The 53,158-nt window shown below is 70.5% G+C and carries 51 protein-coding genes and 2 pseudogenes (1 of these 53 cut by a window edge); 30 read left to right on the forward strand and 23 right to left on the reverse strand.

Features of this window, described 5'->3' with window-relative positions; genetic code table 11:
* On the reverse strand, nucleotides 1-685 hold the 5' portion of the coding sequence (locus ACH4YL_RS09975) for an HpcH/HpaI aldolase/citrate lyase family protein (protein WP_398506517.1). 488 nt of this gene lie to the left of the window's left edge; the window shows 685 of its 1,173 coding nt (coding positions 1-685); it begins with the start codon at nucleotides 683-685; its stop codon lies off the left edge, out of view.
* Nucleotides 686-860: 175 nt separating this feature from the next.
* Between ACH4YL_RS09975 and ACH4YL_RS09980 the strand changes: the two genes are divergently transcribed.
* Nucleotides 861-1,637, forward strand: coding sequence for a TerD family protein (locus ACH4YL_RS09980; protein ID WP_398506519.1), 777 nt, complete (start codon nucleotides 861-863; stop codon nucleotides 1,635-1,637).
* 16 nt (nucleotides 1,638-1,653) lie between these two features.
* On the opposite strand, the gene ACH4YL_RS09985 is transcribed toward ACH4YL_RS09980, so the two are convergent.
* The 6 genes from ACH4YL_RS09985 to ACH4YL_RS10010 all read right to left on the reverse strand — a co-directional run bounded on the left by ACH4YL_RS09985 (nucleotide 1,654) and on the right by ACH4YL_RS10010 (nucleotide 6,068).
* Nucleotides 1,654-2,388, reverse strand: coding sequence for a Tellurium resistance (locus ACH4YL_RS09985; protein WP_398506521.1), 735 nt, complete (start codon nucleotides 2,386-2,388; stop codon nucleotides 1,654-1,656).
* Nucleotides 2,389-2,489: 101 nt separating this feature from the next.
* Entirely contained in the window at nucleotides 2,490-3,620 is a 1,131-nt protein-coding gene (locus ACH4YL_RS09990) for a DUF475 domain-containing protein (protein ID WP_398506523.1), read from the reverse strand.
* Between the two features lie 72 nt (nucleotides 3,621-3,692).
* Nucleotides 3,693-4,268: a TerD family protein gene (locus ACH4YL_RS09995; protein WP_398506525.1), complete on the reverse strand. Its 576-nt coding sequence runs from the start codon at nucleotides 4,266-4,268 to the stop codon at nucleotides 3,693-3,695.
* A 90-nt stretch (nucleotides 4,269-4,358) separates the two neighbouring features.
* Nucleotides 4,359-4,934: a TerD family protein gene (locus ACH4YL_RS10000; RefSeq protein ID WP_398506656.1), complete on the reverse strand. Its 576-nt coding sequence runs from the start codon at nucleotides 4,932-4,934 to the stop codon at nucleotides 4,359-4,361.
* Nucleotides 4,935-5,054: 120 nt separating this feature from the next.
* A complete protein-coding gene (locus tag ACH4YL_RS10005) occupies nucleotides 5,055-5,513 on the reverse strand; it encodes a peroxiredoxin (RefSeq protein WP_398506527.1) in 459 nt (152 codons plus the stop codon).
* A gap of 117 nt (nucleotides 5,514-5,630) precedes the next feature.
* Complete coding sequence (locus ACH4YL_RS10010; protein ID WP_398506529.1) at nucleotides 5,631-6,068, reverse strand: DUF3052 domain-containing protein; 438 nt, start codon at nucleotides 6,066-6,068, stop codon at nucleotides 5,631-5,633.
* A 438-nt stretch (nucleotides 6,069-6,506) separates the two neighbouring features.
* Here ACH4YL_RS10010 and aceE point away from each other — a divergent pair, with 438 nt between their 5' ends.
* Entirely contained in the window at nucleotides 6,507-9,254 is a 2,748-nt protein-coding gene (gene aceE, locus ACH4YL_RS10015) for a pyruvate dehydrogenase (acetyl-transferring), homodimeric type (protein WP_398506531.1), read from the forward strand.
* A 66-nt stretch (nucleotides 9,255-9,320) separates the two neighbouring features.
* Nucleotides 9,321-10,157, forward strand: a complete 837-nt coding sequence (locus tag ACH4YL_RS10020) for a potassium channel family protein (RefSeq protein ID WP_398506533.1) — start codon at nucleotides 9,321-9,323, stop codon at nucleotides 10,155-10,157.
* Nucleotides 10,158-10,160: 3 nt separating this feature from the next.
* Here the strand turns inward: ACH4YL_RS10020 and ACH4YL_RS10025 are convergent, their stop codons facing one another.
* The 3 genes from ACH4YL_RS10025 to ACH4YL_RS10035 all read right to left on the reverse strand — a co-directional run bounded on the left by ACH4YL_RS10025 (nucleotide 10,161) and on the right by ACH4YL_RS10035 (nucleotide 12,678).
* Nucleotides 10,161-10,469, reverse strand: a complete 309-nt coding sequence (locus ACH4YL_RS10025; protein ID WP_398506535.1) for a small hydrophobic protein — start codon at nucleotides 10,467-10,469, stop codon at nucleotides 10,161-10,163.
* Between the two features lie 83 nt (nucleotides 10,470-10,552).
* Nucleotides 10,553-10,909, reverse strand: coding sequence for a peptidase inhibitor family I36 protein (locus ACH4YL_RS10030; RefSeq protein WP_398506537.1), 357 nt, complete (start codon nucleotides 10,907-10,909; stop codon nucleotides 10,553-10,555).
* Between the two features lie 161 nt (nucleotides 10,910-11,070).
* Nucleotides 11,071-12,678 (reverse strand): MFS transporter, encoded by a 1,608-nt coding sequence (locus tag ACH4YL_RS10035; protein ID WP_398506539.1) that lies wholly within the window; start codon nucleotides 12,676-12,678, stop codon nucleotides 11,071-11,073.
* A gap of 115 nt (nucleotides 12,679-12,793) precedes the next feature.
* On the opposite strand from ACH4YL_RS10035, the gene ACH4YL_RS10040 reads away from it, so the two are divergent.
* The 7 genes from ACH4YL_RS10040 (at nucleotide 12,794) to ACH4YL_RS10070 (ending at nucleotide 20,451) form a co-directional block, all read left to right on the forward strand.
* A complete protein-coding gene (locus ACH4YL_RS10040; RefSeq protein ID WP_398506541.1) occupies nucleotides 12,794-13,477 on the forward strand; it encodes a TetR/AcrR family transcriptional regulator in 684 nt (227 codons plus the stop codon).
* Nucleotides 13,478-13,628: 151 nt separating this feature from the next.
* Nucleotides 13,629-14,840, forward strand: coding sequence for an alpha/beta hydrolase (locus tag ACH4YL_RS10045; protein WP_398506543.1), 1,212 nt, complete (start codon nucleotides 13,629-13,631; stop codon nucleotides 14,838-14,840).
* Nucleotides 14,841-14,915: 75 nt separating this feature from the next.
* The gene (locus ACH4YL_RS10050) at nucleotides 14,916-15,770 is read left to right on the forward strand and encodes a DUF4429 domain-containing protein (protein ID WP_398506545.1); all 855 of its coding nucleotides are present in this window, start codon (nucleotides 14,916-14,918) and stop codon (nucleotides 15,768-15,770) included.
* Between the two features lie 252 nt (nucleotides 15,771-16,022).
* Nucleotides 16,023-17,381 carry a sensor histidine kinase gene (locus tag ACH4YL_RS10055; RefSeq protein ID WP_398506546.1) on the forward strand — a complete coding sequence of 453 codons (1,359 nt, stop codon included), beginning with the start codon at nucleotides 16,023-16,025 and terminating at the stop codon, nucleotides 17,379-17,381.
* Nucleotides 17,378-18,055, forward strand: a complete 678-nt coding sequence (locus ACH4YL_RS10060; RefSeq protein ID WP_398506548.1) for a response regulator — start codon at nucleotides 17,378-17,380, stop codon at nucleotides 18,053-18,055. The genes ACH4YL_RS10055 and ACH4YL_RS10060 overlap by 4 nt, the downstream gene beginning before the upstream one ends.
* Before the next feature lie 174 nt (nucleotides 18,056-18,229).
* The gene (locus tag ACH4YL_RS10065) at nucleotides 18,230-19,264 is read left to right on the forward strand and encodes an alpha/beta hydrolase (RefSeq protein WP_398506550.1); all 1,035 of its coding nucleotides are present in this window, start codon (nucleotides 18,230-18,232) and stop codon (nucleotides 19,262-19,264) included.
* Nucleotides 19,261-20,451, forward strand: a complete 1,191-nt coding sequence (locus tag ACH4YL_RS10070) for an acyltransferase (protein ID WP_398506552.1) — start codon at nucleotides 19,261-19,263, stop codon at nucleotides 20,449-20,451. Before ACH4YL_RS10065 ends, ACH4YL_RS10070 begins: the two co-directional genes overlap by 4 nt.
* A gap of 6 nt (nucleotides 20,452-20,457) precedes the next feature.
* On the opposite strand, the gene ACH4YL_RS10075 is transcribed toward ACH4YL_RS10070, so the two are convergent.
* Both ACH4YL_RS10075 and ACH4YL_RS10080 read right to left on the reverse strand, forming a co-directional pair.
* Nucleotides 20,458-21,489 (reverse strand): aldo/keto reductase, encoded by a 1,032-nt coding sequence (locus ACH4YL_RS10075; protein WP_398506553.1) that lies wholly within the window; start codon nucleotides 21,487-21,489, stop codon nucleotides 20,458-20,460.
* 6 nt (nucleotides 21,490-21,495) lie between these two features.
* Nucleotides 21,496-21,951 (reverse strand): MerR family transcriptional regulator, encoded by a 456-nt coding sequence (locus tag ACH4YL_RS10080; protein ID WP_398506554.1) that lies wholly within the window; start codon nucleotides 21,949-21,951, stop codon nucleotides 21,496-21,498.
* A gap of 87 nt (nucleotides 21,952-22,038) precedes the next feature.
* On the opposite strand from ACH4YL_RS10080, the gene ACH4YL_RS10085 reads away from it, so the two are divergent.
* A complete protein-coding gene (locus tag ACH4YL_RS10085; protein ID WP_398506556.1) occupies nucleotides 22,039-22,500 on the forward strand; it encodes a GNAT family N-acetyltransferase in 462 nt (153 codons plus the stop codon).
* Nucleotides 22,501-22,510: 10 nt separating this feature from the next.
* Nucleotides 22,511-23,335 (forward strand): serine hydrolase domain-containing protein, encoded by an 825-nt coding sequence (locus tag ACH4YL_RS10090; RefSeq protein ID WP_398506558.1) that lies wholly within the window; start codon nucleotides 22,511-22,513, stop codon nucleotides 23,333-23,335.
* Here the strand turns inward: ACH4YL_RS10090 and ACH4YL_RS10095 are convergent.
* Entirely contained in the window at nucleotides 23,327-23,986 is a 660-nt protein-coding gene (locus tag ACH4YL_RS10095; RefSeq protein WP_398506560.1) for a pirin family protein, read from the reverse strand. The two genes, ACH4YL_RS10090 and ACH4YL_RS10095, sit on opposite strands and share 9 nt — an antisense overlap.
* Nucleotides 23,987-24,078: 92 nt before the next feature.
* Here ACH4YL_RS10095 and ACH4YL_RS10100 point away from each other — a divergent pair, with 92 nt between their 5' ends.
* The 5 genes from ACH4YL_RS10100 to fabF all read left to right on the forward strand — a co-directional run bounded on the left by ACH4YL_RS10100 (nucleotide 24,079) and on the right by fabF (nucleotide 28,931).
* The gene (locus tag ACH4YL_RS10100) at nucleotides 24,079-25,263 is read left to right on the forward strand and encodes a PucR family transcriptional regulator (protein WP_398506562.1); all 1,185 of its coding nucleotides are present in this window, start codon (nucleotides 24,079-24,081) and stop codon (nucleotides 25,261-25,263) included.
* A gap of 89 nt (nucleotides 25,264-25,352) precedes the next feature.
* Entirely contained in the window at nucleotides 25,353-26,267 is a 915-nt protein-coding gene (locus ACH4YL_RS10105) for an ACP S-malonyltransferase (protein ID WP_398506564.1), read from the forward strand.
* Between the two features lie 16 nt (nucleotides 26,268-26,283).
* On the forward strand, nucleotides 26,284-27,285 hold the full coding sequence (locus ACH4YL_RS10110) for a ketoacyl-ACP synthase III (RefSeq protein ID WP_398506566.1): 1,002 nt from the start codon (nucleotides 26,284-26,286) through the stop codon (nucleotides 27,283-27,285).
* Nucleotides 27,286-27,341: 56 nt separating this feature from the next.
* Nucleotides 27,342-27,590 carry an acyl carrier protein gene (locus tag ACH4YL_RS10115; RefSeq protein WP_266857402.1) on the forward strand — a complete coding sequence of 83 codons (249 nt, stop codon included), beginning with the start codon at nucleotides 27,342-27,344 and terminating at the stop codon, nucleotides 27,588-27,590.
* A 78-nt stretch (nucleotides 27,591-27,668) separates the two neighbouring features.
* Nucleotides 27,669-28,931, forward strand: coding sequence for a beta-ketoacyl-ACP synthase II (fabF, locus tag ACH4YL_RS10120; RefSeq protein ID WP_398506568.1), 1,263 nt, complete (start codon nucleotides 27,669-27,671; stop codon nucleotides 28,929-28,931).
* 66 nt (nucleotides 28,932-28,997) lie between these two features.
* On the opposite strand, the gene ACH4YL_RS10125 is transcribed toward fabF, so the two are convergent.
* Nucleotides 28,998-29,492: a DUF3145 domain-containing protein gene (locus tag ACH4YL_RS10125; protein WP_398506570.1), complete on the reverse strand. Its 495-nt coding sequence runs from the start codon at nucleotides 29,490-29,492 to the stop codon at nucleotides 28,998-29,000.
* Nucleotides 29,493-29,755: 263 nt separating this feature from the next.
* On the opposite strand from ACH4YL_RS10125, the gene ACH4YL_RS10130 reads away from it, so the two are divergent.
* Nucleotides 29,756-30,676, forward strand: a complete 921-nt coding sequence (locus ACH4YL_RS10130) for an SGNH/GDSL hydrolase family protein (protein WP_398506574.1) — start codon at nucleotides 29,756-29,758, stop codon at nucleotides 30,674-30,676.
* 10 nt (nucleotides 30,677-30,686) lie between these two features.
* Here the strand turns inward: ACH4YL_RS10130 and ACH4YL_RS10135 are convergent, their stop codons facing one another.
* A complete protein-coding gene (locus tag ACH4YL_RS10135; protein ID WP_398506576.1) occupies nucleotides 30,687-33,125 on the reverse strand; it encodes a beta-glucosidase in 2,439 nt (812 codons plus the stop codon).
* A gap of 143 nt (nucleotides 33,126-33,268) precedes the next feature.
* On the opposite strand from ACH4YL_RS10135, the gene ACH4YL_RS10140 reads away from it, so the two are divergent.
* Both ACH4YL_RS10140 and ACH4YL_RS10145 read left to right on the forward strand, forming a co-directional pair.
* Complete coding sequence (locus tag ACH4YL_RS10140; RefSeq protein WP_398506578.1) at nucleotides 33,269-33,838, forward strand: TetR/AcrR family transcriptional regulator; 570 nt, start codon at nucleotides 33,269-33,271, stop codon at nucleotides 33,836-33,838.
* A gap of 83 nt (nucleotides 33,839-33,921) precedes the next feature.
* Nucleotides 33,922-35,142, forward strand: a complete 1,221-nt coding sequence (locus ACH4YL_RS10145; RefSeq protein WP_398506580.1) for a pyroglutamyl peptidase — start codon at nucleotides 33,922-33,924, stop codon at nucleotides 35,140-35,142.
* A gap of 7 nt (nucleotides 35,143-35,149) precedes the next feature.
* Here the strand turns inward: ACH4YL_RS10145 and ACH4YL_RS10150 are convergent, their stop codons facing one another.
* Complete coding sequence (locus ACH4YL_RS10150) at nucleotides 35,150-35,944, reverse strand: NAD(P)-dependent oxidoreductase (protein ID WP_398506582.1); 795 nt, start codon at nucleotides 35,942-35,944, stop codon at nucleotides 35,150-35,152.
* 95 nt (nucleotides 35,945-36,039) lie between these two features.
* Between ACH4YL_RS10150 and ACH4YL_RS10155 the strand changes: the two genes are divergently transcribed.
* On the forward strand, nucleotides 36,040-36,756 hold the full coding sequence (locus ACH4YL_RS10155) for a carbon-nitrogen hydrolase family protein (RefSeq protein WP_398506584.1): 717 nt from the start codon (nucleotides 36,040-36,042) through the stop codon (nucleotides 36,754-36,756).
* A 3-nt stretch (nucleotides 36,757-36,759) separates the two neighbouring features.
* On the opposite strand, the gene ACH4YL_RS10160 is transcribed toward ACH4YL_RS10155, so the two are convergent.
* A complete protein-coding gene (locus ACH4YL_RS10160; protein WP_398506586.1) occupies nucleotides 36,760-37,554 on the reverse strand; it encodes an EI24 domain-containing protein in 795 nt (264 codons plus the stop codon).
* A 174-nt stretch (nucleotides 37,555-37,728) separates the two neighbouring features.
* On the opposite strand from ACH4YL_RS10160, the gene ACH4YL_RS10165 reads away from it, so the two are divergent.
* Nucleotides 37,729-40,269, forward strand: coding sequence for a M14 family zinc carboxypeptidase (locus tag ACH4YL_RS10165; RefSeq protein WP_398506588.1), 2,541 nt, complete (start codon nucleotides 37,729-37,731; stop codon nucleotides 40,267-40,269).
* 66 nt (nucleotides 40,270-40,335) lie between these two features.
* Here ACH4YL_RS10165 and ACH4YL_RS10170 read toward each other — a convergent pair whose 3' ends face one another.
* Together ACH4YL_RS10170 and ACH4YL_RS10175 are read right to left on the reverse strand one after the other, a co-directional pair.
* Nucleotides 40,336-40,758 carry an organic hydroperoxide resistance protein gene (locus ACH4YL_RS10170; protein ID WP_398506590.1) on the reverse strand — a complete coding sequence of 141 codons (423 nt, stop codon included), beginning with the start codon at nucleotides 40,756-40,758 and terminating at the stop codon, nucleotides 40,336-40,338.
* Nucleotides 40,759-40,823: 65 nt separating this feature from the next.
* Complete coding sequence (locus ACH4YL_RS10175; protein ID WP_398506592.1) at nucleotides 40,824-41,843, reverse strand: NADP-dependent oxidoreductase; 1,020 nt, start codon at nucleotides 41,841-41,843, stop codon at nucleotides 40,824-40,826.
* 90 nt (nucleotides 41,844-41,933) lie between these two features.
* Between ACH4YL_RS10175 and ACH4YL_RS10180 the strand changes: the two genes are divergently transcribed.
* Nucleotides 41,934-42,365 (forward strand): MarR family winged helix-turn-helix transcriptional regulator, encoded by a 432-nt coding sequence (locus tag ACH4YL_RS10180; protein ID WP_398506594.1) that lies wholly within the window; start codon nucleotides 41,934-41,936, stop codon nucleotides 42,363-42,365.
* Between the two features lie 54 nt (nucleotides 42,366-42,419).
* Here the strand turns inward: ACH4YL_RS10180 and ACH4YL_RS10185 are convergent, their stop codons facing one another.
* A complete protein-coding gene (locus ACH4YL_RS10185) occupies nucleotides 42,420-43,115 on the reverse strand; it encodes a hypothetical protein (protein WP_398506596.1) in 696 nt (231 codons plus the stop codon).
* Between the two features lie 121 nt (nucleotides 43,116-43,236).
* Between ACH4YL_RS10185 and ACH4YL_RS10190 the strand changes: the two genes are divergently transcribed.
* From ACH4YL_RS10190 to ACH4YL_RS10200, 3 genes and pseudogenes are all read left to right on the forward strand, one after another.
* A complete protein-coding gene (locus ACH4YL_RS10190) occupies nucleotides 43,237-43,794 on the forward strand; it encodes a hypothetical protein (RefSeq protein WP_398506598.1) in 558 nt (185 codons plus the stop codon).
* 150 nt (nucleotides 43,795-43,944) lie between these two features.
* Nucleotides 43,945-44,994 carry a rod shape-determining protein gene (locus ACH4YL_RS10195; protein WP_398506600.1) on the forward strand — a complete coding sequence of 350 codons (1,050 nt, stop codon included), beginning with the start codon at nucleotides 43,945-43,947 and terminating at the stop codon, nucleotides 44,992-44,994.
* A 64-nt stretch (nucleotides 44,995-45,058) separates the two neighbouring features.
* Nucleotides 45,059-46,579 (forward strand): annotated as a pseudogene (locus ACH4YL_RS10200) (GAF domain-containing protein).
* On the opposite strand, the gene ACH4YL_RS10205 reads toward ACH4YL_RS10200, so the two are convergent.
* Nucleotides 46,557-46,997 (reverse strand): Lrp/AsnC family transcriptional regulator, encoded by a 441-nt coding sequence (locus tag ACH4YL_RS10205; RefSeq protein WP_398506602.1) that lies wholly within the window; start codon nucleotides 46,995-46,997, stop codon nucleotides 46,557-46,559. The pseudogene ACH4YL_RS10200 and the gene ACH4YL_RS10205 overlap by 23 nt on opposite strands.
* 69 nt (nucleotides 46,998-47,066) lie before the next feature.
* Here ACH4YL_RS10205 and ACH4YL_RS10210 point away from each other — a divergent pair, with 69 nt between their 5' ends.
* Nucleotides 47,067-47,693 (forward strand): LysE family transporter, encoded by a 627-nt coding sequence (locus ACH4YL_RS10210; protein ID WP_398506604.1) that lies wholly within the window; start codon nucleotides 47,067-47,069, stop codon nucleotides 47,691-47,693.
* On the opposite strand, the gene ACH4YL_RS10215 is transcribed toward ACH4YL_RS10210, so the two are convergent.
* Nucleotides 47,660-47,887: a hypothetical protein gene (locus ACH4YL_RS10215; protein ID WP_398506606.1), complete on the reverse strand. Its 228-nt coding sequence runs from the start codon at nucleotides 47,885-47,887 to the stop codon at nucleotides 47,660-47,662. The two genes, ACH4YL_RS10210 and ACH4YL_RS10215, sit on opposite strands and share 34 nt — an antisense overlap.
* A gap of 119 nt (nucleotides 47,888-48,006) precedes the next feature.
* On the opposite strand from ACH4YL_RS10215, the gene ACH4YL_RS10220 reads away from it, so the two are divergent.
* Both ACH4YL_RS10220 and ACH4YL_RS10225 read left to right on the forward strand, forming a co-directional pair.
* Nucleotides 48,007-49,464 carry an acyl-CoA synthetase gene (locus ACH4YL_RS10220; RefSeq protein ID WP_398506607.1) on the forward strand — a complete coding sequence of 486 codons (1,458 nt, stop codon included), beginning with the start codon at nucleotides 48,007-48,009 and terminating at the stop codon, nucleotides 49,462-49,464.
* Nucleotides 49,457-50,787 (forward strand): annotated as a pseudogene (locus ACH4YL_RS10225) (carboxyl transferase domain-containing protein). The gene ACH4YL_RS10220 and the pseudogene ACH4YL_RS10225 overlap by 8 nt, the downstream one beginning before the upstream one ends.
* Before the next feature lie 24 nt (nucleotides 50,788-50,811).
* Here the strand turns inward: ACH4YL_RS10225 and ACH4YL_RS10230 are convergent.
* Nucleotides 50,812-52,080 carry an MFS transporter gene (locus ACH4YL_RS10230; protein WP_398506609.1) on the reverse strand — a complete coding sequence of 423 codons (1,269 nt, stop codon included), beginning with the start codon at nucleotides 52,078-52,080 and terminating at the stop codon, nucleotides 50,812-50,814.
* A gap of 145 nt (nucleotides 52,081-52,225) precedes the next feature.
* Between ACH4YL_RS10230 and ACH4YL_RS10235 the strand changes: the two genes are divergently transcribed.
* Nucleotides 52,226-53,014: a VOC family protein gene (locus ACH4YL_RS10235; protein ID WP_398506610.1), complete on the forward strand. Its 789-nt coding sequence runs from the start codon at nucleotides 52,226-52,228 to the stop codon at nucleotides 53,012-53,014.
* Nucleotides 53,015-53,158 lie beyond the last annotated feature (144 nt).

Here is a 53,158-nt window from a genome sequence, read left to right on the forward strand (position 1 = left end):
CCACGTCCGCGATGACCGCGGCGACGATCTGGACGTCGTACGCCGTCATGTCGGGCGCTCGGCGCAGCCCGTACGCCGAGCAGAAGTCGGTGACGCCGAGCCGGAGCGCCAGCACGCGATCGCGGTACTTGTCGACCGTGGAGGCGATGCCGGTGAGCGTCTCGGTGCGCGTCTCGAGGTGCAGCAGTTCCGGAGACTCGAGGACCGGCATCGCAAAAAGCCGGTGTCCGCTCGACCTCTCCGCGGCGAGGAGCGCCTCGAGGAACGGGACGCCACGCTCCTCCGTGAACTTCGGAAGTACGAAACCGGACAACCCGCGGACCGAGCTGCCCAGCCGCTCCACCAGGTCCGGAATCTGATCGGGTTCCCGGACCCGGATGAACAGCAGCGGCAGCTCCTCGCCCCGCGCGTCGAGGTCGGCGAACTGCCTGACCAGGTTCTCCTCGGCGGCCGCCACTTCGCCGTCGTCGATCGAATCCTCCAGGCAGAGGACCATCGAGACGACCCCGCGGGCCACCTGCTTGAGTACGTCGTCGGCGAGCTTGGGCCTGGTGGCCGGGCTGTAGAGGGTGGCGCCGAGCGCCGCCGCGAGCTTAGGGGCCGGGGAGGAGGCGTTGAATTCGCTCGGCTCCTGATGGAACAGGCTCCCGCGGACAGCGGGCGATAGATGCCCGAAGTGACGCATATGTTTCCCCCGTACTGCCTTGGCGGCCCGACTGGCATGGCCGGTAATAGTACGTACGAATGTGTGTCAAGAGTTCCCCAAGCCTATGAATTCCAGGTAACCCGCTTGCACCATGCCTATGTCCTGGCCATTGAACAAGGCCCCGCGTTGTCCGGGCGGCCACTGGGAAGGCAGGATGACTGGCATGACGCACGCGATGCTGAAGGGCTCGAACGTCCCTCTCGATGCCACGGCCGTACGGGCCGTGCTGCGCTGGACCCCGGGCGCCGGGGTGCCCGATGTGGACGCCTCGGCCCTGCTGCTCGGCCCCGACGCCCGTGTGCGCTCCGACGAGGACTTCGTCTTCTACAACCAGCCGCGCCATCCGTCAGGCCTGGTGCGGCGACTGCCCAAGAAGCGCGTCGCGGAGCATTTGACCGACACCGTCGAGGCGGACCTCTCCGCGCTCGACCCGTCGGTCGACCAGGTGGTGCTCGCCGCCTCCTCCGATGGCGACACCTTCCAGCATGTACGCGATCTGCGGATATCGCTCTACGACGCGACGCTGGCCGACAGCGAGCCGCTGGCCGTCTTCGACGTGAAGCCGGAGACGGGCGAGGAGACCGCGATCATCTGCGGTGAGCTGTACCGCCGCGGTGACGGCTGGAAGTTCCGTGCGGTCGCCCAGGGCTATCCGTCGGGTCTGGTCGGCCTTGCCACGGACTTCGGCATCTCGGTGGACGAGGCGGAGGCGGCCGCCGAGCCGTCCGCACAGCCGGAGCCGCCGGCCCAGCCCCTGGCGGAGCCTGCGTACGGCTATCCGCAGGCCGCGCAGCCCGCCTACGGCTACCCGCAGCCCGCGGCCGCCACTCAGCCCGCGTACGGCTATCCGCAGCCGGCCCCCGCGGCGGCCTTCGCGCCCGATCCGAATTTCCGGCTGCCGCCGATGGGCCCCCAGTTCGTACGCCCCTGACCCCGCCAAGTCCGCGCTACGTACGGGTCTTGTAGCCGCGCCCCCACTGCAGGCCCCAGCCGTAGAGCCGGTCGAGCTCGGCCTGGAAGCCGTAGACGAACTTGACCTCACGCCGCACGATCAGCTCGCCCTTCACGTTCTCCATGGAGAACACCGCGCAGGACCGGGCCTGTGGCGCCCGTTCGTCGAGCTCTATCTCGACCCGGGGGCCGTTGCTCGGGTAGAGCGTCACATGCGCGTGCGTACGGTCGAAGGCCGGCGTCTGGTCGTATATGTACGCGAAGAACAGCAGCCGCTTGATCGACTCGCGGTGGTCGAGATTGACGTAGATCGTCTCGCCCGAGGGGGAGCCGAACCGGTCGTCGCCGCTGAGCTTCACATACGGCGCCTCGTTGATGGCTCCGAAGAAGCTGCCGAGCGGCTGCACCACGCCCTTGCTGCCGTCCGTGAGCTCGTAGAGACAGCCGAGGTCGAGGTCCACGTTCACGACGCCCTGGGTGTGCGCCTGGACCACATCGGGCTGAAAGAGCTTGAACGGATGCCGCAGCAGCCGCCCGCTCTGCTTGGACCGGCCCTCGATGTCCGAAGTGCGCATCCGCCAGGAGAGATTGACGCGCAGATTGCCGGTGGCCGCGCCCTGTTTGGAGAGCGAGACCGCCGGATGCCGTTTGGTCAGCGATATGGAGTTCGTCGCCGCACTGCCCGAGTCGAACTGCGTCGACCTGCCCCGCCAGCCGTCCCAGAAAGCCATACGCGCCACCCCCACCAGTCGCATTGGTCAACACCGCGGGGCGGCTCCGAGGCCGTGCCTCGGACCCGCCCCGCTCAGAGCGTTCCTCATTCGACGACGGGTCACACCCCGGCGTCGACCTGTGGTTTGGCCTTTGCCTCCTCGGCCGCGATTCTGCGGTTGCGCTGCACCGAGGACCAGAAGGACCAGGCGATCAGCACCACGCCGATGAGGCCGGTGATGATCTCGCTGATCTGGTACTGGATGGTGATGAGCAGGATCACCGCGAGCGCGCCGATCGCGTAGTGCGCGCCGTGCTCCAGGTAGACGTAGTCGTCCAGCGTGCCCTGGCGGACCAGATAGACGGTGAGGGACCGCACGTACATGGCGCCGATGCCGAGGCCGAGCGCCATCAGCACGATGTCGTTGGTGATGGCGAAGGCGCCGATGACGCCGTCGAAGGAGAACGAGGCGTCCAGTACTTCGAGGTACAGGAACATGAAGAACGCGGCCTTGCCGACCAGTTGGACAGCGGAGACCTGCTTGCCGCTCTTCTTGGCCTCTTCCTCGGCCTCGTGCTCGCGTTCCTCCTCTTCCTCGAGCCTGTTCTCGAAGAAGCCGGAGAGACCGCCGACGACCAGATACGTGATCAGGCCCGCGACGCCGGACAGCAGTACCGTCGCCGTCTTGTCCGCGTGACCCGCGTGCTGGTGCGCCTGGGTCGCGAAGGTCATGGCGGTGATGAGCAGGACGATCAGGGCAATGCAGACCGACAGCATGTCGATCTTGCCGAGCTTGGCCAGCGGGCGCTCCAGCCAGCCGAGCCACTTGATGTCGCGGTCCTCGAAGATGAAGTCGAGGAAGATCATGAGCAGGAACATGCCACCGAACGAGGCGATCGACGGGTGAGCGTCGGTGACCAGCTGCTCGTAAAGCTCAGGGTCATTGAAGGCCAGGTCGACCGCCTCGATGGGGCCGATCTTGGCACTGATGGCGACGATGACGACGGGGAAGACCAGCCGCATGCCGAAGACGGCGATGAGGATGCCGATCGTGAGGAAGATCTTCTGCCAGAAGAGGCTCATCTTCTTCAGGATTCCGGCGTTGACCACCGCGTTGTCGAAGGACAGCGAGATTTCGAGGACGGACAGGATCGCGACGACACCGAGCGCGGTCCATCCGTCGTAGAAGACCGCTGCGACCAGACCGAGCGCGGTGACCGCGAACGACCAGCCGAAGGTTTTCAGAACCACTGGTACCCAATCGTGTTATGGGGATCCCCCGGACGGATCTGGGGGAGGGTCTCCCCCGCGCCGTGCGCGGCTTTACGAAACGTTGACCCCGAAGTCTAGAGCGATGCCTCTGAGTCCCGACGCGTACCCCTGCCCCACGGCCCGGAACTTCCATTCCCCGCCGTACCGGTACAGCTCGCCGAAGATCATCGCCGTCTCGGTGGAGGCGTCCTCGCTGAGGTCGTAGCGCGCGAGCTCCTGGCCGTCCGCCTGGTTGACCACACGGATGAAGGCGTTGCTGACCTGGCCGAACGTCTGGCCCCGGTTGTCCGCCTCATGAATGGAGACCGGGAAGATGATCTTGTCGACATCGGTCGGCACCTTGGAGAGGTCCACCAGCAGCGACTCGTCGTCCCCCTCGCCCTCGCCCGTCAGATTGTCACCGGTGTGCTCGACGGAGCCCTCGGGGCTCTTGAGGTTGTTGTAGAAGACGAAGTACTCGTCGCCCAGCACCCGGCCGCCGCCGCACAGCAGTGCGCTGGCGTCGAGGTCGAAGTCGGCTCCCGTGGTGGAGCGCGCGTCCCAGCCGAGCCCGATCAGTACCTGCGTGAGATTCGGTGCGGCCTTGGAGAGGGAGACATTGCCTCCCTTGGCGAGCGTGACGCCCATGATCCTGGTCCTCCCCAGCTGACGATGTGGTTGCACAGGCACGTCCGGCGCCGCACTCAGGAGTGCGGCGCCGGACGGAATGCGGCCTGCTCAGACGTTGACGCCGAAGTCCTGCGCGATACCGCGCAGGCCCGAGGCGTAACCCTGGCCGATGGCACGGAACTTCCACTCCGCGCCATTGCGGTAGAGCTCGCCGAAGACCATCGCGGTCTCGGTGGAGGCGTCCTCGCTCAGGTCGTAGCGCGCGAGCTCGGTGCCGCCGGCCTGGTTGACGACGCGGATGAACGCGTTGCGCACCTGGCCGAACGACTGCTGGCGGCTCTCCGCCTCGTAGATCGAGACCGGGAAGACGATCTTGTCGACGTCGGCCGGGACCGAGGCGAGGTTGACCTTGATCTGCTCGTCGTCGCCCTCGCCCTCGCCGGTGAGGTTGTCACCGGTGTGCTCCACGGAGCCGTCCGGGCTCTTGAGGTTGTTGAAGAAGACGAAGTTTCCGTCGTTGGTGACCTTGCCCTCGGTGTTGGTCAGCAGGGCGCTGGCGTCGAGGTCGAAGTCAGAGCCGGTGGTGGTACGGATGTCCCAGCCCAGGCCCACGATGACCGCGGTCAGGCCCGGCGCTTCCTTGGTCAGCGAGACGTTGCCGCCCTTGCTGAGGCTGACTCCCACGAGTCCTCCCTTGTTGTTGAGGGGCAGCGCCCCCGTCGTGCGATGGTGTCGGATCAACGAGTGGATCCTAGTGACCGGTTCCCGCGTAAAACAGGCTTTTGGGCGGGGGGCGCCCGAAGATTAGAGGCTGTCCAGCGCCTTGACGTAGTCCGTGAGGTCGCGGGCGTCGGGCAGGCCGTTGACGACGGTCCAGCGGACCACGCCCTCCTTGTCGATGACGAAGGTGCCGCGCACGGCGCAGCCCTTCTCCCCGTCGAAGACGCCGTACGCACGCGAGGTCTCGCCGTGCGGCCAGAAGTCCGACAGGAGCGGGTACTCCAGGTCCTCCTGCTCGCCGAAGACGCGCAGGGTGTGGATGGAGTCGGTGGAGACGGCGAGCAGCTGGGTCTCGTCGTTGACGAACCTCGGCTGCTCGTCGCGGAGCGCGGCGAGCTCACCGGTGCACACGCCGGTGAAGGCGAAGGGATAGAAGACAAGCACCACGTTCTTCTCGCCGCGGAATTCGGCGAGCGTCACGGTGCGGCCGTGGTTGTCCTTCAGCTCGAATTCCGGGGCCTTGGTGCCGACCTCGATCGCCATGACGCGTGGATCCCTCCGCTGAGCCCGTTCGGGTGACGAGTCCACCCTACGCAGACATACGCCGAAGGCCCCCTCCGGCGTCAGCCGGAAGGGGCCCGGGGAACTGTTGCCCGAGGCTCAGCGCTTGGACTTCGCCGTCTTCGGGGTCACCAGCCTGCTGCCGGTCCAGTCCTTGCCGGCGTTGATGCTCTTGGTCTGGGAGAGACCCGCGGTCTGTGCGGCCTCGTTGATGTCGCTCGGCTCGACGTAACCGTCCCGGCCGGTCTTGGGAGTCATCAGCCAGACGGCGCCACCCTCGTCAATGAGACCGATGGCGTCCACCAAAGCGTCCGTAAGGTCGCCGTCCTCGTCGCGGAACCAGAGAATGACGACGTCGGCGACATCGTCATAATCCTCGTCGACGAGCTCCTGGCCGATCACGGACTCAATGGCTTCACGGAGCTCCAGCTCGACATCGTCGTCGTAGCCGATCTCCTGGACCACCTGTCCGGGCTCGAACCCCAGCCTCGTGGCCGGGTTGGTCCGCTCCTCCGCGTGGTCCGCGGTCGCGCTCACGGCTTGCCTCCTGATCATGTTCGGAAAATGCTGCAGCCTCGCGCGTACGCGTGGCGTTGGCCGTAGTCCACACGGGCGGGGCGGATCGCGCAAGTACCCGGCCGTCCAGACCGCCGAAACGGTGACGTTTGCGCCCGTCTCGACGCAACTCCAGGCAGCCTCGACCCGTACTGGTGACGGCTCCCGCACCCTTCCGCCGAGTTTGCAATATTACGTCCACTCGGTACGCCAATCGGAACCGAACAGCGAAACGAAACGCTTTGCCGCCTTGGGCGTAAGGTTGCGATTTGACCGGTGCGGGAGAGGCTCCAGAGCCGGACTCCGGTCAGGATGTCAGTGAGATCACGGGTTACCAATCGGTAGAGATGACGTTTGACTCCGCGAGGTACACGATGGATGCGTCGTCAGGCAGGACCCACCGAACAGCGAAGGAATAGCGTGGCTTCCGGATCAGATCGCAACCCGATCATCATTGGCGGCCTTCCCAGCCAGGTCCCGGACTTCGATCCCGAAGAGACCCAGGAATGGCTGGACTCTCTCGACGCCGCCGTGGACGAGCGGGGCCGGGAGCGGGCCCGCTATCTGATGCTCCGGCTGATCGAGCGGGCGCGCGAGAAGCGCGTGGCCGTGCCCGAGATGCGCAGCACGGACTACGTCAACACCATCGCCACCAAGGACGAGCCGTTCTTCCCCGGCAACGAGGACATCGAGCGCAGGATCCTCAACGCCACCCGCTGGAACGCCGCGGTGATGGTCTCCCGCGCGCAGCGCCCGGGCATCGGCGTCGGCGGCCACATCGCCACCTTCGCGTCCTCGGCCTCTCTCTACGACGTGGGCTTCAACCACTTCTTCCGTGGCAAGGACCAGGGCGACGGCGGCGACCAGATCTTCTTCCAGGGCCATGCGTCGCCCGGTGTCTACGCGCGCGCGTTCCTGCTGGACCGGCTGAACGAGACGCAGCTCGACGCCTTCCGCCAGGAGAAGTCGAAGTACCCCAACGGTCTTTCGTCGTACCCGCACCCGCGGCTGATGCCGGACTTCTGGGAGTTCCCGACCGTCTCCATGGGTCTCGGCCCGATCGGCGCGATCTACCAGGCGCGGATGAACCGCTACATGGAGGCGCGCGGTATCGCCGACACCTCCCAGTCGCATGTGTGGGCGTTCCTCGGTGACGGCGAGATGGACGAGCCGGAGTCGCTCGGCCAGCTGTCCATCGCCGCCCGTGAGGGCCTGGACAACCTCACGTTCGTGGTCAACTGCAATCTGCAGCGCCTCGACGGCCCGGTGCGCGGCAACGGCAAGATCATCCAGGAGCTGGAGTCGCAGTTCCGCGGCGCCGGCTGGAATGTCATCAAGCTGGTCTGGGACCGCTCCTGGGACCCGCTGCTGGCACAGGACCGCGACGGCATCCTGGTCAACAAGCTGAACACCACGCCGGACGGCCAGTTCCAGACGTACGCCACGGAGACCGGTTCGTACATCCGCGAGCACTTCTTCGGCGACGACCACCGGCTGCGCACCATGGTCGAGAACATGACCGACGACCAGATCCTGCACCTGGGCCGTGGCGGTCACGACCACCGGAAGGTCTACGCGGCCTTCGCTGCGGCAAAGGCGCACAAGGGCCAGCCGACCGTGGTCCTGGCCCAGACGGTCAAGGGCTGGACGCTCGGCCCGAACTTCGAGGGCCGCAACGCCACGCACCAGATGAAGAAGCTGACGGTCGACGACCTCAAGGGCTTCCGCGACCGGCTGCACCTTCCGATCACCGACCAGCAGCTGGAGAACGGCGCGCCGCCGTACTTCCACCCCGGCCGCGACTCGGAAGAGATCCAGTACATGCACGACCGCCGCAACTCGCTGGGCGGCTATGTGCCGACCCGGGTCGTGCGGTCCAAGCCGCTGGTCCTGCCGGACGACAAGGCGTACGCGGCCGTGCGGAAGGGCTCCGGCCAGCAGTCGATCGCCACGACGATGGCGTTCGTCCGGCTCCTCAAGGACCTGATGCGGGACAAGGAGATCGGCAAGCGCTTCGTGCTGATCGCGCCGGACGAGTACCGCACCTTCGGAATGGACTCGTTCTTCCCGAGCGCGAAGATCTACAACCCGCTCGGCCAGCAGTACGAGGCCGTGGACCGCGACCTGCTGCTCGCGTACAAGGAGTCGCCGACCGGGCAGATGCTGCACGACGGCATCTCCGAGGCGGGCTGCACGGCCTCGCTGATCGCCGCCGGTTCCGCGTACGCCACGCACGGCGAGCCGCTGATCCCGGTGTACGTCTTCTACTCGATGTTCGGCTTCCAGCGCACCGGCGACCAGTTCTGGCAGATGGCCGACCAGCTGGCGCGCGGCTTCGTACTGGGCGCGACGGCGGGACGCACGACGCTGACCGGTGAGGGTCTGCAGCACGCGGACGGCCACTCGCAGCTGCTGGCATCGACGAACCCGGGCTGTGTCGCGTACGACCCGGCCTTCGGCTTCGAGATCGCGCACATCGTCAAGGACGGTCTGCGCCGGATGTACGGCTCCGACGCCGAACACCCGCACGGCGAGGACGTCTTCTACTACCTCACCGTCTACAACGAGCCGCTCCAGCACCCGGCGGAGCCGGCCGACGTCGACGTCGACGGCATCCTCAAGGGCATCCACCGCTTCAAGGCGGGCGAGGCCGGCGCGATCCCGGCGCAGATCATGGCGTCCGGCGTCGCCGTGCCGTGGGCGGTCGAGGCGCAGCGGCTGCTCGCCGAGGACTGGAACGTACGCGCCGACGTGTGGTCGGCGACGTCCTGGAACGAGCTGCGCCGCGAGGCCGTCGACGTGGACCGGCACAACCTCCTGCACCCGGAGGAGGAGCAGGGCGTGCCGTATGTGACGCGGAAACTCCAGGGTGCCGAGGGCCCGTTCGTGGCCGTGTCGGACTGGATGCGTTCGGTCCCGGACCAGATCGCGCGCTGGGTCCCCGGCACGTACACCTCGCTGGGCGCGGACGGCTTCGGCTTCGCGGACACGCGGGGCGCGGCACGGCGCTACTTCCACATCGACGCGCAGTCGATCGTGCTGGCGGTGCTCACCGAGCTGGCGCGCGACGGCAAGGTCGACCGCTCGGTGCTGAAGCAGGCCGTGGACCGCTACCAGCTGCTCGATGTGGCGGCGGCGGACCCGGGCGCGGCGGGCGGCGACGCGTAGGTCTCCAGGCAGTCAAGGGGGTACGGCGGGAGTTCGTCCCGACGTACCCCCTTTACGATGCGCGGCATGAAGGTAGCAACGGCGCAGATGCGCTGGGAAGCTCGCACCCAAGGTCCGCTGCTGTGGCTGGCCTGCGCCTTCGGGCTCGCCTACGCGGTCCCGATCGTGGTTCCGGACGCTGACGCCTGGGTGCACACGACCTGCACGGCCGTCGAGTGGAGCGTGTGGGCCGTGTTCGCCGCGGACTATGTCGTACGGCTGACGCTGGCGCCGGGCAAGCGGCTGTTCATCCGCAGCCATCCGCTGGATCTGCTCGCCGTGATCCTGCCGCTGATCCAGCCGCTGCGGCTGCTGCGGGTCGTCTCCACGCTGCTGCTGGTGGGCCGGCGGGCGGCGATGGCCTCGCAGATCACGCTGACGACCTATGTCGGCGGCGCGGTGGTGGGGCTGATGATGTTCGGCTCGCTGGCCGTGCTCCATGTCGAGCGGAACGCGCCGGACGGGAACATCAAGACGCTCGGTGACGCGGTGTGGTGGTCCTTCACGACGATGACGACGGTCGGGTACGGCGACCATGCGCCGACGACCGGCCTCGGCCGGGTGCTCGCGGTCGGGCTGATGCTCTCGGGCATCGCGCTGCTCGGTGTGGTGACCGCGAACATCGCGGCGTGGTTCATCTCGCGCTTCGAGCGCGACGAGGTGGAGGAGCGCCGGCAGACGGCGCTGCTGGAGGCGCTCACGGTCGAGGTGAAGGCGCTGCGCGAGCAGGTGGCCGCGCTGTCGGGAGCGGGCGCCGCCGAGGCCGCCGGTGCCGGGGCGGGCGGTGCCGGGGCGGGCGGTGCCGGGGCGGGCGTGGTGCCCGCCCCGGTCAGTCCGCCCGACGAGCCGGCTGTACGCGGCTGACGGTCACCACATCCCGCTCGCGGGAACCGTGGCTCCCGCCAGCCAGACGACGGCAAGGACCGTGTCGATAGCGCCGAGTACGAGGGCGACCAGCGCCGGAACCGGCTGTGCGCCGTTCCAGCGGCGGCCCATGCCGAGCCAGCCGCAGACGATCGCGAGCGGGCCGAGAACGATCCCCAGCACAAAGAATCCCGCGATCGCACAGATCAGCCCGATGATTCCGAGCGCCGCGCGATCCGGCCCGCTCCGGGACCAGTTGCGGCCTCGTGAGCGGGGGTGCCTGCGCGTGGTGTGTCCGAAGCCCGCCATCATCACTCCCTGAGGTCTCGTCGAATCAGGGGCTCGACACAGCGGGTACCCCCATTCGACTCCGCCAGACGTCGGCTCTCGCGGCCTCAGCTCTCCCAGATCTTGAACGCCCGCACCCGGTACGGCGACTGGGGCACCCAGGTGCCGCCGCCCGGGTAGGTCTCGAACTCGCCCGTCTCCGCGCACTCGGCCGACTGGTACGTGGTGACGGGCCGCCCCGTGCGGTTGGCGAGCGCCTGCGCCGACGTGCCGGCCGGCAGGGGCACGCAGCTGTCGATGTCCGTGCCGGACAGTTCATGGACCTGGCGGACGCCTTCGAAGTCCTCCTGCTCCCAGAGGCAGAGCTCGCCGCGCGCGCACTCGCCCAGGTGAGGCGTGGCGATGGCGGTCTGCGGCGTGAGTGCTGCGACGGCCAGGACTCCGGCCGTGACGATCTTGCGCATGTCGGTCAACCCCCGTGTCGTACTGATCACTTGACCGCACCCTGACCCGCGGCCGGCACGTGCGGGAAGGGGGTGAGGGGCTGATCACCCGGATAGGCGACAGCCCCGCCGGGCGGGCCCGGCGGGGCTGTCGTACGCACGAAGTTGACGCGTGAGGGACGTCAGATGTGGGCGGCGCCCGCACCCGCCTCGGCGTTCGAGCCGCCCTTCGCCAGCAGCGCGACAAAGACCGCGACAGCCGCGACACCCGCGGCGACCAGGCAGGCCAGGCCCATGCCGGAGATGAACGTGTCGTGCGCGACGGAGACGATCTTCCCGGCGATCTCGGGCGGCGTTCCCGGCGCGACCGGCGGCACACCCACCTGAACGGCTTCCGACGCCTGGTCCAGCTGGGCCGGCGTGAGCGGCGGGAGCTGTGCGTCGGCCCAGTTGCCCGGCAGGTCGCCGTCGACCTTGGAGGCCATGACCGCGCCGAGCACCGCCGTACCGAGGCTGCCGCCGATCTGCATGGCGGCCTGCTGCAGACCGCCGGCGACGCCGGACAGCTCCATCGGCGCGTTGCCCACGATGACTTCGGTCGCGCCGACCATGACCGGCGCGAGGCCGAGGCCGAGCATGGCGAACCAGACCGACATCGGCAGGCTGCCGGTGTCGGTGGACAGCGTCGACATGCCGAACATGGCGACCGCCGTGAGCACCATGCCGCCGGCCAGCGGGATCCGCGGCCCCGACTTGGTGATCAGCGCGCCGGCCAGCGGCGAGCCGACGATCATCATGCCGGTCAGCGGCAGCAGATGGAGTCCGCTGTCGACCGGGCTCATGCCGTGCACGTTCTGCAGATAGAAGGTGACGAAGAACAGACCGCCCATGAAGGCGATGGCCATCAGCACCATCAGGACCACACCGGCGGACAGCGGCACGGAGCGGAACAGCTTCAGCGGGATGAGCGGTTCCGCGACCCTGGTCTCCCAGAAGGCGAAGAGCGCGAAGCAGATCACGGACGCGGCGACGAAGCCCCATGTCTTTCCGTCGCCCCAGCCCCAGGCCGGGGCCTTGATGAGCGCCCAGACCAGGCAGAACATCGCCGTCGACAGCAGCAGGATGCCCAGGATGTCGAAGGACCTCGGCGCGTTCTTTGCGCGGTGGTCCTTGAGGATCACGATGCCGAGCGCGAGCGCGATCACGCCGACCGGGATGTTGATGAAGAAGACCGACTGCCAGCTGACGTGCTGGACCAGCAGACCGCCGAGGATCGGCCCGCCCGCGGTGGATGCGCCGATGACCATGCCCCAGATGCCGATCGCCATGTTCAGCTTCTCGGCCGGGAAGGTGGCGCGCAGCAGGCCGAGCGCGGCCGGCATCAGCAGGGCGCCGAACAGGCCCTGGAGCACCCGGAAGGTGACCACCAGCGCGATGCTGCCGGAGAGGCCGATGGCTCCGGAGGCCGCGGCGAATCCGACGACGCCTATGAGGAAGGTCTGCCGGTGGCCGAAGCGGTCGCCGAGCTTGCCCGCGGTGATCAGGGTGACGGCGAGGGCGAGGAAGTAGCCGTTGGTGATCCACTGGACGTCGGCGAAGGTGGCGCCGAGGTCCTTCTGGATGGCGGGGTTGGCGATCGCGACGATCGTGCCGTCCAGGGCGACCATCATCACGCCGATGGCCACGGCGAAGAGCGTCAGCCAAGGGTGGCCGCGCAGCCCCTTGGCCGGCGCCGGTATGGAGTCCTGCGGGTCCTTCGGCGCCTTTTCGACGGTGGTCTGACTAGTCATGGAAGGAGGCTAGTGTCAGTCGCTGACAGTTGACAAACCAGTTCACAAGTCGGTAACTGTCATGTAGCTCACAGGTAGGCTGAGCTGGTCAAAGTGCCGGAAAGAGGACCGTGAAGTGACCGCCGAGCCGACCACCGGACTGCACGAACCAGCCGCTGGACCGCACGAACCGGCGACTGGGCTGCGCGAACGGAAGAAGCAGCGCACCAGGGACGCGCTGCTGCGCGCCGCCCTGGAGCTCTTTACCACCAAGGGATACGAGCAGACGACGGTCGACGAGATCGCGGACGCGGTCGAGGTCTCGCAGCGCACTTTCTTCCGGTACTTCGCCAACAAGGAGGAGGCCGCCTTCGCCGTCCAGGAGCTCGCCGAGTCCCACTTCGTGGCGGCGCTGCGTGAACGGCCCGCGGAGGAAGGCCCGTTCGAGGCGCTGCGCAACGCGGTGCTGAGCGGCTGGGAGACGATCGGCGAGGCGATCGAGAAGATTGTGCCGCTCGATCTCCATATGCGCAGCTACCAGATGATCGAGTCCACGCCCGCCCTGCTGGCGATCCATCTGCGCCGCTCCACGGTGATGGAGGAGGAGATCGCGCGGCTGATCGCCGAGCGCGAGGGCCTGGACGTCGACGCCGACCCGCGGCCGCGGGTGGCGGTCGCGGCGTTCGGCGGCGTGATGCGGGCCGCGGGACGGCTGTGGGGCCAGGGCGAGGACTTCAGCAGGGAGTCGATCAAGACCCTGACCGCGACGTATCTGGACCACCTGGACGGGACGCTGGCGGGGAACTGGCGGAAGCCGTAACCAGGCGCGGGCGGCGTTCGTTCGTCAGCGCGCCGGAGCGTACGCGGCAGGCGCACGGAATGTAATGCATAACCCCCAAACGTCCCCGGAACACGTGATCTCGCTCACGGTCTTCGCGAGCCGCCTCACACGTCTCCTAGGGTGTCCCGCAGTGACTTCCTTCGACTCCTCCCCCACACTCAACGCTTGGCGCGCACTGCTGGCCCTCGCCGTGGTCTTCATCATGCTGGCGACCAGCGGCTGGACTGCCGTACGCCACCACGGCGGACCTCGCGACATCCTCGAAGCAGAGCTGGCCGGCTGGAAGAAGCACCGGATCGGGGCCCGCCTGCTGCCCGGACCGGACTCGGCGCCAGGGAAGCTCGCCGCCTTCTTCGCCTCGATCAGCAGCACCCAGCGCGCCCGGCTCGCCGACCACTACCCGCTCGTGGTCGGCAATCTCAACGGTGTTCCGGTCTCGCTGCGTTACCGCGCCAACCGCGCGGCCCTCGGGCACTCGCTCAATCTCGAGCGCAAACGCGTCGCCGACACCCGCCTCACCGCGGACGGCCACCGCGAGGCCGTCCGCAGGATGAACCGCTTCGAGGCGCTGATGAGCGCCGACCGGCAGATCCTCGCCTTCGACCCCTCGGGGCCCGGCAAGGTCGCCGAGGTATTCGGCGATCTCGACCGCGCCGAGCGCGTGTCGGTGATCGTCCCCGGTGTCGACACCAATCTGCTCACCTTCCAGCGGACCCAGCGCAAATACTCCGCACCCGTGGGCATGGCGCAGTCGCTGTTCGCCGCCGAGCGGGCCGCCTCTCCCCGTACGCGTACGGCAGTCATCGCCTGGGCCGACTACACCGCGCCGGTCGGCATCGGCATGGACTCGGCCATAGGACGACGGGCGGAGAGCGGCGCGGTGCGGCTCACCGCGCTCACCGGGGCGCTGCCCGGCCGGTCCAAGGTCGCGCTGTTCTGCCACAGTTACGGCTCCGTCGTGTGCGGTGTCGCCGCCCGCGGCCTGCCCGGCCGGGTGACCGACATCGCGGTGGCCGGCAGCCCCGGCATGCGGGCCGAGAACGTGGCCGGGCTGGGGACCGACGCCCGGGTGTGGGCGATGCGAGACAGCGACGACTGGATCCAGGACGTGCCGCATCTGGAGGTCGGCGGGCTCGGTCACGGCGAGGACCCGGTGGCACCGGAGTTCGGCGCGCGCGTGGCGTCGGCGGCGGGCGCCGTCGGCCACACCGGCTATTTCGAGCCGGGAACTGACAGCCTCAGCAACTTCGCGGAAATAGGGGTCGGTTCGTACGACGGCGTGAGCTGTGCGAGCGGCAATGACACATGCCGCAGTGATATTTACGGCGACGAGGCGCTCTGACGCGCGTAGAACATCGTGAGCCGGTCTGACCACCGAGGGGCGACGCGCGGGCGAACGGCACCTACGATGAGGCGTATGGGTGATGTGCTGGCGGGAATTCAAGCCACGTGGGAGTTCGAGACCGACTCCGTAGTCATCCGCTTCGACCGGGGGCACCGTACGCCGAAGCTGTTCCAGGCGCTCGGCGAACGCCGCATCCCCCACGAGGCGTTGGCGTCGGTGGCGCTCTCCGAGGGCAAGCGGGGAACGGTGGTGCTGCACGCCGCGCCGAGACCTGGCGCGGATCCGCTGATGGAGGCGGCGGCGGGGCAGCTGAAGGAAAGCTGCGATCCGTACCGGCTGGTGCTGCCCGCCGAGCGCGAGACGCTCGCGGAGTACTACGCCGACGAACTCCGGGCGCTGCTCCCGGCGGACGCGGACCTGGCGGCCGAACGGTACGCCGTGGCCGCGCCGAAGGCCCCGCTGAGCTTCAAGGCGTATGACGGAAAGGCCTCCTTCGACGGCTCGCACGTCGACTTCCGCTGGTCGTGGACGGGCGCTTCGTCGGCCAAGTGGAAGGCGGGCGACCAGAGTTACCCGGTGGCCGAGCTGAGCGGCGTCGAATGGCGTTCGCCGGAGGCCTTCGACGGCTATCTGCGGCTGCTGCGGCACGGCGACGTACCCGCTGCGGCACAAGCGGATCAGGATCCGGCCGCGGTGCTGTTCGGGCTGAGGTACGGGCCGGTGCACGAGTCGCTGCCGTTCGCGGCCGCGGTGCTCGAGTCCGTACGGAAGTCCGGCTCGACTCCGGTACCGGCGCTCCGTGCGGGGCGGCGCGACCCGGCGGACATCGCGGAGCGGATACGGCACCTCGGTGAGTTGCATCAGGCGGGTCTGGTGACGGACGAGGAGTTCAGCACGAAGAAGGCGGAGCTGCTCGCGGAGCTGTAGGGCCCGCGGGTAGTACCCGGGTATGACACCGCGCCCGGCTCCCGAGTATGACGCCGTCCGCACACCGCGCTGCCTTAGGGGGTGTCTCTCGGATCTTGCCGGGTTCGCGTGCCCTGGCACGCACATCTGCCGCGTTGTCGTCGGTCGCCATGGCTCCGCCATGTCTCCCTCCTCCGCCTTGCAGCTGCACGCACCAGACCCCGCTCACTGATCCGGCCTGATCCGAGGGACACCCCCTACGCTGATCACGTCATGACCGAACCCGTCAAACCCAGCAGGCCCAAGCCAAAGACCAGGGCCAGGCCCAGGTTCCGCGCCCCCTTGCGGGCCCTCGCGGCCGAGCTCCGCACGCCGTCCGAGTCCACCGCACCGCTCTTCGGCGACGCCAAGAAGCGGTGGGTGCGGCTGCTGCCGTACGCGGTGGTGTTCGCGTTCGTCGTCACGCTGCTGCCGGTCACGGCCTCGGTGCTGACCCAGGACTACGAGCTGGGCGGCGCGCTCGCGGGAGCCCTGGCCACCGCCCAGACCGTACCGCTGCTGCTCGCCGTCACCCGGCCGATGCACGCCTGGTGGATCGTCTTCGCCGCGGATGTCGGCGGGGCGTTCGCGCTGATGAGCGCGGACGGGACAGTGGGCCGGAGCTGGCCGTGGACCCCGATGGTGGTCGTCGGCTACGTGGTCCTGATGGCCTGCCTCGGCCTGCGCGAGCCGCGCCGCAGACTGCTCGCGGTCTGGCTGGCCACGGGCGCGGCGGGGCTGTTGTTCGAGCTGCTCTCGCAGGAGCGGAGCGACGGAATTCATCTGCTGCTGTTCGTACTGAGCGGTGTGACGCTGGTCGTCACGGGCGCGCTGCGGGAACGCGGCGACGCACAGCGGAGGCTGGTGGTGCAGGAGACCATCAGCGAGGCGGAACGCGCCCAGCGCACGCTGCTGGAGGAACGCGCCAGGATCGCCCGTGAGCTGCACGACGTGGTGGCGCACCACATGTCCGTGATCACGGTGCAGGCGGATTCGGCGCCGTACCGGATCGAGGGTCTGCCGGACGCGGCGCGCGAGGAGTTCGGCGCGATCGCGGCGGGCGCGCGCGAGTCGCTGACGGAGATGCGGCGGCTGCTCACGGTGCTGCGGAGCGAGGGCGCGGAGAGCGAACTGGCGCCGCAGCCCGGGCTCAGCCGGGTCCAGCAGCTGGTGGAGGCGACGGTACGGGCCGGTGTGCCGGCCGAGTTGTCGCTGCCGGCGAAGCTGGACGCGGTGCCGCAGACGGTGGATCTGTCGGCGTACCGGATCGTCCAGGAGGCGCTGGCGAATGTGGTGCGGCACGCGCCGGGAGCGGCGACGCGGGTCTCGGTGACGATGGACAAGGGCAAGGACAAGGACAAGGACGGGAGCGGCGGGGACGGCGAGGACGGGGACTGGCTGACGGTGCTGGTCGTCAACGGGCCCGCGGAACAGCCGGTTTCGCCGCTGGAGAGTACGGGGACCGGGCACGGACTTGTCGGCATGCGCGAACGCGTACGGTTGACCGGCGGAACGCTGGACACCGGACCGCTGCCGGACGGCGGCTTCCGCGTCGCGGCCCGTCTCCCCCTGAGCGTTGAGGACCCCTCGTGACCATCCGCGTGATCATCGTCGACGACCAGGCCATGGTGCGGGCGGGTTTTGCCGCGCTGCTGGCGGCGCAGTCGGACATCGACGTGGTGGGCGAGGCGCCGGACGGCCGTGCGGGCGTCGAGATCGCGCGCTCCACGCACCCGGACGTGGTCCTGATGGACGTCCGCATGCCAGAGATGGACGGCTTGGCTGCCGCCCGGGAGATCCTGAAGCCGCCGGCAGGGGTCGTGCACCGCCCCAAGGTGCTGATGCTGACCACCTTCGACGTGGACGACTACGTGTACGAGGCGCTGCGCGCGGGCGCGTCCGGCTTCCTGCTGAAGGACGCCCCGCCGGCGGACCTGATCGCGGCGGTCCGCGTGGTGGCCTCCGGCGAGGCGCTGCTCGCCCCGTCGGTGACCCGCCGGCTGATCGCCGACTTCGCGTCCCAGCGCCCGGCGCCCCGGGCGGACCGCACGTCGCTGCGCCTGAACGGCCTTACTCCGCGGGAGACGGAGGTCCTGGAACTGATCGCCAGGGGCCTGTCGAACCAGGAGATCGCGGAGCACTTGGTGGTGGCGGAACAGACGGTGAAGACACACATCGGCCGGGTGCTGTCGAAACTGGACCTGCGCGACCGGGCGCAGGCGGTGATCTTCGCGTACGAGTCGGGCCTGGTGAAGCCGGGGGGTTGATTCCTCGGGGCTCCGCCCCAAGTCACCGGAAGCCCGCTCGCGGTTCGGTGCGGCCGTGCGACCCCCCGTACCCCGGTATGACCCCCAACCTGGCTCCCCGGACCGACGACTCCGCACCCACCTCCTTCCTACCTTCCTCTGCGTCAGCCCGACGTACGACGAGAGGAAGGCCGCATGCGCCGGTACAAACGAACCCTGGTGGCCGTTGCCGTCACGACGACCGTGGTCGCCGGGACCGCCGGGTGGGCGTCCGGAAGTGCACAACAGGCCGTCACCGGGCCGCCGCCCGGGGCCGATGCCTGGGTGGCCGACCGGTCGACGGGTCGGACGCTGCCGGACCCCGCCACCGCCTCGCCCGCCCAAGTCGCTGAATTCTTCCGCGAGTTGGATCCCAAGGGCCGGGATGAGCTCGCCCGTCGCCACTCCCTCGTCGTGGGAAATCTCGACGGCGCACCCGTAGAACTGCGGTACCGGGCCAACGCGCTGGCGATCGAAGGCACCCGCTTCGCCCGGCTCGCCGAGTCCGGGCGGCAGATACTCGCCTTCGACCCGCGCGGCCGCGGGCAGGTCGCCGAGGTGTACGGCGACCTGGGCAAGGCCGACAGCGTCTCGGTGGTCGTGCCCGGCTCCGACATGGACGCGGGTACCTTCGACCGCGCGAAGGACCCGTACGGCACGCCCGCCGGCATGGCGAAGTCGCTCCGCGCCGCCACCCACAACCGGACCGCGGTCATCGCCTGGACCGGCTACACCACACCCGTCGGTGTCGGTCTGGACGCCGCGTCCGGCGATCTCGCGGAGGCCGGGGCCGGCCGTCTCGCCCGGTTCACGCAGGGGCTGAAGGCCGTCGGCGCCGCGAAGCCCAGCCTGTTCTGCCACAGCTACGGCTCCGTCGTCTGCGGACTGGCCGCCGAGGACGTCAACGCCCGCGACATCGTCGTCCTCGGCTCGCCCGGCATGCGCGCCGGCTCAGCCCGTGACCTGAAGACGGACGCACGTCTCTGGGCCGCCAAGGACCCCTCGGACTGGATTTCCAAGGTCCCGAACATCGAGTTCGCCGGACTCGGCCACGGCAACGACCCCACCGAACCCGGCTTCGGCGCCCGCCGCGTACCCGCCGAGCAGGCGGAAGGGCACACCGGCTACTTCGCCCCCGGCACCGACTCGCTGCGCGCATTCGCCTCCATCGCCGAAGGCAGGACTCCATGAAACTGGCCGAGAAGATCGAGGCGCAGACTCCGGCGCACCGCGACCGTGCCATCGACGGCCTGCGCGCTCTCGCGCTGCTCGCCGTGCCGACCGGGCACTGGCTGCTCGGCGGCTTCACGCGCGACTCCGACGGCGCGCTGCACAACGCCAGCCCGCTCGCCTCGTTCGGCTTCTTCGCACCGGCCAGCTGGGTGCTTCAGATGCTCGGCATCTTCTTCCTGGTCGGCGGCTTTGCGTCGGTACTCTCGTACAACCGCCGCACCGGCTCCACGGCCCAGTGGCTGCGGCAGCGCGCCGTCCGCCTCGGCCGTCCCGTCCTCGGTGTCACCGCCGTCTGGGCGGCGATGATCCCGGTGCTGTACGCGGCCGGTGTGCCCGGCACGACGCTGCACACGGGCTCGACGCTGGTGGTTCAGCCGCTGTGGTTCGTCGGCGTGTACACGGTGGTGACGGCCCTGACCCCGTACTGCGTACGCGCCGCCCGAAGACTCGGCCCCTGGGCCGCCGCGCCGCTGCTCGCGAGCGTCGCCGTCGTCGACTTCCTGCGCTACGGCCCGTACGCCGATGCCATGCCGTCCTGGATCAGCGTGCTGAACATCCTCCCGGGCTGGCTCTTCGCGTACCAGCTCGGCGTCAGCTGGGGCGAGGGCCGACTCACCAAGCGGCACGCCAAAGTGCTGCTCGCCGGCGGTGTGGCGCTGTTCGGCGCCTTGCTGATCGCGTTCCACTACCCGGCGTCGATGGTCGGCGTCCCGGGCGAGGCCCGCACCAACTCGCATCCGCCGTCGCTGCTCGTCCTCGCGCTCGCGGCGGCGCAGAGCGGTGCCGCGATCCTGCTGCGGGAACGGATCGCGAAGCTGCTGCGCAGGCCCGCGCTGTGGGCGCCGGTCGTCGTCATCAATCTGTCCGCCATGACGATCCTGTGCTGGCACCAGACGGCGATGCTCGCGGCGGTCGTCCCGGGTTCCTTCGCGGGTGCGGTGCCCGGACTGACGACCGCGCCGGACTCGGCGGGCTGGATCCTGGCGCGGCTGGCCTGGCTGCCGGTCTTCGCCGGGCTGCTGGTCCTGATCGGGCGGTACGCACGGGGCTTCGAGGCCCCGTGGACGAAGGCGTCGAAAGCCCGCCGCGCGGCAGCGGGGCTGCTGGCGGCGGGCTTCGCGGTGTTCGCGTTCGGGCTGGCGTAGCCCTGGCTACTGCTCCCGCGCCGTCGACGTGGCGGACATGTCCGGGTAGCGATCGCCCGACACCTCCGACGCGATCGGCTCCAGCAGCGCCAACTCGTCCGGGGTCAGCGTGAGCCCGGGCGCCGCGACGTTCTCCCGCAGGCGGCTGGTCCTGCGCGTGCCCGGGATGGGGATCACGGCGAGCGAGTGCACGGCGGCCTGCTGCTGGACCCACGCCAGCGCCACCTGGCCGAGCGTCGCTCCGTGCGCCTCCGCGATCTTGCGGACGGGCTCCAGGAGCGCCGCGTTCGACGTGGCGTTGTCGCCGGTGAAGCGCGGCATGCTCTGCCGGAAGTCGCCGGACGACAGCTCCTTGCCGGCGTCCGCGAACGCCCCGGTCAGGAAGCCGCGCCCGAGCGGCGAGTACGGCACCAGCGCGACACCGAGCTCCGCCGCCGCGCCGACCGCGCTGCGCTCCACGTCCCGGCTGAACAGCGACCACTCCGACTGAAGCGCCGCGATCGGGTGCACGGCATGCGCCTCGCGCAGTTCCGGGCCGGTGACCTCGCTCAGCCCGAGGTGCTTGACCTTGCCCTGCCGGACCAGTTCGGCCATCGCGCCGACGGACTCGGCGAGCGGCACGGCCGGGTCGCGGCGGTGCATGTAGTACAGGTCGATGACCTCGGTCTTCAGCCGCTTGAGACTGGCGTCGACGGCCTGACGGATGTACGCCGGGTCGTTGCGTACGCCCCGGTACTTCGGGTCGTCGGTCCGCTCGATGGCGAACTTCGTGGCCAGCGTGATCTCGTCGCGGTGCGCGCCGAAGAACGGCGCGAGGAACTCCTCGTTGGCCCCCCGCCCGTACACGTCCGCCGTGTCGAAGAGCGTGACACCCGCTTCCAGCGCCGCCTCCAGGGTGTCCCGGGCGGCGGCCTGGTCCGTGTCTCCGTAGAACTCGCTCATGCCCATGCAGCCCAGGCCCTGCACGCCGACCAGTGGTCCGTCGTTCCCGAGGGGCACCTGTGCGATCTTGCTGCCACTCGTCAAGGAATCAGCCATCAGGGTTCAGGCCCTTTCCGGCGCCCGGTGGGCGCCCGCGTAAAACTCGATCTTGTGGTCCAGCACGGCGAGCGTGTCCTGGAGCTCCGCGATCCGCGTGAGGACGTCACGCCGGGTCTGCTCCAGCAGCTCCTGCCGTCCTTCGAAGGTGTGCTCGCCCTCGCGCACCATCTCGGCGTAGCGCACCATGTCCGCGACGGGCATGCCGGTGAGCCGCAGTTTGCCGACGAAGGCGAGCCAGTCCAGGTCGCGGTTGGTGAACCGCCGCTGCCCGGTGTGCGACCGGTCGACGTGCGGCATCAGCCCGATCCGCTCGTACCAGCGCAGGGTGTGCGCGGTGAGCCCGGTGAAGGCGACGACCTCACTGATCGTGTAGCGGTCCTGCCCCTCGGGGCGCGGATGCACCCGGGGAGCGGCCTTGCAGAGATCCACTCGTACGGCACTGCTCTCGATCACCGTCATGCCGTCAACGCTAGAACCTTGGAGTGCACTCCAAGCAAGCAGAAACCTGTGGCAGTTTTCTCAACGCCAGGATTAGCCTCCGGTCGCATGAGTCTCGCCCGCCGCGCCACACCCGAGGACGCCGAAGAGCTGGTCCGCCTCCGCAAGGTCATGCACGACTCGTTCCTCGGGCCGAATCCCGACGTCAGCTGGCAGCCCACCGCCGTCGACACCCTGCGCAAGAAGCTCGCCGAACCGGCAGGCGACCTGACGGCGTTCGTCGTCGAGCGCCCCGGCGGCCTGGCGGCGTGCGCGGTCGGCACGATCGAATACCGGCTCGGCGGACCGGGCAATCCGCACGGCACCAGCGGATACGTCTTCAGCGTCGCGACCGATCCGGACATGCGCCGCCGCGGCCACTCCCGCGCCTGCGTGGAGTCACTGCTGGCGTGGTTCCAGGAGCGCGGCGTACGGAAAATCGACCTGCGGGCCTCACCGGACGGCGAGCCCCTGTACGCCTCCCTCGGCTTCGTCCGGACCCCCGATCCGGCGATGCGGCTCACCCTTTAGGCTCGTACGCATGCAGAGCCTGGCGATGATCGAGAACTGGCCCGTACCGACCGCGGCGGCCGCCGTCGTACGTGCGGACGGCTCGCTCGCCGGTTCGCGCGGGCCGACCTCGCAGCGTTTTCCGCTCGCCTCCGTGACCAAGCCGCTGGCCTCGTACGCCGTGCTCGTGGCGTACGAGGAAGGCGCGATCGAGCTCGACGAGCCGGCAGGTCCCGAGGGCTCGACGGTCCGTCATCTGCTGGCGCACACCTCCGGCCTCGCCTTCGACGAGCACCGCGCGACGGCCGAGCCCGGCACCCGGCGGCTGTACTCGAACGCGGGCTTCGAGGTGCTCGGCGACCACATCGCGAAGGCGACGGACATCTCGTTCGCCGAGTATCTGCGCCAGGCGGTACTCGAACCGCTCGGCATGACGGCGACGACCCTGGACGGCTCTCCGGCGAAGGACGGCGTCTCGACCGTCGACGACCTGGCCCGCTTCGCGGCCGAGGTCCAGGCGCCGCGGCTGCTCGACCCCCGCACGGTCCTGGAGGCGATGACGGTGGTCCACCCGGGCCTGTCCGGCATCCTGCCCGGCTACGGCAACCAGAAGCCGAACGACTGGGGCCTCGGCTTCGAGATCAGGGACCACAAGTCCCCGCACTGGACGGGCAGTTCGTCCTCGCCGCGCACCTTCGGGCACTTCGGCCAGTCGGGCACGTTCCTGTGGATCGACCCGGTCGCCGGCGCGGCCTGCGTGACGCTCACGGACCGCGCCTTCGGCCCCTGGGCGATCGCGGCCTGGCCCCCGTTCACGGACGCGGTGCTGGCCGAGCTGCGGGCCACGTCAGCCTGACATCTCCCAGATCAACGCCTCGGCCCGCGCCGCGCCCGCGGCCATTTCCAGCCCGTCCGCGTCCGTGATCCGCGCCGCGTCCCCAGGGCCCAACGTCTGGTCGCCGAGCCGGACTTCACCGCTCACCACATGGAGGTAGACCGCCCGCGCGTCCGGGACCGCGGTGCGTTCGCCCGGGGCGAGGCGGCGGACGTGGAGCATCGCGGCCGCCTCCGGGAGTGCGTACGGGGTCGAGTCGGCGATGCCGCGGACGATCTCGTACGACGGGTCGCCGCCCGGGGACAGCGGCGCGAGCCACGTCTGCACGAAGACCAGAGGCGTGTCGCCGTCGTTGCGCTCCACATGGCGCACCCCGCCCGCCGAGCTGAGGCACTGCACGTCGCCGGGGCGGACGAGCGTCGCGTGGCCCGTGGAGTCGCGGTGGGTCAGTTCGCCCTCGACGACCCAGGTGACGATCTCGGTGTGGCTGTGCGGGTGCTCGTCGAAGCCCGCGCCGGGTTCGAGGCGCTCCTCATTGCAGGCGAGGACCGCGCCGAAGCGAAGGTTGTCCGGGTCGTAGTGGCGCCCGAAGGAGAAGGCGTGCCAGGACTCGATGCCGGAGCCGGGGTCGCCGCCGCGGTAGCGGTCCGCGGAGCGCCGTACGTCAATCACGAGAACACGGTAGACCCGCGCGGGACGGCCGCAGCGCATGTGCACGAACCCCGCCACTTAGCTCTCTGGTCCTGATAAGGCAGTCTTGTCCCGTGCCCGAACCCGCAGCGAACGCCGCCCACCCGCATACCGCGACCCTGCGCCGGCTGGAGCAGTCCTCCGGCCGGCTGGCCGCGAACGCCATCGCCCGCATGGACGAGACGCTGCCCTGGTACCGGGCGATGCCCCCGGAGAACCGGTCGTGGATCGGCCTGGTCGCCCAGGCCGGCATCGCCGCGTTCACCGAGTGGTTCCGGCATCCGGAGACCCCGCAGGCGATCTCGACCGATGTCTTCGGCACCGCGCCGCGCGAGCTGACCCGCGCCATCACGCTCCGCCAGACCGTGGAGATGGTGCGCACCACCATCGAGGTCATGGAGGCGGCGATCGAGGAGGTCGCCGCTCCCGGCGACGAGTCGGTGCTGCGCGAGGCGCTGCTGGTGTACGCCAGGGAGATCGCCTTCGCGACCGCCCAGGTGTACGCGCAGGCCGCCGAGGCCCGTGGCGCCTGGGACGCCCGTCTTGAGTCCCTGGTCGTCAACGCCGTGCTGTCCGGCGAGGCCGACGAGGGCGCGGTCTCCCGCGCCGCCGCGCTCGGCTGGAACTCGCCCGAGCATGTCTGCGTCATCCTCGGCACCGCGCCGGACGGCGACAGCGAACTGACCGTCGAGGCGATCCGCCGGGCCGCCCGGCACGCCAAGCTCCAGGTCCTGACCGGAGTGCTCGGTGACCGGCTCGTCGTCATCGCGGGCGGCAGCGACAATCCGCTGCAGGTCGCCAAGGCTCTGATCGGGCCTTATGCGGCCGGTCCCGTGGTCGCCGGACCCGTCGTGCCGGATCTGCTCGCCGCCACCAGGTCCGCGCAGGCCGCTGCCGCCGGGCTCAAGGCGTGTTTGGCCTGGCAGGACGCGCCGAGGCCGGTCCTCGCGGACGATCTGCTGCCGGAGCGCGCGATCGCCGCCGACCCCGCCGCGCGCGACCAATTGGTGGAGGAGATCTACAGACCACTGGAAGAAGCCGGTTCGGCACTTCTGGAAACTCTGAGTGTCTATCTGGAACAGGCCAGTAGTCTCGAAGGCGCGGCGAGGATGTTGTTCGTGCACCCAAACACCGTGCGCTACCGGCTGCGACGTGTGACAGACGTCACCGGATGGTCACCCTCCGATGTACGCTCCGCCTTCACGCTGCGGATCGCGCTCATCCTCGGGCGTCTGGCCGACGGAGATACGCAGTCCTAGACTTTTGTCGGACACCAACAATTCCCCTGACGGTTCTTCGTCCCTGTCCTCACGGGCGTCCGAGACCGTCCACAAGAGAGAGTGTGAGGGTGCTCGTACTCGTCGCTCCCGGCCAAGGCGCTCAGACGCCCGGCTTCCTGACTCCCTGGCTCGAACTCCCCGGCGCAGCCGACCGCATCGCGGCCTGGTCCGACGCCATCGGGCTCGACCTTGCCCACTACGGCACGAAGGCCGACGCGGACGAGATCCGCGACACCGCCGTGGCGCAGCCGCTGCTGGTCGCGGCCGGACTGCTGTCCGCCTCGGCGCTGGGTGACATCACGCCCGGGGCCGTCGCCGGTCACAGCGTCGGCGAGATCACGGCCGCCGTGTTCGCGGGCGTCCTGGACGACACCGCCGCGCTCAACTTCGTACGCACGCGGGGACTTGCGATGGCCGAGGCCGCCGCGGTCACCGAGACGGGCATGTCGGCCGTCCTGGGCGGCGACCCCGAGCAGGTCGTGGCGCATCTCGAAAGCCTCGGTCTGACCCCGGCGAATGTGAACGGCGCCGGCCAGATCGTCGCGGCGGGCACCGCCGAGCAACTCGCCGCGCTGGCCGAGAACAAGCCGGAGAAGGCGCGAGTGATCGCGCTGAAGGTCGCGGGCGCGTTCCACACGCACCACATGGCGCCCGCGGTCGCCGCCCTCGACGACGCCGCCGCGAAGCTCGCGATCGCCGACCCCAAGGTCACGTACGTCTCCAACAAGGACGGCGCGGCCGTAGCCACCGGCGACGAGGTCATCGCCCGGCTGGTCGGCCAGGTCGCCAACCCGGTCCGCTGGGACCTGTGCATGGAGACCTTCAAGGAGCGGGGCGTCACGGCCCTGGTCGAGGTCTGCCCGGGCGGCACCCTCACCGGCCTCGCCAAGCGCGCTCTGCCGGGCGTGCAGACGCTCGCGCTCAAGACCCCCGACGACCTCGACGCGGCCCGCACGCTCGTCGCCGAGCATTCAGCAGCCTGACAAGGAGCCGTAGCGCATGTCGAAGATCAAGCCCAGCCAGGGCGCCCCGTACGCACGCATCATGGGTGTCGGCGGTTACCGCCCGACCCGGGTCGTGCCGAACGAGGTGATCCTCGAGACGATCGACTCCTCCGACGAGTGGATCCGCTCCCGCTCGGGCATCGCCACCCGCCACTGGGCCTCCCCGGAGGAGACCGTGAGCGCGATGTCGGTCGAGGCTGCCGGAAAGGCGATCGCCGACGCCGGGATCACGCCGCAGCAGATCGGTGGCGTCATCGTCTCCACGGTCTCCCACTTCAAGCAGACTCCGGCCATCGCCACGGAGATCGCGGACAAGATCGGCGCGATAAAGCCCGCGGCGTTCGACATCTCCGCGGGCTGCGCCGGCTTCGGCTACGGGCTCACGCTCGCCAAGGGCATGGTGGTGGAGGGTTCCGCCGAGTACGTGCTCGTCATCGGCGTCGAGCGGCTCAGCGACCTGACCGACCTGGAGGACCGCGCGACGGCCTTCCTGTTCGGCGACGGCGCGGGCGCGGTCGTCGTCGGCCCGTCCAACGAGCCGAAGATCGGCCCCACGGTGTGGGGTTCCGAGGGCGACAAGTCCGACACGATCAAGCAGACCGTGCCGTGGGACGACTACCGCAACGGCACCGTCGAGAAGTTCCCGGCCATTACGCAGGAGGGCCAGGCGGTCTTCCGGTGGGCCGTGTTCGAGATGGCGAAGGTCGCCCAGCAGGCGCTGGACGCGGCCGGAATCAGCGCGGACGACCTGGACGTCTTCATCCCGCACCAGGCCAATATGCGGATCATCGACTCGATGGTGAAGACTCTGAAACTGCCGGAGCACGTGACGGTCGCCCGTGACGTGGAGACCACCGGCAACACCTCGGCCGCCTCGATCCCGCTCGCCATGGAGCGGCTCCTGGCGACCGGGCAGGCCAAGAGCGGCGACACGGCGCTCGTCATCGGCTTCGGGGCGGGTCTCGTCTACGCAGCCTCGGTCGTTACCCTCCCCTAAGCAACCGGATCTTCCGGACGCACCACCCTCTGATACAACACCCGAAGGAGCGCCACATGGCCGCCACTCAGGAAGAGATCGTCACCGGTCTCGCCGAGATCGTCAACGAGATCGCCGGCATCCCGGTCGAGGACGTCCAGCTGGACAAGTCCTTCACCGACGACCTGGACGTCGACTCGCTGTCCATGGTCGAGGTCGTCGTCGCCGCCGAAGAGCGCTTCGACGTCAAGATCCCTGACGACGACGTCAAGAACCTGAAGACCGTCGGCGACGCCGCGGACTACATCTCCAAGCACCAGGCCTGAGCCTGATACGCGCTTGTCGCCACCCGGCGGTGGCGTCGTGACAATTCAGCACCCCCTACACGTGGAGAAAGAATTCCTGTGAGCTCGACCAATCGCACTGTGGTCGTCACCGGTATCGGCGCAACCACACCGTTGGGTGGCGACAGCGCATCGACCTGGGAGGGTCTGCTCGCCGGGCGCTCCGGAGTGAAGCCCCTCGAAGGCGAGCGGTTCGCCGACCTTCCGGTCCGGATCGCCGCGCCCGCGGCGGTCGACCCGGGTGAGGTCCTGCCGCGCCCGCTCGCCCGCAAGCTGGACCGCTCGGCGCAGTTCGCGCTGATCGCGGCCCGCGAGGCCTGGGCGGACGCGGGTTACACCGGTCCCGCGGGCGAGGACGAGAAGATCGACCCCGCGCGGCTCGGCGCCGTCATCGCCTCCGGCATCGGAGGAGTAACGACTCTGCTCGACCAGTACGACGTGCTCAAGGAGAAGGGCGCACGCCGCGTCTCCCCGCACACCGTGCCCATGCTCATGCCGAACGGCCCCTCCGCCAACGTCGGTCTGGAGGTGAACGCCCGGGCGGGCGTGCACACTCCGGTCTCCGCCTGTGCGTCGGGCGCCGAGGCGATCGGCTACGCCGTGGAGATGATCCGCACCGGCCGCGCCGAGGTGGTCGTCGCCGGCGGCACCGAGGCGGCCATCCACCCGCTGCCCGTCGCGGCGTTCGCCAACATGATGGCGATGTCCAAGAACAACGACGAGCCCGAGAAGGCCTCGCGTCCGTACGACACGGCCCGTGACGGCTTCGTCCTCGGCGAGGGCGCGGGCGTCGTCATCCTCGAGTCGGCCGAGCACGCCGCCGCACGCGGTGCGAAGGTGTACTGCGAGGTGCTGGGCCAGGGCCTGTCGGCCGACAGCCACCACATCGCGCAGCCCGAGCCGACGGGCCGCGGCATCGCCACCGCGATGCAGAACCTGCTGGACGCGACGGACCTCAAGCCGTCCGAGGTCGTGCACCTCAACGCGCACGCCACCTCGACGCCGCAGGGCGACATCGCCGAGATCAAGGCCCTGCGCAAGGTCCTGGGCGACGACCTCGACCACGTGGCGGTCTCCGCCACGAAGTCGATGACGGGTCATCTGCTGGGCGGCGCGGGCGGCATCGAGACCGTCGCGACGGTCCTCGCGCTGTACCACCGCACGGCCCCGCCGACGATCAACATCGACGAGCTCGACGAGGCGGTCGACGCCGACATCGTGCGCGGCGAGCCCCGCACGCTGCCGCAGGGCACCATCGCGGCGATCAACAACTCGTTCGGCTTCGGCGGCCACAACGTGGTGCTGGCGTTCCGGACGGTATGAGTCCGTAGTACGTAACGCGAAGGGCCCCCACCATCGACCGGTGGGGGCCCTTCGCGTTACGTACGGTCAGACCACCTGGTGGAGCCAGCGGACCGGCGCGCCCTCGCCCGCATAGCGGAACGGCTCCAACTCGTCGTCCCACGGCTTGCCGAGCAGCTTGGCGATCTCCGCCTCGAGCTCCGTCTCGCCCTGCGCCGACCGCGCCAGCGCCGCCCGCAGCCGGTCCTCGGGAATCAGGATGTCGCCGTGGATCCCCGTCACGGCGTGGAAGATCCCGAGGTCCGGCGTGGCGCTGTAGCGCTCGCCCTCGGCGGTGGGGCAGGGCTCGGCGGTGACTTCGAAGCGCAGCAGATGCCAGCCGCGCAGCGCGGAGGCCAGCTTGGAGGCCGTGCCCACCTGGCCGCGCCAGGAGAACTCGGCTCTCCAGGTGCCCGGCGATGCCGGCTGCCGGATCCAGTCGAGCTGGACGCGTACGCCAAGCACACCCGCGACCGCCCATTCGACGTGCGGGCACAGCGCGCGCGGTGCGGAGTGAACGTACAGAACGCCACGTGTCGTCACCGGGACCTCCAGTGTGGGACGAGGATCGCCTTCCCAGCGGCCTCAGTAAACAGCATCGGGAGTCAAACTCCACAAAAGGGACAGCATGTGACGTGATGTAATTTACCGGAGCCGCCGATGGGCACGATGCCTCTGGGTCGACGGGGAAAAGCTACCGTGAGTAGGTGGCCGCGGGGTGTCGTAATGTCGGTCCTGGGGCCCGTACGCACCAAGCTTTCACTCGGCAGGACCTCACAGACCGGTGATACGGAGGGGAACAGGGGATGCCGGAGACCACTCGGAGCCGTCGCCGCGCGCGCGGCACAGCGGCGGCCCTGACGGCCGCCGCGTTACTCGCGACCGGCGTGCTCACCGGATGTGACTCCTCGTCGGACTCCCGGACCAACGGATCGCCCTCCAAGCGGCGGCCCTCTCCCAAGCCCACACCGGTCTGGGACCGCAGCCCGGACTCCGTCGCCGCGGTGGGTGACTCCATCACCCGCGGCTTCGACGCGTGCGTGGTGCTCTCCGACTGCCCGGAGGCGTCCTGGGCGACCGGCACGGACGAGAAGGTGCGGAGCCTGGCGCTGCGGTTGATCGGCGAGCCCGCGGCGGTCGCCGAGCGCAGCTGGAACTACGCGCGCTCCGGCGCCGATGTCGCCGACCTGCCGGAGCAGATGGCCCTGGCGGCGGCGAAGCGGCCCGAACTGGTCACGGTGATGGTGGGCGCGAACGACGCGTGCGCGGACTCGGCGGCGCTGATGACTCCGGTGGAGGAGTTCCGGACATCCTTCAAGGGCGCGCTGCGGGAGTTGCGGCGTACGGCGCCGAAGGCCCAGGTGTACGTGTCGAGCGTGCCGGATCTGAAGCGGCTCTGGTCGACCGGCCGCGGGAGTCCGCTCGGCCGGCAGATCTGGAAGCTGGGCATCTGCGCCTCGATGCTCGGCGACGCGGAGGACGAGAGCATCAAGGCGCAGGCGCGGCGGACGCAGGTGCAGGAGCGGGTGGTGGCCTACAACGAGGTACTGAAGGACGTCTGCGGCAAGGACCTGCGGTGCCGGTACGACGGCGGTGCGGTGTTCGACTTCCGCTTCAGCGGGGACCAGTTGAGCCGCTGGGACTGGTTCCACCCGAGCAAGAACGGCCAGGGCCGGCTGGCGGAGATCGCGTACCGCAATGTGACGTCGCGTACGCCCCCGGTGTGACGCCGGGACATCACACCTCCACCGTCGCCGAGAGGCGGGTGTCCGTCAGCGAACGTCCGGCGCGGACCTCGTACGGGCCCGGCACAAAGGCCCACTCACCTTCCTCCCACACCTCGAACGACCGCCGGCGCAGCGGGATCTCGACCTCGGCGACGGCACCCGGTTCCGCCTCCACCTGGGCGAAGCCCGCCAGCCAGCGCGCCGGGCGGGACGCGCTGTCCCCGCGCGGGGCGAGGTAGAGCTGGACCGTCTCGCGGCCCGCGCGGGTGCCGGTGTTGCGGATCTGGACCCTGGCCGTCGTCGGGGTCGCCTCCAGCGATTCGTACTCCCAGGTGGTGTAGCCGAGGCCGTGGCCGAAGGAGTACGCGGGAGCCGTGTCCGCGCGGTCCCAGGCGCGGTAGCCGATGAACAGGCCCTCCGTGTAGGTGAGTTCGCCGTCGACGGGGGCGACATCGGTCACCGGCGAGTCCGCGAGAGCCGCCGGCCAGGTGGTCGGCAGCCGGCCGCCGGGCTCCGCCGTGCCGAGCAGCACGTCGGCGAGCGCCGCTCCGCCCTCCTGGCCCGGGAACCAGCTCAGCAGCACCGCCGCCACCGAGTCACGCCACGGCATTTCCACGGGTGAGCCGGAGTTGACGACCACGACGGTGTTCGGATTGGCCGCGGCCACGGCCCGTACGAGATCGTCCTGGCGGCCGGGAAGCCTCAGGTCGCGCCGGTCGAAGCCCTCGGACTCGACGCGGTCGGTGGTGGCGACCACCACGACCGCGGCGTCGGCGGCCCGCGCGGCGTCGGCCGCCTCGGCGATCAGCTCGTCGGGGTCGCGCTGCGGGCCGAGGTGGGTCAGCGAGAAGATCACCCTGGCCAGAGGTGTGTTCGGAGCGTGCTGGACCGGGTGGTGCAGGGACACCTGCACCGGCTCACCCGCGGTGAGCTGTGCACGGGCCCGCTCGCGGGGCGCGCCGAAGAACGCCTCGAAGGGGTCGGACTTGTCGTCCGGCTCCTGCACCCCGGTCCACAGCGCGATCCCGCCGACCTCGAGCGTGAACGCGCCGAGCCCGCGCGTCCCGAACACGTGCTCACCGCTCTCGCGCGGCACGAAGACACCCTTGATCTCGATGCTGTGCAGAGTCTCGTGAGTGACGCCGTCGGGCAGGTCGCCGCCGATCCACTGGAGCTGCCCGCTCGGCAGCGAGCGTTCCCCGATGATCCGCCCCTCGGCGTCCCGGCAGACGGCGCGGAGCTCGAACCCCTGGTCGGCGACGGCGAGTTCATCGCTCGGCTCGGCGCCGACGGCGTAGGTCAGCGCGCCTGCGGGCAGTGCCGCCCGCAGCCCGTCGAGCGGCGAGACGATGTGCTCCGGGAAGACCATGGCCGAGCCGCCGCCGAGCACGCGGGCGTCGCGGGCCGCAGCCCCGATCAGCGCGACGGTGCGGACTTCGGCCGTGTCGAAGGGCAGGGTCCGGTTCTCGTTGCGTACGAGGACGAAGGAGCGGACGGCGATCTCGCGGGCCAGTGCGTCGCCGTCGACCGCGGCGGGAAGTTCGGTCACGGCGGGGCCCACGCCGTCGAGGATGCCGACGCGGGCGGCGAGCCGCAGCACATTGCGTACGGCCGCGTCGAGGACGGACTCGTCGGCCTCGCCCGCGCGGACGGCGGCGGCGAGGGCCTCGCCGTACACGGTCCGCGGGCCCGGCATGGCGATGTCGAGGCCGCCGAGGATCGCGCGGACCGTGGAGCGTGCGGCCGTCCAGTCGGAGACGATCGCGCCGTCGAAGCCCCATTCGCCGCGCAGCACCTCGTTCTGGAGGTGGTGGTGCTCGGTCATCGTGGCGCCGTTGACCTGGTTGTAGGCGGCCATGAGGCCCCAGGGGCGGGCGTTTTCGACGATCGTCTCGAAGGGTGCGAGATAGAGCTCGCGCAGCGCGCGCGGCTCGATGAGGTTGTCGACGGTGAAGCGTTCGGTCTCGGCGTCATTGGCCACGAAGTGCTTGACCGTGGTGCCGACGCCGCCGCTCTGGACGCCCTGGACGTAGCCGGTGCCGATCTCGCCGGTGAGGTAGGGGTCCTCGGAGTAGCACTCGAAGTGGCGGCCGCCGAGCGGGGACCGGTGCAGATTCACGGTCGGCGCGAGGAGGACGTGCACGCCCTTGCGGCGGGCTTCCTGTGCGAGCAGCGTGCCCGCGCGGCGGGCTAGCGCCGGGTCCCAGGTGGCGGCGAGCGCGGTCGGGGACGGCAGCGCGACGGACGGGTCGTCGGCGCTCCAGCGCACTCCGCGGACGCCGATCGGGCCGTCGGACATGACCAGGGACTTCAGGCCGATCTCGGGGAGCGCGGGCAGTGACCACATGTCCTGGCCGGCGAGCAGCTGTGCTTTGGCGTCGAGATCGAGTTTGGCGAGGGCCGTCCCAACGGCCGCCTCGATACGTGCGTCCATGGTCGCGTCGGTCATGCGAGCGCCTCCTCCACATCGTCCTGCTGATGCCGCCATCGTGACGCGTTTACCTGTAGAGCGGTAGGGTTCGTTATCTTTTAGTGACGCAATGATGCCGTACGGTCCTGTCGGCAAAGGACCGAGGAAAGGGACCGACGGGGATGCCCAGGGCCAGAAGCGAGGAACGACGGGCGGAGATTCTCCGCGCCGCGCTCGAGGTGATTGCCGAGCGCGGCTACCGGGGCGCGTCGCTGGGCGCGGTCGCCGAGCGGGTCGGACTCACCCAGCAGGGACTGCTCCACTACTTCCCGACCAAGGAGGCACTGCTGGTCGCGGTGCTGGAGGAGCGCGACCAGTGGGACACCGGGGGCGGCTCCGGCGGGAGTTGGCGCATGGAACTGCTCGGTTCGCTGGTCGAGTACAACGCGATGCGGCCGGGAATGGTGCAGACGTTCTCCGCACTGCTCGGCGAGAGCGTGACCGAGGACCATCCGGCGAGGGACTTCTTCACCCACCGCTACGCGCAGGTGCGGCAGGAACTGGCCGGGATGCTGCGCACGGAGTACGGCGACAGACTGCCGGGCGGTCTCACGCCGGAGCGGGCCGCGCCGCTGCTGGCCGCGGTGATGGACGGACTGCAGTACCAATGGCTGCTGGATCCGCAGGCGCTGAACATGCCGGAGGCGTTCCAGGACTTCCTGAGTCTCCTGGGCGACACGCGGCCGGAGTGACGCACTGGCCACGGCACCGGTCCGAAGGCAATACTTCCGCCACCCCCTACGGAAGGATTGCCGTGGCCCGGACACCTGTGCGCATGACGGTGGTTGGCGCTGCCGTTGCCGCTCTCGCCCTGTCGGCCCCGCCCCTCGCCACCGCCGCCCCCGCCCCCGCACCGGCTCCGCCGGTCACCGTCGAGGAGGCGCGGCTCGACCGGGCCGTGCCGCAGGAGATCCTGCGGCGCAGCGGATTCGACACCGTGGCACCGCGGTTCGCGGACGCGCTGGCCGGGGCGGATTCGTACCGGGAGGCCGAGCGGGCCGTCGGGCACCACAGTGCGCGGCTGTGGGACAGGGCGGTGGACCGGGCGCAGGGCCGCGGGCCCGCGGCCGGCGATCTGAGCCGGGACGACGACCGGCCGCTGTACTGGGCGCGGCTGGGGATGACGCGTGAACTGCGGCAGTGGCAGCCGGAGTTCGGCGTGACCGACGCGCAGCGCGCCCGTCTGCTGGACCGCCTGGAGCGGTCGTCGCGCGGCCAGGACTCGATGAACTTCCCCTCTGGCAAGGGCATCAAGCGCATCGTGATGACCGGCTTCGACCCCTTCACGCTGGACCGCGACATCCGCATCAGCAATCCGTCCGGAGCGACGGCGCTCGCGCTCGACGGCACCTGGATCCGCACGGCGGACGGCCCCGCCCGGATCGAGACGGCCGTCTTCCCCGTCCGCTGGGACGACTTCGCGGACGGCACGGTCGAACGGACGCTGCGCAAGCAGCTGCCGAAGGCGGATCTGTTCACGACGGTGAGCCAGGGCCGGGTGGGCCGTATCGACATCGAGCGCCACAACGGCGCGTGGCGGGGCGGGTTCGGCGACAACGAGAACATCTCGCGTACGGGGATGGTGCCGGTGACCGACCCGGCGTCGCAGCCGCAGTGGACGACGACGACGCTTCCGTATCAGGCGATCGTGGCGGCGAACACCGGCCGCTTCCCGGTCTACGACAACACGACGGTGACGGAGATCCCGGCGGGCGCGACTGCCCCCGTGGTCAGCCCGACGGGACCGACTCCCGGCTCGGCGGCCCGCGCGGGCGGTGGCGGCGACTACCTGTCGAACGAGATCGCGTACCGGGCGACGCTGCTGCGGGACCGGCTGGGACTGACGATCCCGGGAGGCCATGTGCACACGCCGGTACTGCAGTTCGGGGCGGGAAACACGACGGAGATCACGGACCCGGAGTTCGTCAAGAACCGGCTGGACATCATCGCGCAGGTCCGCGAGATCATCCATGTGACGGCGGAGTCCACGCCCTGACACACCTTCAGCCGTGCTCGCGGATCGCCGACAGGTCCTTCGTCGCAAGGTCCGGGCGGGACGTGAGCGTCTCGTGGACCGCCGTGAGGATCGGGAGCCCTGGCAACGCGGACGTTGCCAGGGCGACGTCCTTGGCGGCCAGCGAGACCGCGTAGAGCGCGTCCTTCGCGTACGCCCGGGACACCGCGCCCGACAGCGGGCCCTGCGCCAGGCTCTCCCTCGCCAGGGACTCCGGGAGGCCCATCGACTTCGCGAGGCGCAGGGTCTCCGACACCAGGGCCACGCCGCCGATCATCGCGTTGATCAGCACCAGTTTCAGGGCGGCGCCGGTGCCGGGGCCGCCGCAGGCGGTGACCGTGCCGAGGCGGCCGAGGATCTCGGCGACCGGGGCGGTGTCGCCGCCCGCGAGAATGAGGAGTTCGCCCGTCGCCGCGCGGTCCGTGCTGCCCATCACCGGCGCGTCGATCAGCGGCACGCCTTCCGGCAGGCGCGCCGCCACCTCCCGTACGGTCTCCGGGCCGACCGTCGAGGTGTCGATCCAGTGGACGCCGGGCCGCAGCGCCGGGATCATCGCGTCGGCGACGTCGAGCGCGGCCTGCGGGTCGGCGAGCATCGTGATGACGACGTCCGCGTCCCGCACGGCCGCCGCCGGTGTGGCGGCGAGCACCGCGCCGTCCGCGACCAGTGCATCGGCCTTCGCGGGCGTCCGGTTCCAGACGGTGAGCGGGTGCCCGGCGGCGAGGAGCCGGTGTGCCATGGGCGCGCCCATGTTGCCGAGACCGAGGAATGCGATCTTTTCCATGCCCTTTTCCATGTGGTCAACGCTAGGGCCTGTCGTCTGGATCAGGCCCTAACCCCATCTGCGTGGTGGGACGGGGACGATGCGACCATGGGGCCATGAAGACAGCGGCGGCGCAGTTCACGCCCGTGGCGGGCGACATCGAGTCCAATGTCCACACCATGCGGGAGCTCGTCCGCCTGGCGGCCGGCCGAGGAGCGCGGCTGGTCGCCTTCGGCGAGCTCGCGGCGACCGGGTACGAACTGCCGCTGCTCGCCAAGGATCCGGCGCTGTGGCTCACGGACGACGATCCGCGGCTCGACCCGCTGCGCGAGATGTGCCGCGACACCTCCACCGCCGCACTGGTCGGCTGCCCGGTGCGCGGCACGAACGGGAAGCCCACCATCGCCTCGCTGGTCATCGGCCCGCACGGCGAGCACCTCACTCGCTACGACAAGGTGCATCTGCACGGCGAGGAGAACGACATCTTCGCGGCGGGCCGCGACGACGGCCGGTTCGAGATCGACGGCGTCCGGTTCGCCACGGCGATCTGCTACGACAACCGCTTCCCGGAGCTCGCCGAGCGCGCCGTCGCGGACAACTGCCGGGTGTACGTGGCGAGTTCAGCGCACGACAGGGACAGCGACGTGTTCGATGCGGTCTATCCCGTACGGGCCCGGGACAACGGCCTTTACGTGCTCCTCGCCAATCCGGTCGGGCCCGGCGGCGCGGGAGACTGCCCCGGCCTCAGCGCCGTCTGGGGTCCGGACGGCTCCCTGCTGGCCACCGCGGGCTCCGAGGCACCCGGCCTCGCGGTCGCCGACCTGCCGCTCTAGGGCTCACCAGTCCTTGTTGAGGCTGTACGGCGACGCGGGCGTCGGCGAGCCCGCCGGCTCGTCCGGCGTCAGCAGGTCCCGCACCATCAGCGTCGCGCCCGCCACCGCGCCCGGCATCAGGAACACGGCGAGCAGCGGCACCAGAAACGCCAGCGTCAGCGGTACGCCGAAGCCGAGCGTGAGCATCCTGCGGCCGCGCAGCAGCGCGAGCCGGTCCTTGAGTTCGATGCCGCGCCGCTGGAGCGCGACCGAGGTGAGTTCGTGCGCGAGGAAGAAGCCGGAGACGCAGAAGCCTATGACCGGGACGACGGTCTGGCCGACGACCGGGAGGAAGCCGAGCGCGAAGAGGACCACGCCGAACAGCACGACCCGCGCGAGCACCCGCAGTGAGTCACGCGCGGAGATCCACAGCTCCCGCCAGAGCGGCAGCCCCGACTCGGGCACATCGCCGCCCTCGCTCCGGTCGACCTGCTCGGACAGCGACTCGTAGAAGGGCTGGCCGACCAGCAGCGTCACGGCGGTGAAGGTGATGACCGCGACGAACAGGCCGAAGCCGAACACCACCGCGGTCAGCGTGCCGCGGAGGAGGCCGAGCCACGGCGACGACCAGTCGTCGGCGAAGGGCGTGGCCCAGCCGACGAAGTCGTCCGCGCCGTAGCCGAGCCCGACGAGCGCGCCCGCGTACAGCACCAGCGTCACCAGGCCGGGCAGCAGCCCGAAGCCGAACCACCGGCCGTGTCCGCCGACCCAGCGCTGGCCCTTCATCAAGTAGCCGAAGCCCACCCCAAGATCACGCATGGGTCCAAGCCTATCCGGGCCCTCGGACAGCACAGAGCGTCAGGTCCCGGGCCGGGTCCTTACGCCGAACCGGCGGCGCGCCGAAGCGCCTCTTGTTGTTCGGGAGTTGAAGCGGTAGACCCTGCGTACTGTTCGTCGCGATGATCGATTCCGATTCTCCGGAGGCACATACGCATGGGCATCCCCAGACCCGCCCTGGTCGCCACCGCCGCGCTCGCAGGTGCGCTGCTGCTCGCGCCCGCCACCGCGACCGCTCTGCCCGGTGCGCCCGGCGCGCCGGGTCGTGACGGCCCGCATCCCGTACGCGAACGAGGCGGCACCGACGACGCGCCCGCCACCTCCGCCCCGCGGTCGGCCGTGACGACGAAGACCCTCACGCTCAGCAAGACCGGCGGCTATCCGCGCCGTACCGTCCTCGACGTGCCGCCTGTCAACCCGGCCGACAAGTCGATCAAGCTCGGCCTCGCCCCGTACCACGCGCTCGCGCCGAAGCTGAACGCGCTGCAGCAGCTGGGCAACCGGGTCAGCGTGGAGGTCGCCGGACGGTCCGCGGGCGGCCATGAGCTCTATCTGGTCACCGTCACCGCTCCGGAGAGCGCGAAGCAGTCCCGCGAGCAGGAGCGCATGCGGGAGCTGATCGAGAACGCTCCGGCCCAAGCGGCCCGCGACAAGCACATCAAGGCCGCCTACAAGACGCCGGTCTTCATCAACAACAACATCCACGGCAATGAGTGGGAGGGCACGGACGCCGCCCTCAAGCTCATCGAGGAGCTGGCGAAGGCCAAGGACGCGAAGACCGCGGGACTGCTCGCCAAGAACCGTATCCATCTCAATGTGACGGCCAATCCGGACGGCCGGATCGCCGGAACCCGCGCCAACGCCAACGGTTTCGACCTGAACCGGGACTTCGTCACCGCATCCCAGCCCGAGGTGCGCGCGATGCGGCAGATCACCATCGACAAGCAGCCCGCCGTGATGCTCGACCTGCACGGCTATGTCAACGGCACGCTGATCGAGCCGACGACCCCGCCGCACGGCGAGAACTACGAGTACGACCTCTTCCTGAAGAACGCCTACGCCAACGCGCTGGGCATGGAGGCGGCGGTCAACGGACTCGGCTACACGCCGGACAAGGACGGCGTCGAGCCCGCGATCATCCCCTTCCGCGACATGGAGGAGGGCTGGGACGACTGGCCGCCGATCTTCACTCCGCAGTACGTGCCGTTCCACGGCGCGGTCGCCTCGCACACCATCGAGTTCCCGATGGCGGTCAACAACGAGGAGTACGACAGCCTGCCGGTCGCCGAGCTGCGCCGCCGCGCGGTGATCAACACGGCCATCGCGGGTGCGGCGATGCGCGCGACGCTCGACTACACGAACGCCCACCGCGCTTCGGTGATCGCCGACCAGATCGAGACGTTCCGGCGGGGCGCGGCCGGCGAGGCGCAGGTGCCGGTGTCCTCGGAGACCGTGCCGGGCGTGCCGGGCATCGGTCCGGAGGACGTGTACACGACCACCTTCCCGCGGGCGTATGTCATCCCGGCCGGTCGCGGACAGCGTTCGGCGGTCGCGGCGGCCCGTCTGGTCGACCATCTGGTCGCCAATGACGTCCGGGTGGAGCGCGCGGTGCTGCCGTTCTGGCTGGCAGGCCGCTTTTATCCAGCCGGCTCGTACGTCGTCGACATGCACCAGTCCAAGCGCGGCATGGCCAATGTGATCCTGGCCGCGGGCCGGGACATCAGCGCGGACGTCACCACGATGTACGACATCTCGGGCTGGAGCCTCGGGCTGCTGTGGGGCGCGAGCGTGGCGAGGGCCGACACCGGTGATCTCCATGTGATCGGGCGCCCGGTCCATGCCGCGTCGCCGACCGGCCAGGTCGCCGGGTACGGCGATCTGCGGCTGCGGCTCGACGACCCGAAGGAGCTCGCCGCCGTCAACGCACTGCTGGCGCGTGGCGTACAGGTGCGGCGGACGGCCGACGGCGCGGCGATCGTGCCGGGTTCCGCGCGTGCTGCGGCGGCCGAGCTGGCCGACCGGTTCGGCGTGGTCTTCTCGGCGACGAAGGAGCGCGGGGTCGAGCCGCTGCGGCGGACCCGGGTCGCGGCGGCGGTGACCGCGGGCGAGCAGTTCGCGCTGCGTGAGATGGGCTTCGACGTGGTGCCGGTGTCGACCGCGACGCTGAACGCGGGCTTCGACTGGTCCCGGGCGGATGTGCTGTTCGTCTCGACCGGACTGAACTACGGGGCGCTGACGCCCGCGGCCCGCAACGCCTTCCGTGCGAGCGGCGTCGGCGTGGTCGGGATCGGCTCGGGCGGCGCGACGTTCAACGCCGATGCCGGACTGATCGCCGCGAAGGCGACGGCGGGCAACGGCGATGCCAACGGTGTCGTACGGGTGGCGAACGCGGGTGGCCCGATCACCGGCGGCGCTCCGGCGCACACCTTCGTCTACTCGCCGATGTGGTTCACCGATCTCGGACCGGGCGTGCGGGCCGACCAGTCGTACGCCACCGGCAATCCGCTGGTGGCAGGACACTGGCGGGCGGCCGACGACGGCACCGGCGGTCCGGCGGACGCGGCGGGCCGGGCGTCCGTCGTCAGCGGTACGACGGCGACCGGGGCACCGGTGGTGCTGTTCGGTACGGAGCCGCTGTTCCGCGACCATCCGAAGGGCATCTTCGCGCAGGTCGGCCGGGCGCTGCTGACCCGCTGAGCACGGTCTGCCCGAGCATGCACAGAGGGCCGCACCCCGGACGGGGTGCGGCCCTCTTGGTGCGCGTCAGACGGCCAGCTCGACCGTGATGTTGCCACGGGTGGCCTTCGAGTACGGGCACACCTGGTGGGCCTTCTCGAGCAGGGCCCTGGCGCCGGCCTCGTCCACGTTCGGGATGGTGGCGGTGATCTTCACGATGAGGCCGAAGCCCTCGTCGTTCTTGCCGATGCCGACGTGCGCGGTGACCGTCGAGCCGGCAATGTCAGCCTTCTCCTGGCGGGCGACCACACCGAGCGCGCCCTGGAAGCAGGCGCTGTAGCCGGCGGCGAAGAGCTGCTCCGGGTTGGTGCCCGCGCCGGAACCGCCCATCTCCTTCGGCGGGTTGACGACCAGGTCGACCTGACCGTCGTCGGTGGCGACACGGCCGTCACGGCCGTTCTCCGCGGTGGCGACGGCGGTGTACAGGACGTCGGACTGCTGGATGGACATGTAGAGACTTCCTCCTGCTGATTCGCCGCGGCTCGCGCCCACGACCGCGACGGCTGAAGGTGAGACTACTTGGTGAGCGAAACGATCATCTTGCCGGTGTTCTCACCGCGGAGCAGTCCGACGAACGCCTCGTAGCCGTTCTCGATGCCCTCCACCACGGTCTCGTTGTACTTGAGCTCGCCGGCGGCGATCCAGCCCGCGACCTCGCGGACGAACTCAGGCTGGAGGTCCTTGTGGTCGTTCACGAGCATGCCCTGAAGGCGCAGCCGCTTGCCGATGACCATGGCGAGATTGCGCGGGCCGGGGGTCGGCTCGGTGTTGTTGTACTGCGCGATCATGCCGCAGATGGTCGCCCGGCCGAACAGGTTGAAGGAGGAGATCGCGGCCTCGAGGTGCTCGCCGCCGACATTGTCGAAGTAGACGTCGATGCCGTCGGGAGCAGCTTCCTTCAGCTGCTTGGCGACGGGGCCGTTCTTGTAGTTGAAGGCCGCGTCGAAGCCGTACTCCTCGACGAGGAGCTTGACCTTCTCGTCGGAGCCGGCCGAGCCGATGACGCGCGAGGCGCCCTTGAGCCTGGCCATCTGGCCGACCTGGCTGCCCACCGCACCGGCCGCGCCGGAGACGAACACCGCGTCGCCCTCCTTGAAGGAGGCGACGTCGAAGAGGCCGGCGTAGGCGGTGAGGCCGGTCATGCCCAGGACACCGAGGTAGGCGGAGAGCGGGGCGAGCGAGGCGTCGACCTTCACGGCGTGCTTGGCGGGCACCTCGGCGTACTCACGCCAGCCGAGCCCGTGCAGCACATGGTCGCCGACGGCGAAGCCCTCGGCGTTGGAGGCGATGACCTCGCCGACCGCGCCGCCGTCCATGGGCTGGTCGAGCTGGAACGGCGGGGTGTACGACTTCACGTCGTTCATCCGGCCGCGCATGTACGGGTCGACCGAGAAGTGCAGATTGCGCACGAGGACGCGGCCCTCGCCCGGAGCGGAGACCGGGGCCTCGCGCAGGGCGAAGTCCTCCGCCTTGGGCCAGCCGTGCGGGCGGGCGACGAGGTGCCATTCACGGCTGGTTGCGGGAAGTGCCGACATGTTGCGTTCCTCCTAGAAAAGCTTCACTACCTGAAACAACCATGCTCCTTGATATTTCATGTTGTCAAGTATCTGGGTATCCTGGTGCCCATGGCCACATCGCGTACAGACCCATTGACCCTCGAAGTCGTCGACCTCATCGGCTCCGTCGTGGCCCGCTACTACACGGACTTCGAGCAGGCAGCGGCGCAGCACTCACTGACCGGCGCGCAGGCCCGGGTCCTCGGGCTGCTCTCTCTGGAGCCCATGCCGATGCGCCGTGTCGCACAGAAGCTGAAGTGCGAGCCGTCGAACATCACGGGCATAGTCGACCGGCTGGAAGTCCGCGGTCTGGTGGAGCGGCGGCCCGATCCGAACGACCGCAGGGTGAAGCTCGCCGCACCCACGGAGGACGGGATGAAGACGGCTCGGCAGCTGCGGGACTCGCTGGACTTCGCGCGCGAGCCGCTGGCGGAGCTCTCCGTGCGGGAGCGGACCATGCTGCGGGACCTGCTGAGGCGGATGCTGGGCGAGCCCGCCTAGCGGACCGCCCGGCAGGACACTCAGACGCACCGCCGGGTCAGACGGACCGCCGGGTCAGATGCACCACCAGAGGAATTGGTTGCAGGTCTCGGTCGGTGTGGGCGCCGGGGGCGGGGGTGCCGCGGGCCCCGTCGAGGGCTGGCCGGAGCTCGAAGGGCTCGGCCCGCCGGAAGCCGACGGTGACGCGCTGGAGGACGGCTGAGCGGCGGATGACGTGGGCGCGGGCGGGCCGTCGCCCGCGGCGGTCCCGGTCGGCCTGCCGGCGCCTGCGCCTGCGCCGGATCCGCTGCCCGACGGGCGTGCGGTCTTCGTCGCCGTCGCCACCGGTTTCTCGGTCACACCGTCCGGCAGCTCCGGGGGCGTGTCCTCGTCCGTGGGCTCCGGTAGAGGCGCGATCTCGACTTCCGTCTCCTCCTTCACGGAGGTGGCCGCGCCGTCGTCGCCCGGATTCTCCATGGCCAGCTCGGCGAGGCTCAGCGCACCGGCGGCGAGCACCAGGCCGAAGGTGCCGATGAGCACCTTGCGCCCACGGCGCTTCTTGCCCCGGCGGCCGGCCGGCTTGCGGCGTTGCGGGGCCTGGCGGCGCGAACGCCGGTGACCCGCCGGTTCGGAGACCTCGTCCAGTTCGTAGACGTGTTCCGACGCGGGTGCGCTGGGGCTTTGATGCCGAAGCTCCTCGACGGGCGTGCCGCAGCCTGCACAGGCCAGAGCGCCGTTGAGGTGCCGTCGACACTGGTGGCAGTAATCCATGGCGCCCGCAGGCTATTCGGCGCGGATGGGCCAGCGGTGAATGAAGGTGTGAGGATCTTGTGTGGAATCTTCACCTCCGCGGCGAGTCAGCTCGCTCGCGTTGACGGGCAGTATGTCGGTCATGACCTCCTCCGCGCCGTTCGGCCCGCTCGACTTCCAACTCGTCCTGCTGCGCCGGATGGCCGACCACCAGCCGGATCTCGTCGAGGACGCCCGCCGTCAACTCGGCGTATCCGTCGCCGAGATGCGTGAGGCGAACCGCCGCTGGCAGGCGATGCTCCACGCCCGCCGGGGCCGCGGTGCGCTGGCCCGCTACCGCTCGGTGCTCGGCGCGCCGGAGCGGACCGAACGCCGCCGCATCGGCGACCTGGAGTGCGACGCGCTGCTGTGGCCGGTGCCGCTCTGGCCGGATCTGCGCTTCGAGGTCCTCGCGGCGGACGGCGGCGCGGTCTGGAACGAATGGCTGGTGCGCGCCCCGGGCGCGAAGGGCCCCGAGCTGCGCACGCCGGCGGACCTGCGGCCGTGGTCGTGCACGGTGGACGAGGCGGCGAAGGCCTTCCCGCCGGCCCGGCCGATGGAGGGATCGGCACCCACCCGGTGGCGGCTGGCGCTGACGCTCCCGGACGGGAAGCAGTGCGTGGCGGAGTTCACCTGGGGGCTGCTCCAGCGGCTGTCGTAGCCGGGCCACGCGAAGGCGGGCCGGACCCCCGAACGGCGGAGCGGATCTGGCGGGTCGTCAGGTCTGTACCCCCGACCGGCTCACCCAGCGCGCGCAGCTCCCGAGGCGATCGCACGATGCCATCAAGTACCGCACTCGGGAGGATCTGCCGTGACCGTCAGCCTTGAGCAGCTGCGTCGTTGCCATGTCGCCGTCGACCTGGGGGCCGCGAGGACCCGGGTCTTCGTGAAGGGGGCCGGGCTCGTCGTCGACGAGCCGAGTGTCGCCGCCGTGAACACCCGCACCGGCGCGCTGATCGCGGTCGGCGCGCTCGCCGAGAAGATGACGGGCCGTACGCCCGACTACATCCGCGTCGCCCGGCCCGTCTCCGGCGGCACCGTCGTCGACATCGAGATGGCCCAGCGGATGCTCCGTCATCTCCTCGGCGAGAAGCTCCGCCGCCAACTGCGCCGCAAGCCCCGCCTGCGGGCCGCCGCCAGCACCCCGCACGACGCCGACCCGCTGGCCCAGCGCGCCACCGTCGAGACCCTGGTCGGCCTCGGCGCCCGCCGGGTGGAGCTCGTCGACACACTGATCGCCGCGGCCGTCGGCTGCGGACTGCCCGTCGAGCAGCCCGTCGCCACCATGATCCTGGTGTGCGGCGCTGCCACCACCCAGGTCGCCGTGCTCTCGCTCGGCTCGATCGTCACCGCCGAACGGATCCCGGTCGGCGGCAACGCCATCGACCACGCGGTGATCCAGCACCTGCGCCACCAGCACGAACTGATGCTGCCGAGCCAGTCCGTACGGCCCCTGCAACTCGCCCTGCACGGCAACGGCCTGACCCAGCAGGGCCCGGAGTCGACCGAGATCCACGGGCGGGACGTGGCCACCGGCCTCGCGCGTTCGGTGCGCGTCGACACCGCAGCCGTACGGGACGCCATCCACACACCGCTCACCTCCGTGCTCGACGGCATCGGCAAGGTGCTGCGGGACTGCCCGCCGGATCTGGTCGCCGATCTCGCCGACCGCGGCATCATGATGGTCGGCGGCAGCGCGCTGCTCCCGGGCCTCGACCAGATGCTGCGCGACGCGACCGGCATGCCCGTGCACATCGCCGAACGGCCCGACATCTGCGCCGTGCTCGGCCTCGGCGCGATGCTGGAGGGCAAGATCCAGCCACTGATCCTCGATCCACTGGCCGAGGCCGACGTCAGATAGTCCGGACAGTCCTGGGTCGAGTGAGGCGCGCGTGGGCGAACCGGCATACCAGCCCCGGCTGCCGATGCTGCTGGAGGCGGTACTCAGCGTCGGCACCGAGCTCGAACTGCGCGCCACGCTCCAGCACATCGTGGACACCGCCGCGGAGCTGGCCCGCGCGCGGTACGGCGCGCTCGGGGTCGTCGACCCCGAGCGCGACCGCGTCACCGAGCTGTTCACCGCCGGAATGACCGACCAGGAACGGCAGCGGATCGGCCGGCTGCCCAGCGGTCACGCCGGGCTCATCGGCGAACTCATCCGCCACCCGCAGCCGCTGCGGCTCGACGACCTCACCGCCGACCCGCGCTGCTGCGGCATGCCTCCGGGCCATCCCGAAATGCACTCCTTCCTCGGTGTCCCGATCCGTGTGCACACCGAGGTCTTCGGCAATCTCTAGCTGACCGAGAAACGCGGCGGCGCCTTCACCGAGGACGACCTGGCGCTGCTGCGTGTGCTCGCCTCGCAGGCCGGGATCGCGATCGGCAACGCGCGGCTGTACGAGACGGCCCGGCAGCGCGAGCGCTGGATCGAGGGCGCCGCCGCGGTCACCACCGCGCTGCTCACCGGCGAGAGCGCGGCCGACGCATTGATGACCGTGGCCGAACAGGCCCGTATCCTCGCCGACGCCTGCGCCGGGGTGGTGCTCCAGCCCACCAAGGAGGGCGGCATGGAGATCGTCGCCGCGTCCGCGCCGGACGACCCCGGCGACATCGTCGGCACCACCATCGAGCCCGGTTCGCCCGTGCTGGTCCAACTGCTCGGCGGGGAGCCGGTGTTCATCGACGACTCGGCGACCGATCCGCGGATGACGACCCATGTACGGAGCCGTTTCGGGCCGTCCATGATGCTGCCCCTGCGGAGCGGCGGACGGCTGATCGGCACGCTCGCACTGCCGCGGCGGCGGCACGGCCGCCAGTACACGGCGGTGGAACGGCTGCTGGCCTCGCAGTTCGCCTCGCAGGCCGCGCTTGCGCTGGTGCTGGCCGACGCCCAGCACAACCGCGAGCAGCTCGCGGTCTACGAGGACCGCGACCGGATCGCCCGCGATCTGCACGATCTCGTCGTCCAGCGGCTGTTCGCGACGGAGATGATGCTGGAGTCGACCCGGCGGCGGGCGGCCGCGGGCGAGGCGGACGAGCTGCTGGGCCGGGCGGTGGACGAGCTGGACTCGACGATCCAGGAGGTGCGGACCACGATCTTCGCGCTCCAGCAGCCGCCGGCCGAGGCGCCCGCCGGCTTCCGCGGCCGGGTCCTTCGAGAGACCGCCGGAGCTTCGGCGCTGCTCGGCTTCCAGCCGTCCGTGCACTTCGTCGGCGCGGTGGACGCGCTCGTACGGGAGCCGGCGGACGGGCAGTTGCTGGCCGTGCTGCGCGGCGCGCTGGCGGCGGCCCACCGGCGGCCGGACGTGACCGCCATCGATGTTGAGGTGGACGCCACGGCGCGGCTGCCGGACGGCCGGGACGGCGTGCGCCTGGTGGTCACCGACGACGGCACCCGCGACGACGCCGGCCGTGGAACCACGGTCACCTGGCAGGCGCCCCGGTAGCCGCGCGCAGTGCGATCCGGGTGCTGGACTGGGCGACCCCGGCCTCGCGCTTGAGGGTGCGCAGCAGGGTGTCGAGTTCGGCGGGGTCGGCGGCTCTGGCGCGTACGAGATAGTCGTGCGCGCCGGTCACATGGACGACCTCGGTGATGCCGGGCAGCTTCAGGACCACCCGCTCGAACTCCTCGTTCGTCGTGTCGAGCCGGAGCGTGATGTCGATGAACACGACCAGACCGGCGCGGGTGTCGGCGGTCGGGTCGACGATCGCGGTGAAGCCGCGGATGACGCCGTCGCGGACCATCCGGCGCACCCGGTCGGCCGTGGCGTTCGCGCTCAGGCCGACGCGGACGCCGAGGTCGCGGTAGGAGATCCGCGCATCCTCACGCAGCACGCCGAGGATTTCACTGTCGAGGGTGTCCATACCGCGATTGTCGCAGTGCGAGCCGTAATCCGGCCGCGCGAGCGGCGGCCGGGGTTCGAGGGTGTGCCCATGACTGACATCTGGACGACAGCGACGGCGGGCGCTGCGGCGGGCCTCGGAGTGGCGATGCCGGTGGGTGCGGTGGGTGTCCTGCTGATCCAGGAAGCCATGCGCGACCGCCGCAGCGCCGTGGCCGCGGCGGCCGCGGTCGCGGTCGTCGACCTCGCCTACGCGGCGGTCGCCACGGCACTGGGCCCGCTGGTCGCGTCGGCGCTCTCGGACGTCGAGGCGTGGGTCCGGCTGGTCTCGGCGGTGGTGCTGGCGGTGATCGCGGTACGGGGACTGCTGGCGTCCCGCCGACCGGCCGCCGTGCAGCCCCTGCCGGACGGGGCCCCGGCGGCGTCCTCCACGCGCGTCTTCACCCGCTTCGCCGCACTGACGCTCATCAACCCGACGACGGCTCTGTACTTCGCGGCCCTGACCACGGCACAGGGCGCGACACTGAGCGGAGGCGCGGCGGGAGCGGTGTTCGTCGGCGCGGTCTTCGTCGCGTCGTTCGCGTGGCAGCAGCTGCTGGTGGGTGTGAGCGGGCTGGCGGGAGCACGGATCTCGGACGGGGCGCGGGTGTGGACGTTCCGGGTGGGTTACGGACTGGTGGCGGTCTATGCGGTGAAGGTGGCGCTCCCGCTGCCGTAACGAGGCGTGTTCGGGCCGCACCCCTTGTCCTCGCGCAGGCCGCCCCAGACCCCGGGGTCGGCGTTGTACCCGTGGACGAAGACCACGGGGATACGGGCGGCGGCGGCCGGTGCGGCATGCGCTCCGACCGACGGGGTGAGCAGTGACGCGACGACGGCCAGCAGGGGAACGAGCCCGGTACGCAGCGGCAACACCGCTACCCCTTCAGTTGTTACGCCCCGGTAGTGGGGAGAATGGTGCGTCCCGGAAGCGCAGATGAACAGGCCCGTGCAGGAGAAGTCGGCAGGAGCTGCCGACAGATGGGAGACCACTGGTGAGTGACCTCTTCCCGGCGCTGACCGCCGCCGAGCGGCGGGGCTCGGACCGGCCCGCGCTGCGTTTCGGCGAGCGAGGTGAGCGCGGACTGACGTACGGAGAGCTGGCCGGCGCGGCCGGCGCGCTGGCAGTACGGATCGGCGGGGCCGCACGCGTCGCGCTGTGGGCCACTCCGACGCTGGAGACCGCGGTGGGCGTCGTCGCCGCGCTGCTCGCCGGAGTGCCGGCCGTGCCGCTGAACCCGAAGACCGGTGAGCGCGAGTTGGCGCACATCGTCGCGGACAGCGCGCCGGCAGCGGTCCTGGCCGCGGCCGGTGACGAACTCCCCGACGCGCTGCGGTCGTTGCAGCGGATCGACATCCCGGTGACGGGTGAGACCGGTCCACCGCTCGACGAGCCGGACCTCCAGGCACCCGCGCTGATCGTCTACACCTCCGGCACCACCGGCCCGCCCAAGGGCGCGGTCCTGCCCCGGCGCGCCATCGCCGCATCCCTGGACGCCCTGGAGGACGCCTGGGCGTGGACCGCCGACGACGTCCTCGTGCACGGGCTGCCGCTGTTCCATGTGCACGGGCTGATCCTCGGCATCCTCGGGCCGCTGCGCCGGGGCGGCGAGGTGCGGCATCTGGGCAGGTTCTCCGTGGACGGCGTGAAGCGCGAGCTCGCGGCCGGCGGCACGATGCTGTTCGGCGTGCCGACGATGTACCGCCGGCTGGCCGAAGCGCTCGACGGCGACCGGGAGTTGGCGAAGGCGCTCGCGGGAGCGCGGCTGCTGGTGTCCGGCTCGGCGGCGCTGCCCGTGCACGACCACGAGCGGATCGCGGCGGCGACCGGCCGCCGGGTCGTCGAGCGGTACGGCATGACCGAGACCCTGATGAACACGTCCGTACGCGTCGACGGCGAGGCGCGGCCCGGCACCGTCGGCGTGCCGCTGCGGGGCGTGGAGCTGCGGCTGGTCGAGGAGGACGGCGCCGAGATCACCGCGTACGACGGCGAGAGCATCGGCGAGATCCAGGTGCGCGGCGAGAACCTGTTCACGGAGTATCTGAACCGGCCGGACGCGACGGCCGCGGCCTTCGACGGGGACTGGTTCCGCACCGGCGACATGGCGGTGCGCGAGCCGGACGGCTCGGTGAAGATCGTCGGGCGCAAGGCCACCGACCTGATCAAGAGCGGCGGTTACAAGATCGGCGCCGGTGAGATCGAGAACGCGCTGCTGGATCATCCGGGCGTACGCGAGGCGGCGGTGACCGGCGAGGCGGACGCGGATCTCGGGGAGCGGGTGGTGGCCTGGATCGTGCCGGCGGATCCCCAAGCACCGCCGTCCGAGGCCGAGTTGGCGGACCATGTGGCCTCTCAGCTCGCTCCGCACAAGCGGCCGCGCACGGTGAGGTTCCTCGACGCTCTGCCGCGCAACGACATGGGCAAGATCATGAAGCGGGCACTCCATGGCTGAGCGGCTGACCGCGCGTGAGGCGATCGCGCTGATCTGCGACGACTTCACGGAGGTGGTGCCGGTCGATCCCGCCGTGCCGCCGTCGGACGGGCCGATCTCCTGGGAGGGATACGGCGCACAGCGCGCGGCGGCCGAGGAGCGCACGGGCTCGAAGGAGTCCGTGGTGTACGGCGAGGCCACGCTCGGCGGCCGCCGTTGCGTGCTGATCTCCTTCGAATTCGGCTTCCTCGGCGGCTCGTTGAGCGCGCGGGCCGGTGACCGTCTCGAGGCGGCGTACGGCATCGCGCGCGAGCGGGGACGGCCGCTGGTGTCGCTGATCGCGACGGGCGGCAGCCGGATGCAGGAAGGCATGATCGCGCTGACCCAGCTCCAGCGGGTGGCCCGCGCGTCGGTCCGGCTGCGGGACGCGGGAGTGCCGCACATCGCGGTCCTGCGCGATCCGACGACGGGCGGCGGCTGGGCGACGCTGGGCGCGGGAGCGGATGTGATCCTCGCTCTCCCCGGAGCCCAGGTCGGCTTCGCGGGCTCCCGCGTCCGCCCGCCGGACGCGGACCGTCGGCGTACACGGCGGAGGGCCAGCTGGCGGCGGGCCAGATCGACGAGATCGTCCGGCCGGAAGGGCTGCGGGAGGCGGTGTCGTTCTGGACGACTGCGCTGGCGCCCGTCTCGGAGCCGGTGGCGGTGCCGCCGCCCGGCGCGCTGGGCGGCGGTGAACTCCCCGGCACGGGGTGGCAGGCCGTGGAGCGTGCCCGGCATCCGCGGCGTCCGCGGGCGCAGGCGTACCTCGATGCGTACTTCGGCGAGCGCAGGCCGCTGAGCGGCGACCGTTGCGGCGGGGTCGACGCGGGACTGCTGTGCGGGGTCGGGCTGCGGGACGGGCAGGCCGTCGCGTACGTCGCGCAGTGCGGCACGGCGACGACTCCGGCGGGTTACCGGACGGCGGCCCGGGTCGTCCGGCTCGCGGACCGGACCGGGATTCCGGTGCTCACGCTCGTGGACACACCGGGCGCGTCGAACGACGCGGCGGCGGAGCGGTCGGGCGCGGGCGCGGCCATCGCCGACGCGTTCTCGGCGCTCGCCGCGGCCCGTACGCCGATCACCACGCTCCTGATCGGCGAAGGCGGCTCGGGCGGCGCACTGGCCCTGGCGGCGCAGGGCAACACGTGGGCCACGCCGGACAGTTACTTCTCGGTCATCGCGCCGGAGTCGGCGGCGGCGATCCTCAAGCGGGGCCGGGAGGAGGTCCCGCACACGGCGGACCAACTGCGGTTGCGACCGCAGGACTTGGTGGAGCTGGGGGTGGTGCGGGGCGTTGTCCCGTAACCGAGGACCGCGCCGAAGCGCCCGTTACGGCTGCGGGTCGCGTGCGTCGTAGCGGGCGAAACCGCGCCACCGCAGCGCCAGCAGTGAGACCGCCAGGACGCAGGCGATCCCGCCGCCCGTCACCGTCACCGCCGGAGAGGTCAGGTGCGCGACGCTGCCCGCCAGGAAGTCGCCGAGGCGAGGACCGCCCGCGACCACCACGATGAAGACGCCCTGGAGGCGGCCGCGCATCTCGTCCGGGACGGCCGTCTGGAGCATGGTGTTGCGGAAGACCATCGAGACCGTGTCCGCCCAGCCCGCGAGCGCGAGGAAGAGCAGGCCGAGCCAGAGGTTGCGGGTGAGGCCGAAGACCGCGATCGCCGTGCCCCATGCGCCGACAGCGAGCAGGATCGCAAGACCCTGCCGCTGGATCCGGCCGGTCCAGCCGGAGAGGACTCCGCCGAGCAGCGCGCCGAACGCGGGAGCCGCGGCCAGCAGGCCGGTGGTGCGGGCGTCGCCGTCGTACCAGACGACCGCGACCGCCGGGAACAGCGCTCGCGGATGCGCCAGGATCATCGCGCAGAAGTCGGAGAAGAAGGTCATCCGCAGGTTCGGCCGCTTGGTCAGGAACCGCAGTCCGTCCAGCACGGACGCCCTCTTCGCGCCGTCGGCGCGCTCCGGCAGCATCGACGGCAGCCGCCACATCGCGTACAGCGACGCGGAGAAGGCGACGGCGTCGATGAGGTACGCGGTCTGGTAGCCGGAGAAGCCGACGATGAGCCCGCCGAGCATCGGCCCGACGAGCATCCCGGACGTCATGGTCATCGAGTTGAGCGCGTTGGCGGCGGGCAGCTGCTCGGCCGGCAGCAGACGCGGGATCATCGCGCTGCGGGCCGGTTGGTTGACCGCCGCGCACACGGCCTGGAGCGCGACCACGCAGTACAGGAACCAGACATGGTGGTAGCCGGCGATCGCCGCCGCGGCCAGTGCCACCGACAGTCCGGCGGATCCGCTCGCGCTGACCAGACCGAGCTTGCGGCGGTCGACGGTGTCGGCGATGGCCCCGCCGTACAGCCCGAACACGAGCAGCGGCACCATCGAGAACAGCCCGACCAGGCCGACGGCGAAGGTGGAGCGGGTGATGTCGTAGACCTGGAGGGAGATCGCCAGCGCGGTCATCCCCTGGCCGAGCCAGGAGACGGTGTTGCCGAACCAGAGCCTGCGGTAGTGGACGGAGGTCCGGAGCGGGGTGAGGTCGGCGAGTATCCGGGGGCGGGCGGAGCCCGTGGGACGGGCGGGACTGGTCGACGGCATGCTCGGCAGTATATGAACGCGCGGCAAGGGGACCCTTACAGGGAGTCGGGTCCGAGGACGATCGGACGTTCCGCGCGCGTCGGCCCCGGCCGACGAATAGCGTGAAAGAACACGGAAATCTGCTCGACCAGGAGGCTGGGAACCCATGGCGCTACACCCGGAAGGCGCGCCCTGTTGGGCCGACGCGATGTTCCCTGATCTGGAAGCCGCGAAGCGCTTCTACGGCGAGCTGCTGGGCTGGACCTTCGGCGAGAGCTCGGAAGAATTCGGCCACTACACGCACGCGTTCTCGGACGGCAAGGCGGTGGCGGCCGTCGTCCCGCAGCTGCCGGGCGTGGAGGGTCCCGCCTCCTGGAACCTCTACTTCGCCACCGCGGACGCAGCCGCAACCGCCGCCAGGATCCGGGAGAACGGTGGGACGGTGACGATGGAGCCGATAGAGGTCGGCGAGTTCGGCACGATGCTCTCGGCCCAGGACCCGAGCGGAGTGTTCTTCAGCGCCTGGCAGCCGGGCGAACACTTCGGCTTCGAGAAGACCGGCGAGCCGGGCTCGTACTGCTGGGTCGACATCAACACCCGCGACCCCCGCAGGACGGACGCCTTCTTCGGCGCGGTCTTCCCGTTCGAGATGCAGCAGATGGACCACGACGAGGTCGATTTCAAGCTGTTCAACGTCGAGGGCCAACCGGTGGCCGGCCGTCTTGAGATGGAGGACGAAGTCCCGGACATCGTGGCGCCGTTCGCCAATGTGCACTTCGCGGTGGAGGACTGCGACGCGGCCGTGGCGACGGTCACCAAGCTCGGCGGCGAGCTGCGGTACGGCCCGATGGACAGCCCCTTCGGCCGCTTCGCGACGGTCGCCGACCCGCAGGGCGCGGTGTTTACGCTGATCGACGTGGGCACGACGGAAGGCGACATGCCGACCTTCTCGTGAGACCCGGCCGAAGGTGATGCGCGAGGTGGGGGGGGGGGGGGGGGGGGGCGCGGGGCCCCCCCCCCGCGGGGGGGGGGGGCCCCCCCCGGGGGGGGGGGGGGGGGCGGCCGGGGGGGGGGGGGGGCGGGCGCGGGGCGGGGGGGG

Origin of the sequence: Streptomyces sp. NPDC020681, assembly GCF_044334895.1 — a bacterium.
GTDB lineage: Bacteria > Actinomycetota > Actinomycetes > Streptomycetales > Streptomycetaceae > Streptomyces.

Bases quoted from the DNA above. Each gene is read 5' to 3' on its own strand.
- ACH4YL_RS09980 (WP_398506519.1), top strand. From the start codon at position 861: ATGACTGGCATGACGCACGCGATGCTGAAGGGCTCGAACGTCCCTCTC.
- ACH4YL_RS09985 (WP_398506521.1), bottom strand. From the start codon at position 2,388: ATGGCTTTCTGGGACGGCTGGCGGGGCAGGTCGACGCAGTTCGACTCG.
- ACH4YL_RS09995 (WP_398506525.1), bottom strand. From the start codon at position 4,268: ATGGGCGTCACGCTCGCCAAGGGAGGCAATGTCTCCCTCTCCAAGGCC.
- ACH4YL_RS10005 (WP_398506527.1), bottom strand. From the start codon at position 5,513: ATGGCGATCGAGGTCGGCACCAAGGCCCCGGAATTCGAGCTGAAGGAC.
- ACH4YL_RS10020 (WP_398506533.1), top strand. From the start codon at position 9,321: ATGAAGGTAGCAACGGCGCAGATGCGCTGGGAAGCTCGCACCCAAGGT.
- ACH4YL_RS10025 (WP_398506535.1), bottom strand. From the start codon at position 10,469: ATGATGGCGGGCTTCGGACACACCACGCGCAGGCACCCCCGCTCACGA.
- ACH4YL_RS10030 (WP_398506537.1), bottom strand. From the start codon at position 10,909: ATGCGCAAGATCGTCACGGCCGGAGTCCTGGCCGTCGCAGCACTCACG.
- ACH4YL_RS10035 (WP_398506539.1), bottom strand. From the start codon at position 12,678: ATGACTAGTCAGACCACCGTCGAAAAGGCGCCGAAGGACCCGCAGGAC.
- ACH4YL_RS10050 (WP_398506545.1), top strand. From the start codon at position 14,916: ATGGGTGATGTGCTGGCGGGAATTCAAGCCACGTGGGAGTTCGAGACC.
- ACH4YL_RS10055 (WP_398506546.1), top strand. From the start codon at position 16,023: ATGACCGAACCCGTCAAACCCAGCAGGCCCAAGCCAAAGACCAGGGCC.
- ACH4YL_RS10065 (WP_398506550.1), top strand. From the start codon at position 18,230: ATGCGCCGGTACAAACGAACCCTGGTGGCCGTTGCCGTCACGACGACC.
- ACH4YL_RS10070 (WP_398506552.1), top strand. From the start codon at position 19,261: ATGAAACTGGCCGAGAAGATCGAGGCGCAGACTCCGGCGCACCGCGAC.
- ACH4YL_RS10075 (WP_398506553.1), bottom strand. From the start codon at position 21,489: ATGGCTGATTCCTTGACGAGTGGCAGCAAGATCGCACAGGTGCCCCTC.
- ACH4YL_RS10080 (WP_398506554.1), bottom strand. From the start codon at position 21,951: ATGACGGTGATCGAGAGCAGTGCCGTACGAGTGGATCTCTGCAAGGCC.
- ACH4YL_RS10085 (WP_398506556.1), top strand. From the start codon at position 22,039: ATGAGTCTCGCCCGCCGCGCCACACCCGAGGACGCCGAAGAGCTGGTC.
- ACH4YL_RS10090 (WP_398506558.1), top strand. From the start codon at position 22,511: ATGCAGAGCCTGGCGATGATCGAGAACTGGCCCGTACCGACCGCGGCG.
- ACH4YL_RS10110 (WP_398506566.1), top strand. From the start codon at position 26,284: ATGTCGAAGATCAAGCCCAGCCAGGGCGCCCCGTACGCACGCATCATG.
- ACH4YL_RS10115 (WP_266857402.1), top strand. From the start codon at position 27,342: ATGGCCGCCACTCAGGAAGAGATCGTCACCGGTCTCGCCGAGATCGTC.
- ACH4YL_RS10130 (WP_398506574.1), top strand. From the start codon at position 29,756: ATGCCGGAGACCACTCGGAGCCGTCGCCGCGCGCGCGGCACAGCGGCG.
- ACH4YL_RS10135 (WP_398506576.1), bottom strand. From the start codon at position 33,125: ATGACCGACGCGACCATGGACGCACGTATCGAGGCGGCCGTTGGGACG.
- ACH4YL_RS10140 (WP_398506578.1), top strand. From the start codon at position 33,269: ATGCCCAGGGCCAGAAGCGAGGAACGACGGGCGGAGATTCTCCGCGCC.
- ACH4YL_RS10145 (WP_398506580.1), top strand. From the start codon at position 33,922: ATGACGGTGGTTGGCGCTGCCGTTGCCGCTCTCGCCCTGTCGGCCCCG.
- ACH4YL_RS10150 (WP_398506582.1), bottom strand. From the start codon at position 35,944: ATGGAAAAGATCGCATTCCTCGGTCTCGGCAACATGGGCGCGCCCATG.
- ACH4YL_RS10155 (WP_398506584.1), top strand. From the start codon at position 36,040: ATGAAGACAGCGGCGGCGCAGTTCACGCCCGTGGCGGGCGACATCGAG.
- ACH4YL_RS10160 (WP_398506586.1), bottom strand. From the start codon at position 37,554: ATGCGTGATCTTGGGGTGGGCTTCGGCTACTTGATGAAGGGCCAGCGC.
- ACH4YL_RS10165 (WP_398506588.1), top strand. From the start codon at position 37,729: ATGGGCATCCCCAGACCCGCCCTGGTCGCCACCGCCGCGCTCGCAGGT.
- ACH4YL_RS10170 (WP_398506590.1), bottom strand. From the start codon at position 40,758: ATGTCCATCCAGCAGTCCGACGTCCTGTACACCGCCGTCGCCACCGCG.
- ACH4YL_RS10175 (WP_398506592.1), bottom strand. From the start codon at position 41,843: ATGTCGGCACTTCCCGCAACCAGCCGTGAATGGCACCTCGTCGCCCGC.
- ACH4YL_RS10180 (WP_398506594.1), top strand. From the start codon at position 41,934: ATGGCCACATCGCGTACAGACCCATTGACCCTCGAAGTCGTCGACCTC.
- ACH4YL_RS10185 (WP_398506596.1), bottom strand. From the start codon at position 43,115: ATGGATTACTGCCACCAGTGTCGACGGCACCTCAACGGCGCTCTGGCC.
- ACH4YL_RS10190 (WP_398506598.1), top strand. From the start codon at position 43,237: ATGACCTCCTCCGCGCCGTTCGGCCCGCTCGACTTCCAACTCGTCCTG.
- ACH4YL_RS10205 (WP_398506602.1), bottom strand. From the start codon at position 46,997: ATGGACACCCTCGACAGTGAAATCCTCGGCGTGCTGCGTGAGGATGCG.
- ACH4YL_RS10210 (WP_398506604.1), top strand. From the start codon at position 47,067: ATGACTGACATCTGGACGACAGCGACGGCGGGCGCTGCGGCGGGCCTC.
- ACH4YL_RS10230 (WP_398506609.1), bottom strand. From the start codon at position 52,080: ATGCCGTCGACCAGTCCCGCCCGTCCCACGGGCTCCGCCCGCCCCCGG.
- ACH4YL_RS10235 (WP_398506610.1), top strand. From the start codon at position 52,226: ATGGCGCTACACCCGGAAGGCGCGCCCTGTTGGGCCGACGCGATGTTC.